Below are 57,671 nucleotides of genomic sequence, written 5' to 3'. Positions count from 1 at the left end.
AGGCGGATTTGAAACTATCAAATGATAGCGCTCCAAACCCAACTCGGTATCGTACCAATTCCCTGGAGAAAACAATAGCGATGCCCCCAGTGCGCGTGCGTTCAATTGCGCCATGCTCAGCGCAGCCGTACTTTGATCGGTTGCTGTCACCCGGGCATCGGGGCGATCCAGCGCAATCGACACTCCGACAATACCGCTGCCGGTGCCTAAGTCCAGCACGGCAGGCGAGGCAATCCCGGCCAGCAACTGCAAGCCGAGCTCAACCAGCAGCTCGGTTTCAGGTCGTGGGATAAGCACTTCGGGGCCCACCTGAAAATCACGCCCCCAAAACTCGCGGTACCCAAGAATGTAGGCCATGGGCTCACCGGCCAGCCGCCGGGCCTCAAGTGCCTGATAGGCTGTTTGCGCCTCTGTAGAAAGCGGATCGGTGTCATGCGCAATCAGCCACGCACGCGACACACCCAGTATCTTCTGCCACAGCATTCGGGACTCCAGGCGCGGCAAAGTACTGGCAAGCACGTAATCACGCACATGATCAGCCATGGCGATCTCTTTAATCCAACGCCAGTGCGGCCAGCTGCTCGGTTTGGTACTCGGCCAGCAACGCGCGGGTGACCTCGCTCAGATCTCCGTCCATCACCTGGGCCAGCTTATACAGCGTAAGGTTGATACGATGATCCGTCACACGGCCCTGCGGGAAGTTGTAGGTGCGGATACGCTCGGAGCGATCGCCTGACCCCACCAGGCTTTTGCGCTGCGCGGCTTCACGGGCATGGATCTCCTGCTGCTGGCGATCTTTGAGGCGCGCAGCCAGCACCTGCATGGCTTTATCTTTGTTGCGATGTTGCGAGCGGTCGTCCTGGCACTCCACCACCAGCCCCGTAGGCAGATGGGTAATACGCACGGCAGAATCCGTTTTATTGATGTGCTGCCCCCCTGCCCCGCTGGCCCGAAACGTATCGATGCGCAAATCATTGGGATTGATCTGGATATCTGCATGGGCATCAGCTTCCGGCATCACTGCCACAGTGCACGCCGAAGTATGCACCCTCCCCTGGGATTCGGTCTCGGGCACGCGCTGAACCCGGTGCGCACCTGATTCGAACTTCAACTGCCCATACACTCCGTCACCCTGGATATGGACAATCACTTCCTTGTAGCCCCCCAACTCTGCAGGGCTCTCGGACATCAGTTCTGTGCGCCAGCCGTTGGTTTCGGCATAGCGCATGTACATGCGCAGCAGATCTCCGGCAAACAGGGCACTTTCATCGCCACCAGTACCTGCGCGGATTTCAAGAAATACGCTACGGTCATCATCCGGATCCTTGGGGATCAACAGAATCTGCAGGTCTGCTTCCAGCTGTTCGATGCGCGCGTCGGCACCCGCCAGTTCTTCCTCGGCCAAGGCCTTCATCTCGGGGTCGGCCAGCAATTCGCGCGCGGTGGCGTGATCGGCACAGGCCTTCTGCCAGGCATCAAAAGCACCCACCACGGGCTCCAGCTCTGCCCGCTCACGCGAGAGCTTGCGAAAGCGGTCCATATCCTGAGCACTGTCAGGTTCTGCCAGCATGGCATCGATTTCGGCCAAACGATGGCCGAGATGTTCCAGACGGTTGCTCATCGAACTTTTCATGCAGGGTTCCGGGGATTGATAAAGACATCGCCACGGACGGGGCTGCCCGCGCGATCAAGACGCAGAAAGCGAGAGCCGCTACCGGTGACGGGAGCCGGATTCTGGCAGCAGACGAGGCAAAAGGGACAACAGCTGGTCGCGCTCGGGGCCTTCGCTGCGATTAAGCGCAGCCATGGGCCCGTGCATATATTTATGACTGAGGCTGTAGGCCAGGTGTTCGAGTACGGCTTCGGGGTCGTCGCCCCTGGCCAGCAGACGGCGGGCGCGGTCGAGCTCGGCCTGGCGCAGTGCATCCGCACTTTGCTGGTAATTGATGATGGCCGGCACAATGGCGCGATTATTGAGCCAGTGCATGAAATGCTGCACCCTGGCCTCGATAATGGCTTCGGCCTGCACCACTGCGGCCCGACGGGCATCCGTGCCGGATTGCACCATGCGCCCGAGATCATCCACCGTATATAGATAGACGTCGGCCAACCGGCCGATCTCGGGTTCGATATCGCGAGGCACAGCCAGATCGACCATCACCATCGGACGATGACGGCGCGTACGGGCAGCCCTTTCGACCATCCCCAAACCGAGGATGGGCAAGGATGAGGCCGTACAGGAGACGACCACATCGAATTCGGCGAGATGCTCGGGTAAAGCCGATAGCTTCAGTGTACGGGCGTTAAATTGCGTGGCCAGGAGATCGGCGCGCTCTAGTGTGCGGTTGGCCACGGCCATCTGGCGCGGGTGCACCGCGGCAAAGTGCGTGGCACAGAGCTCGATCATTTCGCCCGCACCGATAAACAGCACATTGGCCGTGGAGAGATCGCCCAAAACACGCTCGGTCAGACGCACCGCAGCCGCTGCCATGGACACGGAATGTGCACCAATGGCGGTTTGCGAACGAACCTCTTTGGCAACCGAAAACGTGCGCTGGAACAACTGATGCAGCAAGGTGCCCAGCGTGCCGGCTTGTTCGGCCGCGCGCACGGCGTTTTTCATCTGGCCCAGGATCTGGGGTTCGCCCAGCACCATGGAATCCAGGCCACTGGCCACTCGAAACGCGTGCCGCACAGCATCGTTGTGCTGATATTGATACAGATGGGGGGTTAGCTGACCTGCCTCGAGGCGATTGAACTCGGCTAGCCAGGCCGGCAACTGCGTGCCCACACCGGGGTCGGCAGCACAGTAGATTTCGGTACGATTACAGGTGGACAGAATTGCGGCCTCGCGCACTGAGGCACCAAACGTAGTGCGCAGGGCAGCCAGTGCGGGCTTGAGGAGCTCGACCGGAAACGCCACGCGCTCGCGCACGGAAACCGGCGCGGAGGTGTGGTTCAGGCCAAAGGTAAGGACGTCGACGGACATGCCGCTGGAAATCTTGCAGGTGGAGACTTCAGCATTATAGGTCGGGATGCTCTGCTTGGGTGATACTTGGCACTTGGGCGGCTGCACACCAAAAAAAATTCGTGTATGATTCACCGTCTTGGCCCGGTAGCTCAGTCGGTAGAGCAGAGGATTGAAAATCCTTGTGTCGGTGGTTCGATTCCGCCCCGGGCCACCAAAATTCGTAATAAAATCAAAGGCTTACCATATTTTGGCAGGCCTTTTTTTTCGTCCCCAGTCGTGCCACACTGTCTGTAATGACCGAGCCAGTTGGGCCAGGAGCCTCCTGACTTCCGCCTCCTGCAAGCACCCGGCGAGCGCCACTACCGACCGTAGGGTGGTCTAAGCTTGACCTTCTTACGGTGTCAAGGTTTACCATCGACAACGGTCAGGATGCACCTGATATTATCTCTTCAGCGAGACACCACACCGAAACAATCCAATGGTATCGGCCGACCATCTGAAACGCGCGCTCATCGCCATCATCGTCACGTTCAGCCTGCTGTTCATGCAGCTGGCTGCGGCGGCGTATGTGTGCACGAGCGTCTCGGGGATCGCCCCCGGGTCGGCACCGGTCGTCACGGACATGGTGCCATGCAGCACTAACGCTCCACCAGGCTGTAACCACCTGGGTGCAACTCGCACGGCCCTATGTGATGCACAGGCCTACGCAAGCAACGAAGCCACGCCAGAGCTGCGGCTTCCAAAGCTCTCGGCGATTGCGCCAGCCACCTGGCTCATGGCGTTTCGCGTGGCACCAGAAGCAGACGCCTCCCGTCAGCCTCGTCCCCACCCATCCCCCGGCTTGACTCGGGCGATCTCCCCCTCCCTATCGATACGCAACTGCTGCTACCGGATTTGATCCACAGCCGCACGCTTGCCCACTGCTGATGCGTCCAACCGCCGTGCGCCGCATGGCGGGACGGCGACAAGCCAGTACAACGATCGCGAATCCACCACACAGACAGCCACGATGCTTGCTGTGCGATTCCCGATCGGCTCTCGATACATGGAGAAAGTATGGGCTTCATCCGGCAGTTTGGGTGCACTCGCTACGTCGGGCGTTGGGGCCGTGCTGCTTTCCGTACTCCCCTGCGTCCTCATGATGGGGCTATGCATGAAGATGATGCACCACGGTGATGACGGCAGTTGCGATACCGCGAATAAGACAATGAAGCCGCCTTCCCTACCAGTATTGCCAGCACCTGTGAACAACGCTGGGGGCTCACGAGTATGCGAGACGACATGCAGCCCCGCCACTCTGTCCGGGCAACAGGCTCCGACGCGACTGCCTGCACCCTCAACAAAACTCGTGGGACGATCGACATGAAAAGTTCTGAACACCTCAGTCGCCGGAGTTTTTTCGGCGCCACCGGCCTTGCGGCCGCGTCACTGATGACAGGGTTGCCATTGACGCGAGCCTGGGCCAGGCATTCGCAAAACGGTGCAGGCGTCGCCTTCGAACCGGACCTCGCCCTGGAACTCACTGCGCGCCCGCAAAACGTGGCGCTGCGCCCGGGATCTGCCACACCCGTCTGGTCCTACGACGCCAAGGTACTCAAGGGTGATGCAGCCAGTGTGCGAACGCACCCCCACAGTACCCTGGGCCCGACGCTCCATATGCGCCAAAGTCAGAAAGTACGCATCGATTTCGTGAATGAGCTCGATCAGCCCAACATCGTCAACTGGCACGGGCTGCACGTACCGGCTGACATGATGGGGCTGCCGCACTACGAAGTCGCACCCGGCAAACGCTACCGCTATGAATTTCAGGTGAATGACCGCGCAGGCACCTACTGGTACCACGCCATGGCGGCGGGCCACACGCCCGAGCAGGTGTACTTTGGCCTCGCAGGTCTGCTTATCGTGAGCGACGACGAAGAGGCCGCCCTCCCGCTGCCACGTGGCGAATATGACATTCCCATCGTCCTCCAGGATCGCACCTGGGGGCAGGATAACCAGTTGCATTATCTGGCAGGCACGGGCCCTGCGGCATCCCGCAAGCCGCAGACTGGCGACGGCTCGACCGGCCAGGGCGGCATGATGGGTGGCGGGATGATGCCCGGCGGCATGGGCAGCATGATGACACGCATGATGGGCTTCTTCGGCGACTCGATTTTCGTGAACGGCCGCCCGGCGCCACCCATAGAGCTTGCCACCCACGCTTATCGCCTGCGGGTTCTGAACGCCTCCAATGCCCGCACCTACAAGCTCGCCTGGAAGGACGGCCGCCTCCTCACCGTCATTGCAACCGACGGCGGCCTACTGCGCGAACCTGTGCACAAGTCCTACGTCATGCTCACTCCCGGTCAGCGCGTCGAGCTCTGGGCTGACTTTAGTGGCGACGCCGTGGGCAGCGACCTCAGCCTCATGAGCGAGTCCTTCAGCAGCATGATGAACATGGGCGACATGATGAGTGGCAGCGGCCTGATGGGGATGATGGGCGGCATGATGGGGGGCGGCAACAGGATGAGCATGTCTTCGCTTCCGGACGGTGCGGCCTTTCCCATTCTGACGGCGCACATTGCGCACAAGGTAGGCAACGATCTCAGGCTCCCGGCTCATCTGTCGAACTTCGAACGGCTGAGCGCGCAGGACGCCATCAATCAGCGCGACCCGAGATCCTTTCATGTCACGATGGGCCACATGCAATGGGGATTCAACGGCCGCAGCTTCAAGATGAACTCGGTCGCACCGGACGAAATCGTGCGGCTGGGGACGACCGAAGTCTGGGAATTCGTCAACAGCCCGATGATGGCGCACGCCATCCATCTGCATGGCTTGCAGTTCCAGGTGCTGGAGCGCACCGGCAGCCCGCGCAATGCGGGGGTCACCGACGGCTACGTGGACGAAGGCTGGCTCGACACCGTGCTCATCATGCCCGGGGAGCGGGTGAAGCTCATCATGCGCTTTGCCGACTTCACGGGCCTGTACGCCTACCAGTGCCACATGCTGGAGCATGCTGCCGCAGGTCTCATGCGTGACTACGAGGTGCAGGCCTCGCGCGTTTCCACTTGAGGTCGTCCGCATGAATTCACTGCTGCTTCTACAAGCTTTGCTGGCCGCGGGTGCTGGGCTGTTGCTCAACCTGACGCCATGCGTACTGCCCGCCGTGCCGCTCAAGGTGCGCGCGGTACTGCGCGAGGCTGGCGAGCGCCAGGCCGTGCGTCTCGCCTCTGCGGCGCTCTTTACTGCTGGATCGGTGCTCTTCTTTGGCGGCCTGGGACTCGCATCTCCGTGCATCAGCTCAAGATCGATGCAGGCGAACGCCTCGTCGTACGGGTTCAGGCCTGCAATGACCAAGGGATCTGCCTTGCGCCGGCGACGATCCCCGTGACCGAGGGTCAAACTTGACCGCGGCACCCGTACAACACCCTGAAAACAGAACCCCTGCCGGATGACGATAGGGGCCATATTCCGCGAATCATATCTTTCAACCGCTGTCCGAATCACCTCAAAAGGAGCACTGCATCATGCACACAATCAAGAAACTGGCATTGGGCCTGGTGCCGCGTCCAAGGCGTACGCAAGCTTCTGAATACCGTATCAGGAAAGCAGGCTGCACGAAACGTCATCGCTGGATCTGCGGCAGGCCCTGTTCAGTTGATGTGATCACGCCCCGGGAAGGTTACTGCTTTGTCGCAGGTTCTTGAACCTTGTCTGCATATTTGGCCGGTGGGCAGCAGCACTGCAACAGCGATAGCAATCCACAGAGGTAAGAGCACAGATACGCGTTTGGACTTCATCATGAGCAACACCCTCCTTCTTGGATGGACGGGCACGGCACCGACCCGTACGAGCAGAACACGCAGCAGTCTCCCGGCTTTGGTTTCAGCAACGTCTTGCATTGCCCACACTCATAAAAAAACTGGCAGGTATCCACCGGCATGGTCTCCCGCTGCATATGACCACAGTGGGGGCAGGTAACGACAGATTCAAAGATGATCGGAACTTCCATGGCTATTCAATGGGGAGAAACCATCCATGAGGCGTTAGCATCGGCGACCGAAATCTCAGCATCGGCGCGCAACCCCAATGGCAACGCCCGCAGCCTAGTCCTTGACACAATGGGAAGGTCAACTCACCTTCACCTTGCCCGCCATCCCGGCTTCCATATGGCCAGGAACCAGGCACGCAAAATCCACCGCACCGGGTTTGTCGAACGTCCATACCAGCCCGCCGATCTTGCCAGCTGCGAGCATGATCATATTGGGCTCGGTGTGCTTCATCCCTGACATCTTCTGCATTTCGGCAGCATGCGCCTTTAGGTCTGCCATGGTGCCGATCACCATTTCATGCGGGATCTTCCCAGTGTTCTTCACAAAGAAACGGATGGTCTCGCCCACTTTCACCGGGATTTCACTCGGTGTGAATCGCATGGAATCATCCATCGTAATTTCGATCGTGCGGGTGACCTTTGTGGGATCGCCGGGTCGCCCGATGGCAGAATCCGCTGCCGACATGGTGGACATGTCATGCCCCGGCATACCGTGAGCGGGCGCTTCATGCCCGCCCGAGTGCCCACCAGTTGCCCAGGCAAAGGCCGGCAGGACGCTAAGCACCAGGATGGTCAAGGGTTTTTTCAGCACGAAATTTCTCCTGAAAACTTGGTTGAATGAGCGGCCAACGGCTCCTGGTGTCTGATGCAGGTCTACACTTCGAACAAGCGCGACTCTTCACATAATATTCCACGCGTTTCCGGTATGATCGACATCCGAAATCTTGGTGAAGTTATCGACCAAGCTGCAGGGTATGTCACAAAACCCAGCTTGCTAGATTTGGGCCTCTTCGCTCATGCGGACACTGCAGCATGCAAGGTCTGCCAAATCGGCGTGTCGGTCGTTCTCCGCTTGGCCAGCTTGATCCAGAATATCGGCCCGAGATCCAGTAAATGTCGCCGACCGCCAGCAGGTGTACCCGCTGGTTCAGCGGGACACCACGCCTGCGCGTTCGCGCTGACTTCACAGGCCGTATCGCAACACATCGTGTGCGAGAGAACCGACTTGGTCATCCCAGAAACGACCGATCAGTGAGTGAAGCTCTCAATCAGGTCAGAAGTTTCCCACAACACTGGACCGGCAAAGCGGGCTACTTGTGTTCAGTCAGTCGAAGTCGAATATTTCACCCCACAGCGACTTCTTCCGGCGACCCTGAGGGTAGCGGTCACGGTCACCGTGATACTGGGGTGCCTGCTGCGATTGCGGCCGTGCCTGAGACACCGTCTGCTGCGCCGCAGGCATTTCGCCGACGCTGCGTTCGATGAGCTTATCGAGCTCTCCTCGATCCAGCCAGACCCCGCGGCATTGCGGGCAATAGTCGATTTCGATGTTCTGGCGCGAAGACATGACAAGATTCACGTCGGGGCAGACTGGGCATTTCATGTTCGGTTGCTCCGTGTTGACTAAGTGGTTGAGACACGCCGGGATGGCATTGGTTCCCGGCCTGCACGCCTGGCACCATGCGCCGACAGAAAGAACCGGGGGATTCGCAAGGGGCCTGCTGAATCAGGTGTCCCGCCGCACTGAAGCGGTCGCTTGACGGGCCCGCGCTCTGTGCGCCAAAAGGCTGCCCGGGATCACAACCAGCAGCACGCCCAGCACTTCAGCGCATACCTTGACGAAGGTAGAGGGCTCGCCCAGGTAGCGGACAAAAATGACGTCGGTCACCAGCATGCCGCCCGCGATCCAGCCCAGCAAGCCGGCCCCCAATATCACGACCAGAGGGAAGCGGTCGATGACCTTCAGCACCAGGGTACTGCCCCAGATGATGATGGGCACGCTGAGTATCAGGCCGAACACGACCAGACCGATCTGGTGATCCGAATGCGCGCCCTGCGCCGCTCCAGCGATGGCGATGACATTATCCAGACTCATGACGAGGTCGGCGACGAGAATCGTGCGTACGGCGGCCGCAACTGATGCCCCGCCGGCCACATTCGCATGTGCACCATCTTCCGGCAGAAGCAGCTTGATGCCAATCCAAAGCAGCAGCAGCGCACCCACCACCTTCAGGAACGGAACAGCCAGTAGCGTCAAAGCAAAAGCGACCAAGACCACCCGCAGGCCTACGGCACCTGCCGTGCCCCAGAGGATGCCCTGCATGCGGCGACGCTTCTCCAGGTTACGGCATGCCAGTGCGATGACCACCGCATTGTCGCCACCCAGCAGAATGTCGATAAGAACGATCTGAAATACGGCAGCCCAACTGAGCGTTTGCAGGAGTTCAAGCATAAGGAATCAGAGATTTATCGTTAGCGAAGCGAGAACAGTTGCCAAGGCCAACCTCAGCAGTGAAATCTTGATCAACATCCTGAATTCCCGCGTTTCTGCCGTGGGTATTTTCGCACGGTAATTGCCGACTCGGCATCGGACATGTAACAAGTCGACCTCTGAATGGTGACACCGGCCGGCAGCTAGCGCACGGCGGACACCTTCCTTCTCACCAAAAAATTTTTATCGTATTAAACATGTATATGATATGATTGACACAGATGTGTAAGAGAGGTGCATATAAGACTTCATGCGCATTGGCCAGCACCCCACGCACATCACCCAATAGTCAACACATCAAGGAGCAAGGGATGATCCACTTTGTATTGCATGACGCCAATGATTGCGTCGCAGTGGCAGTGATCGAGGGGATCGAGGCGGGCAAGAACATGACCGCCTGGATCATGGATGACGACAAAATGATGAAACTCGATGTCACCCAGCCGATCCCCATCGGCCATAAGGTGGCTCTCAAAGACATGGCGGTAGGCGACACCGTGATGAAGTACGGCGTTGATATCGGCAAGGTGGTAGCCCCCATCAAAAAAGGCGAGCACGCCCACGTCCACAACATCAAGACCAAACGCTGGTAAGACGGCCCAAACGTCTCGGCACGCAGACCGCTGTCTCTGGGCCCTGGCTCGCCAGCGCTGCCCGCGCGCCCACCCTACCTATTTTCAGAACGGAGCAACAACCCCATGCTGAGTAAAGATTCCACCTTCTTCGGTTACCGGCGTGCCAACGGCCGGGTCGGCGTACGCAATCACGTCATCATCTTGCCGCTCGACGATCTCTCCAATGCTGCCTGCGAAGCCGTTGCCCACAACATCAAGGGCTCCCTGGTCATCAACCATCCTTATGGCCGGCTGCAGTTTGGCGCCGATCTCGAGCTGTACTTCCGCACGCTTATCGGGGCGGGTTCCAACCCCAACGTGGCCGCTGTGGTGGTTATTGGCATCGAAAACGGCTGGACGCAAAAGATTGTCGAAGGCATTGCTGCCACGGGCAAGCCGGTCACCGGCTTTGGCATCGAACGCCACGGAGACCACGAAACCATCATGAAAGCCTCTAAAGTTGCGCGCGAATACGTGCAGTGGGCCTCCGAGATCAAACGTGAAGAATGCAAGATCAGCGAATTATGGGTGTCCACCAAGTGCGGCGAGAGCGACACCACCTCCGGTTGCGGCTCCAACCCCACCGTTGGCAACGTCTTCGACAAGCTGCATGGGCTGGGTGCCACCTTGGTATTTGGTGAAACCACCGAGCTTACCGGTGGCGAAAACTTCGTGGCGGATCGCTGCATTAACGACGATGTTCGTAAGCGCTTTCAGTTCATGTTCGACCGTTACCAAGAGATTATTGATCGCAACAAAACCTCGGATCTGTCAGATTCACAGCCCACCAAAGGCAATATCGAAGGAGGCCTCACGACGATCGAAGAAAAGGCCATGGGCAATATCCAGAAAATCGGCAAGAAATGCACGGTGGATGGTGTGCTCGATAAGGCGGAAACACCCTCGCACCCGGGGCTTTGGTTCATGGATTCGTCCTCAGCCGCGGCCGAGATGGTTACCCTCTGCGCAGCCTCGGGCTACGTTGTGCACTTCTTTCCCACGGGCCAGGGCAATATCATCGGCAACCCAATTTTGCCGGTGATCAAGCTCACAGCCAATCCACGCACGGCACGCACCATGAGCGAGCATATCGATTTTGACTGCTCACCCTTGCTGCAACGTGAAATGAATCTCGACGAAGCAGGCGACCAGCTGATCGACATCATGCTGCGCACCGCCAACGGACGGCTCACCAATGCCGAAACGCTGGGCCACAACGAGTTCGTGATCACGCGTCTGTATGAAAGCGCATGACGCCAGGCCAGTCGGCCAGTAACTGTGCGCGGTGCTGCAATCATGCAGCACCAGTGCGACACACCTCACAGGTCTCGCCCGACGATGCAGCAGCGCCAAGCCCCGAACCGGCATCCAACACACTCCCATTGGATGCCGGTTTTTGCTGCAGAATGCTGGTTTTATATGGATAATGGGCGCCATGATGGATACTCCAGACACCACACTGCCTCAACTATCCCCCACCGGCACGCCCCTCTATGCGCAAGTCAAGCATGCTGTCCTGAACACACTGGCCAGCGGTGAATGGAAGCAGGGCGAAGCCATCCCATCCGAGAAAGTACTATCAGACCGCTTTCGGGTCTCGATTGGCACCTTGCGCAAGGCGATTGGTGAACTGGTCGCCGAGAATATCCTGGTGCGCCACCAGGGCCGCGGTACTTTTGTAGCCATCCACACGCGCAATCAGCATTTCTTCAAGTTTTTCAGAGTAGTCGCGCATGACGGCACCAAGGCCTATCCCACTACGCAACTGCATCGGTTTCGACACCTGCGCGCCAATAAAGAGGCACGCGAGAAGTTGCAGCTGGGTGCCGGCAGCTACGTCTTCGAGTTTCTAAATATCCTCAGCCTTGAGGGCCAAAAAACCATTATCGACGTGATCACGGTGCCCGAAACCTTGTTTCGCGGGCTCACGGCCGAGCAGTTGCACACACGACAAAGCACGCTGTACAGCTTTTACCAGAATGTATACGGCATCAACGTCATCGCGGCTACCGAACATCTGCGCATCGTAACGGCTTCGCAAGAATTTGCCGACTTGCTGGGTCTCAGCCTGCCACATCCGCTGCTGCAAATTCGTCGGGTGGCATATTCCTATAATGGCCAGCCCATCGAATGGCGGCTCTCGCACGTGAATACAGATGCCCACGATTACGTCGGACTCGATCACGAATCCCACACATAGTCGGACGCCATCAGCCACCTGCTGGCCATTTTGGGTATCTACGGTACAGTGGAATGAGGGCTCAGGGGGTTACTAGTGGAAGCCCCGATGTCCCCCTGACCACCAAGTCGGCATCCAGCTCAGTATGATCCGACGGCGCCAAACCCTCGAGACGATTAACGAGATAGTCTGCTGCCAAGCGGCCCATTGCAGCGGATGGCACACGAACGGTTGTCAGCGCAGGTACCAGGTTGCCCGAAATGGGCAGATCATCAAAACCCACAATAGACAATTGCGCCGGCACATGCAGACCCAGCGCTTGCGATTCAAACAACGCACCCATGGCCAGAATATCGTTGCCGCAAATCAGCGCACTGGGGGGATTGGGCAATTGCCAAAGATGCCGCAGGGCTTCGCGGCCTTGCCGGATATCATAAGGGCGCTCCAGAAAATATTCGGGCGGGATCTCTAGCCCACGTTGAGCCATTGCCTCTTGTACGCCACGAATCCGCATACTAACCCGATCATTATTCCGGTTCATACCGGCCAACAAGCCAATGCGCCGATGCCCTAGATCGAGTAAATAATCAGTGAGCCGGTATGCAACGGCACGGTTGTCAAACCCAATGCTGGGGTGTTCTGAGTCGGGAGAGTATGACCAGGTCGTGACATAAGGCAAACCCCTATTCTGAAGCAGATGATAGAGTTCTGGCGAGTGAGCACTACCGACCAGCATGAGCCCGGCAACACCATGCACAGTGAGCGCCCGTGTTTCACGCAACTCTTCGTGTTGGTCATAATTGAACGATGCCACTAACAAAGAGAAGTTTTGCTCTGCCAGACGCCGTTGCAGGGCGTTGATACAGCTTGCAAAAATCGCATTATCCAGGGTGGGGACGACTGCGCCGATAGTGCGCTGGTGGCCGGAAGCCAAGGCACGGGCAGCACCATCAGGCAGGTAACCAAGTTGGTCGATAGCGGCGGTAACCCGCTGCAAGGTTTCACGTCGTACCGTATCGGGCGCGTTGAGTACTCGCGATACCGAGGCCGTTGAAACACCCGCCAAACGGGCCACGTCAGCGAGCATGGGCTGACCTTTGCCTGATGAATGTCTTTTGCCACGTCCAGACACGGGCTTGACTACTATTTCTGGCATATAGGAAATACCTTAGACAAAGATATCTTTATCAAAAACCATAAGCTCAAATCAAAGCTCCCAAATCCTATAAAACGGCTCGGAGGCAAAGGCTCCGAGCCGTATCGGCAGGCACAGTGCTGATGAGGGAAACCCGACAGGCCCTAGACTTTAGCCTCCCATGCCGCTGCACTTCCCATCAGCTACATACTGGGCAAATGAGGGATCGATATAAGAGCCAATTTCATTAACCGTTGGTGCGTGGCTAATTATACCGAGCCCTTCTCCCCACTTGGCCGCGTCGTAAATGTTATTAGGCAGATCCCCCAGCCATTCGCTCGTGACCACATCCTTAGGAGGAATTATGGAATCTTTCGGCAATGCAGCTTTTACACCCTCTTCAGATATCCCCACCCGTTTTGCCATTACAGACAAAGCCTTGGGATATTCATTTAGCATATCTTTCTGTGCCGATGCTGTCGTACATATAAATTCCTGAAGTTCCTTTCTGTTATCTTTGATAAATCGGTCTGAAAAGATGTAAAGTTGGAATCCTTTCGGAATACCGCCCTTACCACTTTCAGCTAATATATGCCCACCAGATGCAACCATCTGATTCCAAAATGGTGGCCAAATAAAGGCCCCATCAATTTGCTTGGTTTCAAATGCGGTTGCAGTTGACTGCGACTCCAGATTTACCTTGACAATATCAGACTCGGTAAGATTATTCATGGACAAATATTTTGCCAACATGTAATCAGTCAAAGAGCCAGTGACTGTCCCAATCTTTTTACCCTTTAAGTCCTGTGCGGTTTTAATACCTGGCGAAACAACAAATACATCTGGCTCAACAATATCCATCCAGACAATCTTCAATTTTAATTTCTTGCTGATGCCAATTGCTGTCGGCAGCAAACTAACATTGGTAAGACCCGCCAAAGTACCATTTATCATCAATGGAAACGCTGCAGCACTTGAATCAATAATCGTAAACTTAATATTGTCCTTATATCGATCAAGCCCTAATCCGTACTGGATGGGAGAAGGTTGAAGAAAAGCGCCAACCGTAAACTCTTTATCTTTTGCTTGACTGTTGCTGGCATACCCAGTGATCATCGCCAACGCAGAAACCAGAAGAATAGGCGAAACCAGCTTCCTCAGGTAATAGGGTCGAAGTATATTCCGCATAATCATCACCATTCCTTGAAATAATAGATCTTACAGAAAATTACGTGAACATCATGTTTACCGATAATAGTATTTATATATTATCAATCGATTTTTCAGTCTCTTGAATTGCATCCAGCAAAACGTCAGACACAGTCTTTATATCCTCCCTAGATATAATTAGAGGCGGCGCAATCGCAATGATATTACCCATAATTGGGCGAACAATCACCCCTCTTTCATACGCCTTTTGATATACCAGATTTGCCACCTGCGACGATGGACTTGGCCGCAGTTGAACACCAGCCAGGAGACCAAGCCCACTGCGAACTTCGGATACAAGGTTGGTCTTTTTCACCAAAACTGAAAGCGAATCGTGCAAGAATTGCCCTTCCGTGGCAGAGCGATCAACGAGACCTTCTCTTTCAATAATCTCTATATTCGCAAGTGCAGCAGCACAAGCGGTCGGGTGCCCTGAATATGTGTTTCCATGGAGAAATGCTCTATCGGCGTCGGAAGAACTCTTGAACGGTTCAAAGACCTTATCAGAAACCGCTACTGCACCCAACGGCAAATATCCGGAAGTAATCCCTTTCGCCATCAACATAAGATCAGGGACAACACCCCAGTTCTGGATGCCAAACCAACGGCCCGTACGCCCAAAGCCGCAGATCACTTCATCAGCAACGAACAGGATTCCGTGCTTGTCGCAAATCTCGCGTATCCGGACAAAGTAGTCATCGGGCGGAGCGATGACACCACCGGCCCCCATGATCGGCTCTGCAAAAAAGGCTGCAATGGTTTCAGGGCCTTCAAATGCAATCAGTTCCTCGAATGCCTCTACAGAGGAATGCTCTACGTGACAAAACCCAGGCGCCAGCGGCTCAAACATCCTCCTGTTTGCGGTAATGCCAGCGACAGACAACGCCCCCAGTGTTACCCCATGATAGGCACGCCGTCGGCCAATGATCTTATAGCGGGAGCTTTGACCCTTTAGCCTGAAATGCTGTCGCACGATCTTTATGGCCGTCTCTGCCGCCTCTGATCCACTGGTAGTGAAAAAGATCCTATCCAGATCGCCTGGGGTCAGCTGCGCAATCCGCTCGGAAAGCTCGGCAGCAGGAATATTTATACTGTCTACAAAAATAGAGTAGGCAGGCAGAAGCCGCATCTGTTTTGCTGTCGCCTCGACGATCTCCTCTCTGCCATAGCCAACCATCATGTACCATAGGCTCGCCAGGGCATCGATATATTTCTTGCCTGATTCGTCATAGATATGGCTGCCTTCTCCACGAACCCAGGTGTGCTGATTTCCGACAGTATTCCCCATATTTGAAAAAGGATTCCAAAGATGGGCACTTGCCATTAATTTTGAGTCATTCATAATTCACCAGTATATTTTCAAAAAAATAAATAATAAGTATTTATAAATTTAAAAAATCGCAATCTCCTAATCAACTACGCCAGATCACCTTAATAGAGATCTGATACGCCCTCTTAGTTCCACAAAAGTAGGGTCCAAAATCAACTCACTTTCTCGTGGCCGTACAAATGGTGAATTGATGATTTCTACAATTCTTGCAGGTCGCCCTTTTAGAATGACGACTCTATCCGACAGCAACAGGGCTTCTTCGATATCATGCGTCACAAAAAATACTGTTGACTGGTGGTTCTCCCAAACCCTTAACAACAAATCCTGCATAGACTGACGTGTTTGTGCATCAAGCGCTGCAAACGGTTCATCCATCAGGAGAACCGGGGCTTTTATAGCCAAAGTGCGCGCTAAAGCTACGCGATGCTGCATGCCTCCGGATAATTCATGCGGCAAATTGTTCTCATACCCGGCTAAGCCAACCTCACGCAATAATTCAACTGCCTGGCGATAAGAAGTCTCTTTGTCAAAGCCCAACGCAGTAGGGCCAAACAGAACATTTTTCAGTGCAGTAAACCAAGGGAACAATGCGGGCTTCTGAAGAACCATTGCTCGATCGGGCCCTGGAGCAGTAATCGGCTCTCCTGAGACTAAAACTTCACCAGATGTACAAGGCAGGAAGCCGGCGATAATATTCAGCAGTGTGGACTTGCCACAGCCGGAAGTGCCCATTACTGAAACAAATTCCCGCTTGGCAATATCAAAATTAATATCTTCGAAGATTCGCGTCCTCTCTGAGTGTTCACTCACGTATTCGTAAGTAACATCCTTTATCTCCAGACTTGGGCCTTGATCTCTCTTGTACGTTTCCGACATATTCTGTGCTTTCATCACTGGCACCATCCCTTATGATTCATACCCTGAGTGTCCATTTCCACATTCTCTAGCGATAACTAGCCAAGGATCAGGATTCCTCACATCCTTGGACGCCAGAACCCTGATCAGAAGATGGCTAATCAGTATTTAGCCTTTGCCCTTCCACGGAACCAACTTATGTTCGATTATTCTTATAATTCGATCAATGATATATGCCGCAATTCCAATCATGATGATCCCCACAAATATAGTGGCGGTATCAAGAAATCTGCCAGCTTTCATGATCATGAATCCAAGCCCTTGACTTGCAGCCAGAAGTTCAGCCGCTACGAGCGTGGTCCAGACAATAGCCGACGCGACCCGCATCGCAACAAAGATCTCGGGAAGCACTGAAGGGATGGTGACAGCACGCAGCATGAATGAACGTGACGCACCAAGCGTCAATGCGGTACGCTTTAATGAAACATCAACTCTTAAAATTGCCGCAGTCGTGGATATCGCAAAGATTGGAAATGCAGCGAAAAACAGCAATACAATTTTTGATGTCTCTCCGATCCCAAACCAAACCAGGACCAACGGAGCAAATGCGAGCGGTGGAATAGCACGGCCGGCCTCAAGAAGTGGATCAAGGGCAAATAAAATATAACGGCTATTCGCCATCGCAATGCCGATTGTTACCCCGACAACCAACCCAAGACCCCACCCTGCAAGCACTCTCATCACACTTATCGACAAGTTCAGCCATAAGCTCTGTTCCCCCGAGGTTGTTACTGCGAGGACCAGGAATTTGTCAATTACCTGCCCCGGTGTCGGCAGGATGATCTCTGAATCCACTATCCATTTTGCAGCGACCCACCACAGCAACACAGCGAACAATACCGCGGTAATTGAGATCATCACGTTGATAAATTTTCGATTAGAAGCCTTGCGTTTGATCTTTGTCTTCGTTGCGCCGACATCCTGTCGATTTTCAGGTGAATAGACATTATCAGCTGGAGGATTGGTTCTAGTCATCATATGGATCTTTTATCAATGAATAATAAATGCGTAGATTTCGATTCTACTTTCCATGATTTCAACGGATTTAGAGATTTCCAATAGATCAGCTTTTCTCTCAAAATCGTTGCGCTATATATTGAATCTCCTGGAATTCTTCAAGACCTTGCCTGCCCCCCTCTCTGCCCAGACCCGATTGCTTTGTTCCCCCCATAGGGATGAATGCGGTTGTGGGCGAAGGGTCATTTACCCCCAAGATGCCAGTATCGATTTGTTTGGAAAGGCGCCATATCCGCCCTTGATCGTTGGTCATGGCATAACTGGCTAGCCCCAATTCTGACGAATTGGCTTTCATGATCGCTTCGTCCTCGTCGTCAAACGATACAAGCGAGGCCACGGGACCGAATATTTCTTCTCTATTCAGTGCGCAATCATCAGGAACATCCACAAAAATGGCGGGTGCACAAAAACTGCCTTCTTCAGGAAGTATGAAATTGCGCGTCAATTGACGTGCGCCCTTGCCCAAGGCTTCAGTTACCATAGACATGACCGCATCAACTCGATGTGTATCAATGCAGGGGCCAAGGTCTGGCTCTGGGTCGGCCACACCGCTACCAAGTGTCATCTCATCAACTCGCTTGGCGAGGCGCGTGGAAAATTCTTCGAAAATCTCGCGCTGGACAATAAATTTATTGGCAGCAATACAAGATTGACCATTATTTCTGAACTTGGCGATCATCGCAGTTGTCACTGCCAGATCGATATCGGCATCATTAAAGACGATAAATGGTGCAGAACCACCCAATTCCATCAGCGGCCGCACAATTCTGTTAGAAGCGGTTTTCAAAATGCTTCGGCCAACTTCGGTGGAGCCCGTGAAACTCACAACCCGCACTGCCGGATGATCCAGGTACGCGTGGGTAATTTCATCTGCCGGCCCATGAACCAGATTTAAGACCCCCGCTGGCAGCCCTGCTCGTTGCAGCGCGCGATACATCATGACGACAGCTAAAGGGGCCTTTTCAGATGCCCGGGCAACAACTGTGCAGCCAGCTGCCAGCGCGGGCGCTATTTTCCGGGCTTGGATCGAGATCGGAAAATTCCATGGTGTCAGGCAAGCAGCAACACCCGCTGGTTTGGCAACAGACAAATGACGGCGGCCGTCTTGTTCGTTGGGATACAGAAACCCGATTGGCCGCCTGGCTTCCTCTGCAAACCAGCGGAAATATTCCACTGCCCCCTGCACTTCACCGATCGATTCGGAGATACGTTTGCCCGCCTCTAGCGCCAGTGTGTGTGCAATTTCTTTGGTATCTTTCGCCAGCTCTGACGCCCCAGCCAGCAAATGATCCGCTCTTTGCCGCGGTGAGATATTGGACCAATGTTTGAACGCAGCTTCAGCAGCATCACAGGCCTGCGCTGCCATATTTGCATTCCCGTAGTCAATTTGACCAACAACGGCGCCGTTTGCAGGATCATGAATATCCAGCTTATTGCTGGTTCCCAACCATTTCCCATCCACCAAATTTGTTTCTCGCATATTACTCACGCTATTACCCTTTAATGTGACGCTGGACTATTTTGAGTGATCTACAGCAACCAATAATTTGATGGAAATTCTTGATATGGTTCCGATTTATATTGGCTTTCCAGGAATTGCGTACCGCGATCTGCGGCAAAGCACATGGACTTGTCTCCTGTCAGGCTTTACTTTGGCATGTAAGCGCTTACAGTTTATTTTTCTCTAGTTGATCAAAGTCCGAGAGAATTGTCAAGAGGTGACGAAAGGCGCGAGAAATTAAAGGTGTGCGTGAATCAAGCCTGCTTCGCGAATACCAGTTCCGATCGCAGCCGCCCACACATGTTAGCGGCTGCCTGAGCGCGTCCCGCCTTACGCTGCCAGGGTGCCACGCAAAGCCGGATAGTCGGTGTAGCCATGGGCTCCACCGCCAAAAAAGGTGTCTCGATCGGCTGCATTCATGGGGTCTCCCGCCTTTAGCCTGGCGACGAAATCCGGGTTTGCAAGCACAAATTGTCCGTAGGACTCTAGATCGGCCAACCCGGTACCTACATCGGTACCGATGTGGTCGCGGGGGCGTCCCGCGCGGTTCAGGATCAGGGGTGCTTGCCATAAATTACGCAGCGCTTCCAATAAAGTTTCGTCACCCTGGTGCGCAATGTGCAGATAGGCAAGGCCCAACTGCTTGAGTTCGCCGACGAGTGATCGGTAGAGGCTGGGCCCATCGGGGCCTTCGTCGATTCCCCACAGATTCATACCGGGAGACAGACGAATGGCCGTGCGATCAGCGCCAATTTCCTCGGCAACCGCGCCGACAACTTCCAGGGCAAACCGGGTACGGTTCTGGATCGACCCACCATACTGGTCAGTACGGGTATTGGCGCTGGGTGCGAGAAACTGATGCACCAGATAAGCGTTGGCACCATGGATTTCGACACCGTCGGCTCCAGCTTCAATGGCGCAGCGTGCGGCATGGCGGAAGTCGCGAACAACCTGATGGATATCATCGATACTAAGCTGGCGCGGCGCAGGGATAGGCTGCATGCCCTGGCGCGTGAATAACGATGCACCCGGTGCTATAGCCGAGGGCGCAGTGGCCTGTCGGTGATGCGGCGTGTTGTCCGGGTGCGACATGCGCCCGGCGTGCATAAGTTGCATGAAGATGTGGCCACCTTCTTCATGCACGGTGCTTGTGACCTGGCGCCAACCGGCGACATGCGCCTCGGTATAAATACCTGGTGTAGTCAGATACCCCTGCCCATCCTCTGACGGCTGGGTTCCTTCGGTAATGATGAGCCCCAGGCTGGCACGCTGCGCGTAGTATTTTGCAGCGAGCTCACCTGGCGTACCGTCAAGCTCAGCACGCGAACGGGTCATGGGCGCCATGGCCAGGCGGTTAGGCAGCACGAGGCGCCCAACTCGAATGGGAGTAAGTAGTGCTTGGTTCATGATAATTTCCTTTCTATTTGATATCCTGTTTGACTGACCGGTACTCAAGTGTGCAGAGGCATCAGACAAGGCACGCCGTTACGCACCCCATCCCCCGCCAATCGCACGAATAAGCTCGACCACCGTCTGGGCCCGTTCGCCATCAAGCTGTACCGCTGCACGCCGCTGCTGCAACACCACGCGATCCGCGTCAATCACATCCAGATAGCTTACTGAGCCCTCGCGATACTGAATCTGCGACAGGCGGGCCGCCCGGGCGGCCGATTGCACTGCGGCATCCTGCACATCGGTTTGTTGCCCCAAAACACGCAGGCTCGACAAGCCATCCTCTACGTCCCGAAACGCACCCAGTACCGTCTGGCGATACGCCGCAACATCCTCTTCATAGCGAGCACGTGCAAGATCCACACCCGCCTGTCGCTGGCCACCATCAAAGATCGGCAAGGACAGCATCGTGCCAACCAGCGGCCCCAGCAGGAATGTCCGGCTGGACCATTGAAGCAAATCTCCAAGCTCGGAGGACTCATATCCCATCGCACCCGTCAGGCTCAATCGCGGGAAAAATGCGGCACGCGCCGCGCCGATACGCGCATTGGCTGCCGCCATGGCCCGCTCGGCTGCTGCAATGTCTGGACGGCGCTCGAGCAAAGACGAAGGCAGTCCGGCAGGGATTCCCACCGCCACACGTTCCAGCATATGGGCCGGCAAGGCAAATTCGGCGGGTGTCTTGCCCAACAACACGGCCAAGGCGTGCTCGGCGATCGAGCGCTGACGTGTAATCCCCAGAGACTGCGCCTGGGTTGTCGCCAGTTCGGATTTGGCACGTGCCACATCCAGCTCGCTGATATCGCCCTGCGCATAGCGGCGCTCCACCAGATCCAGGGTCTTGCCACGCAACTCAACGGTGCTGCGATAGAGTGCCTGTTCAGTATCCAGCCGGCGAATCAGGAAATACGCCTGCGCGACGTCTGCTTGTAAAGCAAGCTGCACAGATCGGAACAAGGCCTCTCTTTGTTGTGTATCGGCCGTGGCCGCATCAACCGTGGAGGCAATCCGTCCAAACAGATCGACTTCGTAGGAAATGCCCGCCTGTGCGCGCCACAAGGTAAGCGGCGGATTAGGTGCCTCTGCAGACAAACCCCGGGAGGCGTTTGAAGCCCGTTGACGGCTTGCCCCAAAGCCAGCATCCACCCGAGGCATCCACTCGGCGCTTGCCCCTTTCTGCAAGGCACGCGCCTGGGTGACGCGGGCGGCAGCCGCCTTCAAGTCTTGATTGGCCTCCATGGCTTGCGCTTGCAAAGCATTCAGCTCGGCATCGTTGAATATTTCCCACCATCGGCCGCGCGTCATCGCATCCGAGGGCTGTGCCGCCTTCCAGCGTTGGGCAGCCTCGGGCGAAAGCGTAGCCTCTTTGAATGCAGCAGGCACCTTGACGGATGGTCGCTCATAATCCGGCCCCACCGCGCAGCCTGCCAGCAACGCGGCCAAAAACACGGGCCCAAGAACAGTTCGTAAATATGTTGTCATGGAAATTCTCGATTACTCTGCATGGATAGCCAGCGTGGGCGCCTCATGCGCCGAGGCCGAATGCAGGCTGCGACGCCCCAGCGAGCGCAGCAAGACATAAAACACCGGTGTCAGGAACAAGCCGAACAAAGTGACACCCAGCATGCCGAAGAACACGGCAATCCCCATCGCATGGCGCATCTCGGCGCCGGCGCCCACCGACGTCACCAGGGGCACAACACCCATGATGAATGCAATGGATGTCATCAGAATGGGGCGCAAACGCAGGCGGCTTGCTTCAATGGCTGCCTTGATGGTTGGCACGCCCTGCAATTCCAGTTCACGTGCAAATTCCACAATCAGGATGGCGTTCTTGCAGGCAAGGCCAACCAACACCATCAGGCCGATCTGCGTAAAGATATTGTTGTCGCCCCCGGTCAGCCACACGCCGGTCAGGGCCGCAAGAATGCCCATAGGCACGATCAGGATAACCGCCAAGGGAAGCGTCAGGCTCTCATACAAGGCCGCCAGCACCAGAAACACCAGCAGCACACTGATGGGAAACACCCAGAGGCCCGAATTGCCCGCAATAATTTGCTGATAAGTCAGATCGGTCCACTCGAACTTCACGCCGGCGGGCAAGGTGGTTGCCGCAATACGTTCGGCGGCAGCCTGCGCCTGATCCGACGAATACCCCGGCGCCGGCCCGCTGTTGATGTCGGCGGCGGTATACCCGTTGTAGCGCACCACCATCTCGGGCCCAAAGCTGGGTGTCACCTCGACCAGCGACGACAGCGGCACCATCTCGCCCGAACGGCTGCGCGTCTTGAGATGCAGGATATCTTCGGGACGAGACCGGTACTGCGCATCCGCCTGCGCCCTAACCTGATACACACGCCCAAACCGGTTGAAGTCATTGACATACAACGACCCCAGATAAATCTGCATGGTGTCGAACACATCCGTAATCGGCACACCCAGCTGTTTGGCCTTGGTACGATCCAGATCCACATCCAGCTGCGGCACATTGATCTGATAGCTGGAAAAGGATGGTCCCAGCTCAGGCGTCTGGCGGGCCTTGGCGAGAAACGCCTGCGCAGCCTTATCCAGCTGTGCGTAGCCTACCCCGGCACGATCCTCGATCTGCAGCTTGAAGCCACCGACCGTGCCCAGGCCCATGACCGGCGGCGGTGGAAAGACGGCAATGAATGCGTCCTTGATTCCCGAGAATTGCTGGTTCAGGCTGGCCGCGATGGCATTGGCCGACAGCGCGGCATCGCGACGATCCGCAAATGGCGCAAGGGTCACGAAGACAATCCCTGCGCTTGAACTATTGGTAAAGCCGTTGATGGACAGGCCCGGGAATGCAATGGCATTTTCCACACCGGGTTGCTTCAGGGCAATGTCGCCCATGTCACGAATCACCTTTTCGGTGCGATCCAGGGACGCACCGTTGGGCAGCTGAGCAAAGCCAATGAGGTACTGCTTGTCCTGGGCCGGCACAAATCCCCCAGGCACGAGATACGAAATTCCGATTGTCAGCGCCAGCAAGACGGCATAGACCCCCATGAAAGATGCCTTGCGGGAAACCACACCCGATACTCCGCCGGCATAGCGATCGGAGGCACGGCCAAAGAAACGATTAAACCGCCTGAAAAAGCCGCCCAGAAACCGGTTCATGGTGCGCGTCAGCCAATCGGGTGCCTCGCCGTGTCCCTTGAGAAGCAAGGCGGCCAGCGCAGGCGAAAGCGTGAGCGAATTGAACGCCGAAATCACCGTCGAGATGGCGATGGTCATGGCAAACTGCTTGAAGAACTGGCCGCTTAAGCCCGTCATGAAAGCCAGGGGCACGAAGACGGCCACCAGCGTCAAGGCGATTGCGATGATGGGGCCACTGACCTCGCGCATGGCGCGATAAGTGGCGTCACGTGCAGACAGGCCCTCGGCGATATTGCGCTCGACGTTCTCGACCACCACGATCGCGTCGTCAACCACAATGCCAATGGCAAGCACCAGACCGAAGAGCGACAAGGCATTGATGGTGTAGCCAAACGCCAGCATCAGCGAGAAAGTACCCACGATGGAAACCGGCACTGCCAGGAGCGGAATAATCGATGCGCGCCAGGTTTGCAGAAAAATGATCACCACCAATACCACTAGGGCGATTGCCTCTAGCAGGGTATGGATGACTGCCTTGATACTCGAGCGCACAAACTGCGTGGGGTCGTAAACGATGTTGCTTTTGATCGATGAAGGAAAATCAGCCGACAGCTCCTTCATGGCGACGCGCACCTGATCCGACACGGCCAGCGCATTGGCACCCGGCGACTGCATGATGGCCATCCCCACTGCAGGCTTATTGTCCAGCAGAGAACGCAAACTGTATTGGGCCGCATCAAGCTCTACACGTGCCACGTCGCCCAGGCGTGTGACCCCGCCATCCGCCGAGGTCTTGAGGATAATGTTGGAAAATTCATCGGCAGTCTGCAAGCGGCCGTGTGCATTGACCGACAGCTGCATGGGCACATCGGCCAGGCTGGGTGATGCACCAATGGTACCCGCCGCCACCTGCACATTCTGCTCACGGATGGCCGCAACCACGTCGCTTGCAGTCAGGCCACGCTGTGCGACTTCCCGCGGGTTCAACCAGACACGCATCGCGTAGTCGCCCGACCCCCATATCTGAACTTCACCCACGCCTGGAATGCGTGAGAGCCTATCCTTGATATTGAGTACCGCGTAATTGCGCAAATAGGTGATGTCGTAGCGATTGTCGGGCGAGAGCAGATGCACCACCATGGTCAGTGTGGGCGAGCTCTTGACGGTTGTCACCCCCAGCCGCTGCACTTCCTCAGGCAATCGCGGCAGTGCCTGGGAGACCCGGTTCTGCACCAGTTGCTGGGCCTTGTCCGGGTCGGTCCCCAGCTGGAAATTCACCGTAAGTGTCAGGTTGCCATCGCTATTGGCCTGCGACTGCATATAGAGCATATGCTCTACGCCATTAATGGATTCTTCGAGAGGCGCAGCAACCGTCTCCGCAATGACCTTGGGGTTGGCACCGGGATACTGTGCATGCACCACCACCGAGGGGGGTACTACCTCTGGATACTCGGAGACCGGCAATTGAAACATTGCCAGGCCACCGGCCAGCAGGATCAGAACCGACAGCACCCCGGCAAATATCGGTCGATCAATAAAGAACTTTGAAATATTCATCAGTCGTCAGCCAGGTGATCAGGAGTGGGCTTCAGTTGCCGTCACAGGCACCTCAGGTGCCGACGAAGCAAGCTCCGGTTGGCCGGATGCCAGTACGGGATGCGGCGTCACGGAGTCGCCCGGCCGGACACGCTGCAGGCCGTTGACAACGATGCGCTCACCCATTTTCAACCCCGATTCGACAACCCTTTGTCCACCCTCACCCGCGCCCAGGCGCACCTCGCGATAAGCCGTCTTGTTGTGCTTGTCGACCACCAGCACGAATCGCTTGTCCTGGTCTGTGCCAACCGCCCGCTCATCAATCAATATCGTTGGACGGGGCGCACCGCCGCCCAGCTGAATACGTGCGTACAGGCCCGGCACCAACGCGCCGTCTGCGTTATCAAACACCGCCCGCACGCGGATCGTGCCCGATGAGATATCAAGATGGTTATCAATGGACACCAGGCGGCCGGTGCGCGGATACCCATCCTCGCCAGTCAGGCCCATCCGGATCGGTATCGACTGCACCCCTGTCTTGCGGGCCGGATTCACAACCTTCAGGAAGCTTTGCTCATCCACATCAAAAGAGGCATACATATGAGACATCGACACCAGTGAGGTGAGTGGTGCCGCTCCGGCCCCCGCTGTCACCACATTGCCGACGGTCAGTGCCGCACGCGATACGCGGCCCGAGATGGGCGCCACGATCCGGGTATGCTCCAGATCCAGTTCAGCTGATTCCAACATTGCCTGGGCCGCCAACAAATTGGCAGCCGCGCCCCTCGATGCATTGCGTTTTTCCTCATAGTCCCGCTTGGCGATGGCATTGTTTGCCAGCAGGCGCTTACCCCGCGCCAAGTCGGACGCCGTGTAGGCAGCCCGCGCACGCGCGGCAGCCAGGTCGGCTTTAGCGCGGTCCACCGCGGCCTGGTAGGGGCGCGGGTCAATCGTGAACAGCGGACTGCCCTTTTGCACAAAGCTGCCGCCGGTAAAGTGCACGGCAGTCAGGGTGCCGGACACCAGGGGGCGAATATCCACGTGCTCAACGGCCTCGAGCCGGCCCGAATAATCGTGCCAATCCGTCATCATCTGGCTGCGAACCGTGGCGACATCAACCGCCGCGGCCATGACTGTTGGGGGGATCGCGGCCCGGGCTGTTCCGGCGCGTAGATAAAATGCCGCAATGCCGATAGAGGCAAGCACCACAGCGACGACCGCCGCAGCGTATCGATTGGATTTTGAAAACATGATGATCCTCGGGTGGCGCGTAGAAAACACACCATATGCATGAGAGAAAAGTTGGCGTATTATTGATTGTTTTGATAAACAGATAAATATCTGTTTTCCGACAACTCTATTCGGAATATGTAAATAATGGATCGCTTTCAAGCCATGCAAGTCTTCACCCGCGTCGTCGAAGCCAACAGCTTTACGCTGGCTGCCGATACGCTCGGGCTCCCGCGCTCAACCATTACAACCACAATTCAAGCACTTGAGCGCCAGCTGCGATCCAAGCTGCTGAACCGCACAACCCGGCGCCTGAGCCTGACACCCGACGGTGCAGCCTATTACGAACGCTGCGTGCATATCCTCGCCGACGTAGAGGATGCCGAGGCCTCACTGCACGACACCACACGAGGCCCACACGGCCGCTTGCGCATCGATACGCTTCCCTCGATTGGTCGGCAGATCCTGATCCCTGCACTATGCGACTTCCACACGCGCTACCCCGACATCGAACTGGCCATCGGCATGAGCGACCGCCCTGTCGACATGGTGCAAGAAGCCGTGGACTGTGTGGTTCGCGTGGGAGAGCTGAAGGGCTCCACTCTGGTCGGCAAGCGCATCGGCACCCTGGAGGTCGTTACCTGCGCAGCACCCTCGTATATCGAGCGGCGCGGTGAACCAAAGACGCTCGAGGATCTGGATCAGCACCAGGCCGTCCATTATTTCTCCAGCGCAACAGGCAAGACGATCGAGGAGTGGAACTTTTTGGTTGAAGAGAAAGCCGTTGACGTGAGCATCAGCAGCATCATCTCGGTCAACGACTCGGATGCCTACCTGGCGTGCGGGCTGCAGGGCATCGGCATGATCCAGTTGCCGCGCTACATGGTCACCCCCCATCTGCAGACCGGTGCGTTGCGCGAGATACTGGCGCCATGGGCGCCTGCACCCATGCCAATCTCCGTGGCGTACCTGTACAACCGGCACCTGTCACCCAAAGTGCGCGTCTTTGTCGACTGGGTCACCGAGCTATTTCAGCACTGCCCAAGAATGAGAGACTGCACCGGCGGCAAAGGTTTCAGCCCCGAATGCACCTTTGCTTCACACACAAAGGGTAGTGCCAGCATCCGGGATTTTCTGGTACACGGCAACGTCGAGGAAACGACTTTCTAGCGTGCACCGGAGGGGCGCGCCGCCACATCACCCGTGCGGTACAAGCGCGCACCAACCAGAGCGGCCGCCGCCAGACACATTAGCCCTCCTCCGTACCAATAGCTTGCAGCAGTCAACCCCAAGGTATTGACCAAAATACCCGCAATGATGACCGGCAGACTGAACGACAGATAGCTCAGGATATAGAACGCCGCCATCAGGCCGGCCCGCTCGTGCGGCTGTGCCACAGGCAGCAAGGTTCGTAGGGCACCCAGAAACCCCATCCCGAAACCGGTGCCTGCCAATACGGTGCCTATAAGCAGCAACCCTGCGGAACCCGCATGGATGCTGCTCAGCGTGATCCCGATGCCCAACAGCAACATGACTGCGCTAAACCGAACCATGCGCTGCGGCTGCCAAGCGCGCAGCACCAGCGTGGTGATTGCGGCACTCGCAGTCAAGGCGAACACCATCACGCCCCCCACGACTGGAGCATCCATGCCCGAGATTTGCCGGGTTAGCGTCGGCCCCAGCGATAAATAGAAACCACCTAGCGCCCAAGCGGCAATATCGATGGGAGCGACCAGCCACAGCACGCGCCAGGCATGTGTCGGAACTGTGATGGTGGGACGCATCGCGGCCAATAATCCGGGGCGCCTGCCGGCGGTCTCTGGCAGAAAACAGGCTATCAGGGCCAGGACGATCAAGATGGCAGCCAGCACGATGAAAGTCAGCTGCAGCGGCGCTGGGGCATACTGGACAAGTACGCTGGCCCCCAAGGCTCCGAATGCGAGTCCAACCATGGGGGCAACGCTATTGACCAACGGGCTGCGTTGCCGGTCGAGATCGACCAGCCCGGCCGCCAGCGCACTGGTAGCTGCCCCTGTGGCCAGACCCTGCAGCAGCCGAGCCGCGATCAGGGCCGGAACATCTGCCGCAGTCAAAAATATCCACATGGATACCGCATCCAGCAGCAATGCCCCAATGATGACCGGTCGACGGCCAATGTGATCCGATACAGAGCCGAGCACCAACAAGGCCAACAGTACGGATGCGGCATAGACGCCAAACACGACCGTCAAAGTGATGGCTGAGAAGCCCCAGTGTTCACGGTAGATACCATACAGCGGTGTGGGCGCACTGGAGGCTGCCATGAGCGTGAGCAGGATCAGCCCCTGCAGCCACAAGGCCCACACTTTGTTCATTGCTTGTAAACGGGTCTGGATGCCTGACCTGGTAAAGGTGGAGCAGCGTGTTTCCATCATACTTTCCAGTTAATGCAAAATATTTGCGTTAACAGATTGTGCACTTGCATTGTCCTTAAAGCAAATAATTTGTGTTAACGTGAAGCCATGGCTATACGAGAAGGCTCCCGCCCCGGTGGTCGCAGCGCACGCGTCCAGGAATCGGTTCATCAGGCTGTCCGTGATCTGCTTGCAGAACATAGCAGCCCCAACTTTACTGTTCCGATGATTGCCGCCAGGGCCGGTGTCACCGCATCAACGATCTACCGCCGATGGGGAGACTTGTCCCAACTGCTTGCAGACGTTGCGGTCGAGCGTCTGCGGCCAGACGGCGAGCCCCTGGACACAGGTCATGTAGAAACCGACCTCCGTGCATGGGCCGAGCAATTCTTCGAAGAAATGACATCCGCTCCTGGCCAGGCCATGGTGCGCGATGTAATGGCCTGTGCGGCTCAAGGCGGCTGGCAGAGCCAGTGCTCCAGCTATACCCAAACCCAGATACAAATCATCTTGGATCGTGCCACCCAACGTGGTGAGCGCGCACCCGATCTGGAACTCATCATGGATCGCTTTGTGGCACCCGTCATGTACCGCATCCTGTTCCAAAGCAAGCCCCTGACCCTGGAAGGCGCACGCACACTGATTGACTCGTGCCTAGTGGAGCGTAAGGCTACATAACAACAATGACCCCCAACACCAACCCCGATAACGCCAGTACAGCGATTGCGCGTGTGCTGGCTGGCAGCCTGCAGGTGCTGGCGTTTCCCAGCGCCAGCCACGTCTATAACCCACTGATCTACATGTGGTCAGCACACCGCAAGTACTTGCAGCGATACGGCAGCCGCGAAGGCCGGATCTTGCTGGTCGGCATGAATCCCGGCCCTTGGGGCATGGCTCAAACCGGTGTCCCCTTTGGCGAGGTTGCCATGGCCCGCGACTGGCTAAAGATCGAAACCCCCTTGGGCGGCCCGCTGCCCAACCAACACGACAAGTATCCGATCACCGGCTTTGCGTGCCACCGAAGCGAAGGCAGCGGGGATCGCTTCTGGGGATGGGCACAACGACGCTTTGGCAGTGCCGACAGATGCTTCCAGGAGATTTTCATCTGGAACTACTGCCCCTTGCTGTTTTTGCGTAATAACCGCAACCTGGTGCCGGAACAATTACACAAGGCCGAGCGCGAGCCCCTATTTGGCATCTGCGATGCAGCCCTGAATGCCGTGATTCACGCAATCAGGCCACGTGCGGTGGTGGGCATCGGACGCTTTGCCCACGGCCGCGCGCAGATCATCACAGGTAACAGCGTACCCACCGTGTACCTGCTGCACCCCAGCCCGGCCAACCCCGCAGCCAATCAGGGCTGGGCCGACATCGCCGACCAAACCCTGGCGCCCTGGCTGTAATAACGCGGTAATTTATCAACGCAGCAGCAGCGATTGCACCTGCTCCGACAGCGTGATTCGCCAGTTGTCAGCAGTCCGGTTTTCTAGTTGCCTTTTTGTTAGAATCCTAACGTTTTGTAACTTACAAATTGGACATTATGAAAAGCGTGACTAAAACCGTACTGATGGCAACGGGCTGCCTGCTGCTTCTTTCCGGTTGCGAAACAACCAACTCCATTCCGTACAAAGCCTCCACCACCAACGTCATCTCCATCCAGCAAAACCTGAAATCCACGGGAAAGACGGTAAACGTCGGCTCGATCGCCCTGGCTCCCGGTGTGGACGAAAGCCTGATGTGCCGCATGAACGGCCCAGTGAAAGTTGCGCCTGGAAAATCACTTTCCCAGTACATCAAAGAAGCATTCCAGGAAGAACTGTTCTTGGCCCAGGTTTATGAGGCCAACGCACCAGCAACAATCAATGGCCGCCTGGATGCCGTAAGCTTCAGCTCTGTCTCACCGGCCAGCTGGAACATCACCATGCAGGTGAGTTCAAACCACTCCGCCGGCTACGCGGTATCCATCAAATACCCCTTTGCAACCAGTTGGACAGCGTATTCCGCTTGCAAGAACGTGGCAGACGCATTTGGGCCTGCAGTGCAAGAACTGCTCAAGCAAGTTGTCACGAATCCGCAGTTCCCCCAGCTCGCAGGTTCGTAAGCACAAATATCCAGGGCAGGCTCAAGCTTGCCTTGGATATCATCCCCACAAGTCGGCAAATCCATCGATTGCCCTTCGCTCTCTACGCGGTAGAGGCTATGCCCCGGAGTATGGCCAGGCGCCGTGATTTCAAGATCACCGAGTCGATAACGATAGAGGCCAGTTTGATGCGGTGAGGTAGCGACATGAACAGCCCGTGCCCGCATGTTTCCCCAAAAATAACCCTACTGGCATATATAACAAAATAAGAATTGATTGTGTAAACTGTATCAATCGTAAGTAAATATATTTCTTGGGGAAACACATGCACGGCAAATTTTGGGCGCGCGTAGGGACGCTGTGTCTCAGTGTGTTGCTGCTGACCGGGTGTGCGGGCACACGCACGGTTAATCAAGAAGCCGCAGCCAACTATCTGGCGCAGTCCGACTACAGGGCTTACGCGCAGCAATACCTTAATCCGGTTACGGGAGACCCTAGCTACGACCCAGAAAGCTTGTTGGACGCCCTGGAAGCTGGCAAGGCCTTCAATGATGCCGGCATGTGGGCACTCAGCCGCAATGCCTTTGATGCCGCCGCCACCCAACTCAACTGGAAAGAAGACACCGTCGACACGCCAGCCGAAGTCGCCAATCTGTTGGGCACAACGCTCACCAGCGATGCTTTTGGTGCGTATCAGGGCAAGATCCACCAAGGAATCCTGATTGACTACTATCAGGCCATCAATCACCTGATGCTAGGCAATGAAGCCAATGCACGGGTAGACCTCAACCGTTTGCAAGTGCGCCAGGGGAACGCCAGAACCCAGCTAAGGGCTTACATCAAAACGGTCAACAAATCTGTCAAGGATGGTCTCACTGACGATAAAAGTGCCGGGGCACGCGAAAGCTTAGGCGAAATCGGCCCAAAAATTGCCGATGGCATCAAAGATTTGCCTAGTGGCCTGGGCCAGTCAAAAATCCGCCTCGCTGCCGGAGATGTCATCAGTGCGGTATTCCGCGCCACATCCTCGGCGCAGTCCGACAAGCGTCAAACCCTCTCACGCGATATGTTGAAAAGTGCCAATGCAGCCAGTGCGACAAGAGGCGGTAACGCCGTCATCGCCTACCTGAGGCGCGAACTCAAGCGCAATAAAGGAATATTAGCCAATAAAGTCATCCTCGTTTACGAAGATGGTACCGGCCCCAGCTTACAAGAGTTTCGCCTGGATCTGCCCTTGTTCATCGTGACCGACAAGGTGACTTACACCGGTATTGCCCTACCACAATTTGTGCCAGGCCACCCAGCCTTCGGTAAGTTGAAGGTTGGAGCGGGTAAAACACAGCAAGAAACCGCCACCTTAACCGACATCAACGAATTGGCTGCTCTGGAATTCGATGCAGGCTACAAGGGAGTGGTAGCCAAGGCCGTCATTTCCACCACGATCAAAACAGCTGCACAAGCGGTTGTTAATCACCAGATCGACCAGCAAAAAATGGATCCTTTGATCGGCTCTCTACTGAAGCTGGGGACTGGAGCCGCTCAGTATGCCCTGACCAAGGCAGACACCCGGGCCTGGGCCAACCTGCCCAACACAATCCAGATGGTGGTGGTCGACCGGCCCGCTTCGGGCAAGCTGCAATTAAGCGACCCGCTAAACCAGCTCATCACCGATATTCCCATCGAAAAAGACGTCAATACCTTAGTGCTGATCAAGGCATCTGGCACCTTAGGGAAGCCGGCCGTATATGTACAACAGTTACCGGCACAGAACGTAGTGCCCCCGCTTGAGGTTGCCCCCCCTGTCCCTACCCTCCAAAAGGCCTGATATGAAAAAAACCAATCTTTGGATAGGGATTTGCTTGTCTCTGGGTTTGACAACAGGTACCAGTGCACAGACCACTACGCCACGAGTGGTGGTCTGCGACACCACCGTGGCTCCTGAAGCGATGTTGCAAGTGCAGGATGAAGCAAGCAGTAAAGGGGCTGTGGTGCAGAACGTCACGCTGGTCACTCTTGCCAGCGGGATGAAGGCCGTGCAATTTTCCGTACGCAATACCCGTACCCCTAACCCCTTTAACACCATACTCAAGGTTCATTACACCATTCACTGGTCCGACGACTGTGGCCGTCTGATCACCACGGGCGCACAGGTCTCGGATGGCTTGATGCTGGACGCCAACCGCCAGGAAATTGTCCAGTCTGTTGCTATGGATCTTTACGCCACCCACGCCATGTTGCGCATCACAGTAGAAAACTAAGCTTCAGGAAAGATCATGAAAAAGCTCCCCCTTGTTGCCGCAATGGTCCTGGCCCTAGCCGGTTGCCAAACCATACCGGTTGTATCCAGTAACCCGAATGCCGAATTCAGCCGTACAGGCAAGCCGGGCATGGTGTCTTTTGGGCTGCAAAGCACGGATTTTGAATATGCAGCCAAAAAAGCCGTACAGGAATTCCTGGAGTCTCCTTATGCCCAAAAGCCAGGTGGCGGCCGTTGGGTGGTGCAAATGGGTGAAGTCATCAACGACACTACATTCCGCATCGACACTGCCAGCATGACATCTCGCATGAAGCGCAACATGACCAAAACACGGCAGTTTATCTTTACTGGGGCTACAGGCACCGAACGCACTCGCTTTGTGCAAGATTCACGCCAGCTCAGCAAATCCAAGATGTTCAAAAAATCTACTGTCGCGCGTAATGGCACCGTGATTGCGCCCGATCTGGAAATGCTGGGTACGATTCGCCAGCGAACCCTGGTGGATGGCAGCGGCAAGCAGCAACAACTGGAATACGAATTCGACTTCCGTGTAGTGGAACGCGATACAGGCCTGGAAATTTTCCAGTCGTTTATCCCCATCGAAAAGCTGGGATCCAACCAAAATTTTGCGTGGTAAGAGAGCCATATGTTTAAGTTAAGCCCGATCATGGCCGCCTTTTGTTTAGTGGCCGCCCAAACCAGTGTTGCCCAAAATACGGCACAACCGGCGGCGGTACAGCCTCCAGCCACCAGTCTGGCGCAAGCGGGCGACGTCTCTACCCCAGTCGCGCAGGCTCCTGAGGCGTTGCTGGAAAAAGCCACGCCAGCTGATGCCATGCCCAACGTACCGACACAAAGCCACAACGATTGGGTCGCCCAATTTGAACAAGAGTTTGGCCAATCCACGGGCAGAGCCATGAATGGCCGGGTGTTTTATTCGGGTAGAGCCACCATTTCTGCCGATAGCGCCGCTGACCCACACTATGGCACCCAGTTAGCGCTAGCCTACGAACGCGCAATGTTCGACTTGCAAGCGGATTACATCCTGCAAAACTACGGCCGTTTAAAGTCTGCAGCGGTACGCACAATCTTTGACAACCAATCCAGCGACAAAGACGCGATGGATCCAGTTGAGCTGAACCAGGCCCTGGAGGCCGGCGGCAGTAAATTGGAAGCCTTGCTCGACAAAGCCCTGATGCTGGCGGATAAAAAACTGGACAACGCTTTGGTAGAAGAAGGTGTCCCTGCCGATGATGTCCAGAAGATGTCAGTCGAGCAGAAAAAGAATCTGTACAAAGACAATTTCAATAAAAAAATCATCAAGTCAGCCTACCAAAACATGCAAGGGTTGGTGCCCGTTAAAACCCGGATCGCTCCGGCCGAAGCCAATGGCAAAAAAACCATGGAAGTCGGTGTGATTGCAGTGCAATCAGAAAAAACCCGCCAGTTTGCCAAAGACATTGCTCGCAAACGGCCCACGCTGGTCAAAGGCAGCCCCAAATTATTAAGTGATGTTTTGCCAGCAAGCCAAGCGGGCTATCTAAACGAAATCGGCCTGCGCTACGTGTACGACGAATCCGGCCAACCCATGCTGCTAGCCTATGGCCGCACTTCAGTTCCCATGGATCCCAACTGGAGTGCATCGCGTGCCATGCGTGCCCAACAAAATGCCCAGAGCATCGCCCAGGCCATGGCTGAAGCCAATATCGTCGAGTTCATGAACACAAATATTCAGGTATCCACTTCAGTGGAGATCGGCGATATCAACGAAGAGTGGGCCAAGCAAATCACCGACATTACCAATGGCAAGCCGGGTGATGTGCAACAGTTAAAAGAAAATATCAGCGAAACCACACAAGCCTTCTTTAAATCCGGCAAAGCGTCTGCTGCTGGAGACTTGCGTGGCACCAGCGTATTAAAGCGTTGGGAGCAGAAGGACGATAACGGCGTGGTGCATGTCGGCACCGTCGTGGGTTGGACATATAGCCAGCTAAATAACGCCAATGCCATCGATGCTCAAAATCGCGGGCAAGCCAATGGATCCCAGGCGGGTGCCGCCAATGGGGGCGCCACCGACCAAGCCCGTCAATCTAAAACTGTTAACAGCAAAGACGATTTCTAACCACGCTTTTGCCAACACATATCATGCCAGCGCGGGATGGTGTCGTCCCAGCGGGGCACAGGCCCTCCGCTCTGGCCATGGGCCGTCGTATAGTCTTTACTGGATACCGTGATGAAAGCACTAATCTCCGCCTGGTTTTTGGCGTTTACCGTTAGCCTGATGGCGGGAGCACCCGCCGTCGCCCAGGTAACCGAAGCCACCATGACCGCTGATGGCCAAGGCCTCAGCCGGGACGAAGCCATCCAATCCGCTCTGGTCAATGCAGCCAGTCAAGCTTTTGGCGTACGCTTGGCCGCCCAGTCTGTGGTGCAAAACACTTCGGTGGACACCTCGGTAGATTCCGAGGATCACTCCGTCTTGGTCAGCGCACTGAACAAAAATATCCAGCGAGTGTTAAATACCCCACAAAATTCTCCGATCCTGGGCTACGACGTCAACAATGTCTTTCAGTCGGGTAGCAGTTGGGAGGCCACCATCACCCTGCGCTATGCCAAATTCGAGCGCCTGGGAGCCGATACCAGCCGCCGCAGTGTGGTGGTCGTCAGCAACAATAAAAAATATCGCTCGGCGATCATCCAAGCCGTGGGTGAATCGCTAGTAGAGTCGCGCCGCTTTGATGTGCTTAATCGCGAAAACGATCAGTTATTCCAGGAAGAAAAGGAATTCATCCTCGGCGACGCGACAGCAGATGCCGAAATGGCCCGCCTGTCACAGGCTAGCGGAGCAGATTACCTGATCGTGACCAGCCTGCCCAGCTTGAGCGTGAGTAACAATCAGCGCGAAACCATCGCCATGACGGGTGAAGTGCTGGTTAAAAGCGCGGCCAGCGGCACTCTGCAGTTACAGGTCATTGAATTCGCATCACGCAAGATCAAATGGTCCGGCTTGCAGAAATTTGGGGGTACTTACGCAGGGGCCACCAGCGTGGGTGCTTCTACCCTGGCCAAACTCATCAGCGGAGCTTCCGATAAGCTGATCGATCGCATGGTCTCTGCTATTTACCCCATCCAGGTGGTCAAAGTGGTGAACAGTCAAACTGCCATCATTAACAGGGGCGAGGGCGGTGTGGCCACGGGCGAGACCTATGCCGTCTTCGAGGCGGGCGAAGTACTCATCGACCCCCAGAGTGGTGAATCCCTGGGCTCGATGGAAACCGAAGTAGGCCTGGGCAAGATTACCCAGGTCAAGCCGAAATTTGCGTTTCTAAAAATGGCCACTGGTACGTTATCCGAAGGCACCACATATATTGTGCGCAAAACGGATAAAAAAGCGCCCATGGCGACAGGCAAAGCCAATACCCGGAAAAAAGCCGCGGCCAACCAGCCCAAGCAGCCGGATCGGGGAAACGTATTTTTAAGTAATTGATTGGGATATGTGTCAGGCCAACACACTAAACAGGATGTACCCAAGTAGCGCCCGTGGTGCGTGATCAGAAAATCCTGACCAAGCGGTTGCCTTGCGCCAGCGAACGGCTCAGTGTAATGCGCACGCGACTTCTTCTTGTGGTAATGAGGTCGACAAAAAATCCATTACACCACCTTGGGGTTCACATAACGAACGACATCCTCACCAAAACAGATGACAGGTCTGTGACTCGAATAACCCCTATCGGCAGGCAGGCACCGGCGGAAAAATCAGAAAAGCGCTAAATCCACCGACGTACCTTGTCTTTGTACGCCAGAAACGCTGCTCCAAATTTCTCATGCAGCAAGCGCTCTTCGGGGACGATCTGAAATCGTGTGATGTAGGCGACAAAAACCAACAGGCCCAGCACCGACAGCAGGTTACCCAGATACATCGCCCACCCAGCCAAAACAAGCAGTACCCCCAGGTACATGGGGTTGCGGCTGAAGCGGTAGATACCCGAGCTCACGAGCGCAGAGGCGTCGGTTGGCCGCTTTGGATCGATGGTGGTGCGGGCCCGTTTGAACGTGGCAACGCCTGCCAGCGCGATGACCAGACCTAAAAAGGCCAACACGATTGCCATCAGGGTATCTGACAACCATGCGGCAGCCAGGGAAGGAAATATCTGCGCCAACAACCACATGATCAGCCCGACAAGCAGCATCACCAAAGGCGGTGGAATCAGGAGTTCAAGTCGTTTCATGGTGGGCTCCAGCCAGGGTTATTCGACTAGCGAAAGTGCGTCAGGGTCAAGAATCTCGATCTTGCGCTGCCCGGTCTGGGCAATCCATCCGGTTTCTTCAAACTCTCCAAGCCTGCGGCTGACGGTTTCGGGAGTGGTGCCCAGAAACGATGCCAGGTGCCGGCGGCTCATGGGCAGTGTGATCGTACAGGAGCCCTCTTGCTGGGAAAGATGACCAAGATACTGTGCCAGACGGGCATTGATGGATGCCGTGGCGATGGATGCCGTTTGCTTCTCGCTGGCACCCAGGCGCCGCGAGAGCTCGGCCAGCACATGCAAGCTGATATCAGGGTATTTCAGCAAAAGCTCCCGCACATCGGCGCGATAAATCGTACAGATTTTTGATGCCTGCATGGTTTCGGCATAGGAGTCATGCGAAGTGGCTGAAAAAAGAGCCAGTTCGCCGGCAAAATCACCCGGATTGAGAATCCGCACCAGTTGCTCTTTGCCGCCATCAGAAAGCCGGTACACCTTGACCTTGCCCTGATGGACGATAAAGAGCTTGTCGGACGAATCGCCTGCGCGATGCACAAACTGCCCGCGATCATAGGTGTTCATCGAGGCTTTATCGGCAATGATCGCCAGGGCTTCGGCTGGCAGATGATTAAAGATAGGTACTCGCGAAACACATAGCGCCGGTATGTGCCCGGCCTGATTCTCATCAGACCGAGCCTGGGGTTTGGGGTTCATGCGGAATCTCCCGTGAATTGAGGCGCCAGCGACACGCCAGCGGCATGTGGGCCCACCTTTTTACCAGGCCGGTAGCGAATCAACCTGACCGCATTGAATGTGACCAGCAACACGCTAAGCTCGTGCACCAGCATACCCGAGGCCAAAAATATCTGGCCCGACAACACCCCCGCCAGCAACAGCACCACCGTGCTGACGGCCAACACCGTATTTTGCTGCATATTGCGCACTGTAGCCTTGGCAAGTGAATAGGCATGGGCAAACTGATCCAATCGATCAGACATCAGGACGATATCGGCAGTTTCCATGGAAATATCCGTCCCCCCGACACCCATCGCCAAGCCCACATCCGCAGCAGCCAGCGCCGGGGCATCATTGATGCCGTCGCCCACCATCGCCACCCGATACCCCTGTTGCTTCAGCTGATTGACCCAGCGCAGCTTGTCCTGCGGCAGCAGCTCGGCATGCACGGCATCCAGGCCCAGCGTATCACCCACTTGCTGCGCCGTGTGACGGTTATCGCCCGTGAGCATGATGGCTTGCTTTACGCCAGCGCGGCGCAACTGCTGAATGGCCCCCTTGGCTTCGGGCTTGATCTGGTCGGCAATCGAGATCACACCCGCCAATTTTTGATCCATGGCAACCAGTACGGCAGTATTGCCGACCTTCTCTCGTGCGGTGGCATAGGTATCGGCCTCATCGTCGACGAACACCCCGTAGTCGGCCATCAATTTGCGGTTGCCGATCGCCAGGCGCTGCCCAGCCACGGTGGCCACCAGGCCACCGCCCTTGATGATCCGGACATCCTGCGGCGCTTCACCCACCGAGAGTTGACGTTTTTTTGCTTCGGCAACAATGGTTTGCCCCAAGTGATGCTCGGACAGTTGCTCGGCCTCGGCCACGCGCTGCAGCAAGGTGTTTTCCGTCAGCCCCCAGCTGCGGATCTCTGTCACCTCGGGCTTGCCTTTGGTCAGGGTGCCTGTCTTGTCGAAAATCACCAGGTCAATCCTGGAGAGTTTCTCCATGATTTCGCCGCCCTTGACCAGCACGCCGTTGCGCGCTCCGTTGCCAATCCCCGCCACCATGGAAACCGGTGCAGATATCACCAGCGCCCCCGGACAGGCAATCACCAAAAAGGTGAGGGCGAGCTCGATATTGCGCGATACCGCATACACGAGAATCGATAGAACCACAATGGAGGGCGTGTAGATCTGCGCAAAGCGATCCAGAAATTTTTGTGTTTTGGTTTTGGTTTCCTGGGCGTTCTCCACCAGCTCGATAATCTTGGCAAAGGTCGTGTCATCGCCCACCCGGTCGGCAGTCACCTCAACAAAACCGCTATCAATCAGGGTGCCACTGAACACGCGGTCGCCCACCTTCTTGCTGGCCGGCACGGATTCTCCGGTAATCGCGGCTTCGATAATAAGTGCCTGGCCTGACACAATCGCGCCGTCCACAGCCACCTTCTCGCCTGGGCGAACCAGCACCCGATCACCCTTGACGACCTCCTCGACAGGCAACCTGACGTGGCCTTCGGGGCGGACCACGGTGGCTTCGGTGGGCGTCTGATCAATCAGGCTGCGTAATGACGCCCGGGTTTTCTCCAACGTACGAGACTCCAGATAAGCCCCAAAAATAAAGAGAAACGTCACGACGGCAGATTCGACGTACTCACCGATAATCAAAGCACCAATCACCGCAATCGTCACCAGCAGCTCGATGCTGAACGCTTTCATGCGCAAGGCCTTGAATGCCTTGATGGCGATGAAGGTGCCGGCAAACATAGACGACGCCACCAAAACACCGTTTTTCCAGGGCGTCAGTTGGACAAGATGAAAACCAAAGGCAATCAGTAACAGCAGGCTGGTGAATGCTGCGATATGAGAATTTTTGAACTGTTTCATGGTGGGCTCCAATGCGGTCAGAGTGAGTGGCCAAAATCCTGACCACCCTTGGCGGCCATTTTGTGGCCAGCTACGACTCTTTTTTGGACAGCACCGGATAACCTAGCCGCTCGATTGTCTCCTGCAACGCATGGGCGTTGGTGCTACCAGGATCAAATTCGGCCCGGACACGCCCGGAATTAAACATCACTTGCACGTCCTGCACGCCATTGATCCTGGCAACTGCGCTTTCAATTTTCTTGACACAGGATGGGCAGGTGAAGGGCTCCATCGTAAAAATGACTTTGCTCATCTATTTCTCCTTGACGTTTAACGGATGATTTCATCGTAGGAGAAAAAAGCATTTAAGACCTTGACGGCCGACAATTTTTAAAAACATCCAATAACAACAATAATGCGGTTTATTCTCATTTAAACTTCTGTTCTACCAAAAACAATTGATTGAAAAATGTAAAAATAAATAATCCTTTTTAAAGTTGATGATCGTCATTTTTTATATTGGCCCATGCATTTAACATGAACTCCGTCGACCCAACACATTGTCTCGAAAACCAGCAATGCAAAATATGTTTAATTTTCGGAGCTCATCATGAAACCACCTATCCGCATTATCGCCGCCATCGTTTTGGCACTTCCACTTGGCTTCACCACTGGCGCGGCACTGGCCGCAGACACCGGGCACAGTCACGGCCCTGAAGTTCACGGTACTCTCGAAATGAACCACGGCCAGCAATGGGAAACCGATGCCCCCTTGCGCCAGGGCATGGGAAATCTGCACAAAATTGTCTCCAATGGCCTGGATGGCGCACACGCCAATACGCTGCAACCGGATGACTACAAGAATATGTCTGGTGAAATCAACCAGCAATTTGCATATATTGTCGAAAACTGCAAACTAGAGCCGCAGGCCGATGCGCAACTGCACGTTTTACTGGCTGGCATGATGCAGGGAGCCGAGGTGATGGAGGGCAAGGTTTCAGGATCTCAGCCCGAGCAAGGTCTGGTGAAAATGGCTCAATCGCTAAATGAATATGGAAAATACTTTAACCACCCAAATTGGCAGAATTTTGATGTTTCTCATTAATCCCTTTAACTTGAAACTTAAATAAGGCCAAAAGGCATGTACCCGTGCGCAGTACGGGTACATGCGTTACACATGACAATCATAGCCTATTTCTAAAGAAATAAAACAATGCTATTATTTCTGTAGAAATGGAGAGAACTCATGATCACCGCCACCCAAAATCTCGCAGCCCAGCCGGATCCGGCCACGGTGCTTACCAAGGCTGTGGCTCGTGCAGCGACACGGCTTGAGGTCTCTCACCGCCTGCTTGCCAAGGTGCTCGGCGTTAGCGCCCCCACCATCACACGCCTCTACAACGGCACATACAAGCTGGACGATCGCCGCAAGGAATGGGAGCTCGCCCTATTGTTCGTACGCGTATTCCGGTCACTCAATTCCATCGTGGGCGACGAAGACACCGCACGCAAATGGCTTAACAGCAATAACGACGGGCTTAATGGTCGCCCAATCGATCTCATCCACCAAACAGAAGGGCTGGTTCGTGTCGTTCACTACCTGGACGCCTCCCGCGGTCTCGCCTGAGGCATTTGCCTGGCGCGGCTGGGCCTGGCGCATAGTCGAATCGCAACACATCGCGGCCACCATGAAACTGGTCGACAATCGCGACGAGCAAGATCTGCTCGAGTCCCTGCTCGAATCAAGCAAACCCGCACAACCCAAAGAAACCGCAGGGCTGCACTACTTGCTGGCCACTCCCTTTAGGTATACGCCAAAAAGGTCAGGCTCCAGGTTCCGTGCTGCCACTGACCCGGGTGTTTTTTACGGTGCACAATCTGTGCAAACTGCAGGGGCCGAACTGGGCTACTGGCGCTGGAAATTTCTGCAGGATGCGACCGATCTCGAACGCCTTGACCCCGTAGCACATACTGCTTTCCGGGTAGACATAGACACCCAGGCAGTTGATCTGCAACGCCCGCCATTCGATAAGGACGCCGCCATCTGGCAGCACCCCACAGATTACGGGCCTACACAGCAGTTTGCCCGTGTGGCCCGTCAGGCTCAGATTGGTGGCATTCTGTACCGATCCGTACGATGTCCACAACCTTCATGGTGTCTGGCCTTACTGACGCCCGAGGGCTTCGCAACCCATCGTCCGCACCCCCAGCAACAAACATGGTACTTGGCAGTGTCACCAGACAAAGTCACCCTACGGGGGGCAACCAAGTCGATGCAATTTTCTGCTACTGACTGGTAAAGCAGCCCACAGAAGGAAATATCCGCGCCAACAGCCACATGATCAGCCCGACAAGCAGCATCACCAGCGGCGGCGGAATCAGGAGTTCGAGTCGTTTCATGGTGGGTTCCACCCAAGGTTATTCAACCAGCGAAAGTGCATCAATCACTGCCGGGTGGATCCCTTAATTCAAGGTAAAGCCAGCCATAAAACGAGTTTCAAAATCAGCGAGCGGCAACGGCCGGCTAAACCGGTAGCCCTGATACACCTTGCACCCCAGGGCTTCCAGCGCCATCTGCTGCTCCTGAGTTTCAACCCCCTCGGCAATCACCAGCAGGCCCAGGCCGTTGGCCAAGGCAACAATAGCCTGCGCGATGTTGATATCACTGGTGTCGCTGCCAATATCCCGCACAAAACTCTGATCAATTTTCAGTTGTTGCAAGGGCAGGCGCTTAAGGTATTGCAGCGACGAATAGCCCGTGCCAAAGTCGTCCAAGGAAAACTGGATGCCCTGCGATTGCAAGGTATCCATCACGGCCACTACGTTTTCGGTATCTTTTACCAGCAGGCTTTCAGTCAACTCTAGTTTGAGCCTCTCAGGTGCAACGCCATATTCCTGCAATAAGGCAATGACCTGATCTGCAAAACCGGGCTTCAGGAACTGCGAGGCACTGACATTGACCGCAAGCGTGAGGTCGGAAAACGGCGAGTGTGCGCCCCACTGGCTGAGTTGCCGGCAAGCGCCTCGCAACACCCAAAGGCCCAAGGATTCAATTAGGCCGGTTTCCTCAGCCAGCGGGATAAACAACCCCGGAGGCAAGAGGCCGTGCTCGGGATGCTGCCACCGCACCAGCACTTCAGCGCCAATAATCTGATAACCCCGTGAATGCAAGGCCACTTGTGGCTGAAAATGCAAAGTCAGTTCGTCACGCGTAATACCGGCACGCAGGGCATGCTCAAGCTGCACGCGCTCCGCAATTTGCGCCTCCAATGCCGCATCAAAAAAATGCTGTTGTCCACGACCAGCCCGCTTGGCCTGATACATGGCCAGCTCGGCCTGTTTAAACAACACATCCGTATCCGGCGCACTACCCGAAAACAGCACCATGCCCTGGCTGGCGGTGCCTTGATACTGGGTACCGTCGATGCTGTAAGGAGCATCCAGCGATTGCTGGATGCGCACTGCCAGGGATTCCAGCCGCGAGGCCACCAAAGTCTGCTGCTCTTCCGGCACAGAAATCAAAACCGCAAATTCATCACCACCCAGGCGCGCCACAATGGCACCATCAGGCACACACGCGGAGATACGCTGGCCAATTTGCTTTAATAATGCATCTCCTTGCGGATGGCCCTGCGTGTCATTCATGGATTTGAAGTCATCCCAATCCAGCAATATCAAACCGCCCCAATGATGCTGGCGGCCCGCTTGCTCCTGGGCCTGACGCAGACGATCGTACAGCAAGGCACGATTGGGCAGGCCCGTAAGCACATCATAAAACGCCAGCTGGCGAATCTTCTGCTGGGCTTGATGCCGGGTGCTTAGATCGGTGTAGCAGGCCACCATCTGCACCACCTCTCCGGAATCGGTGGTAACAGCGGTGATGTTCATCCATTTTGGAAATACCTCGCCACTTTTGCGCCGATCCCAAACCTCACCCTCCCAATGACCACTAGCCTTGATGGTTGCCACCATCTGATCGTAAAACGCCTGATCGTGATGGTCGGACCTGAACATGCGCGGCGTTTGCCCCAGCATCTCCTCGATGCCATAGCCCATCAAATCGCAAAACGCCCTGTTGGCCTGCTGGATGTGTGCCCGGGCATCGGTAACCAGCACGGGTTGGGTTTGCTCGAATATTGTCTCAGCCAGGCGCAACCGATCTTGCGCCTGTTTTATTTCTGCCTGCGCCTCTCTCAAGCGTTTGCCGGCGCTGAAAGAAAAATCAAACATAAGATTCCGATCCAAGAAGAAAACACTCGCCACGGATACCTGCTGCCATCGCTGCTCCCAAAACAGAGCATGCCTTTACCTAATACCACCACCCGACAGTTTGTCCCGACGCGTCGGCAGGCACCACCACACATAAAGCCACACCAACCCGCTGCCTGCTTTACCCCTTTGGGGTTTGCGCCAAGGCCCAGGCCACGTGTTCGCGCACCATGGCACTTTCGTGATCCGTACGGCCTCGCAGCGCCGCCCGGATTTTCGGGGCCTGCTCAGGGCCAGCCTCTCGCAGAGCGTTGCCCAACGCCACTGCCACATTACGCAGCCATCGCTCGTGGTTGATGCGCCGGATAGGCCCACCTTCGGTACGCTTCAGAAACGTCTCTTCGTCCCAGGCAAACAAATCCACCAGTTGCTGGCCCACCAATGGCGAGCGCTCATCAAAATCGGGCACCTCGGTGGTTTGCGCGTATTTGTTCCAGGGGCAAATGGTCTGGCAGTCGTCGCAGCCAAAGATGTGATTGCCCATCAGCGGGCGCAGGTCTTCGGGGATAGGGCCGTGGTTTTCGATGGTGAGATACGAAATGCAGCGGCGCGCATCCACAACCCCTGGGGCGATGATCGCCCCGGTGGGACAGACATCGATGCAGGCCGTGCAGGTGCCGCAATGGTCGGTAACCGGCTCGGTGGGTTGAAGTGCAAAATCCACAAAGATTTCGCCCAGGAAGAACATCGATCCGCCCTCGCGCGACAGCACCATCGAATGCTTGCCCCGCCAGCCCTGGCCACTGCGACTGGCCAGTTCCTTTTCAAGGACAGGCGCCGAATCCGAAAACACGCGATAGCCAAATGGGCCCACCAGGGCTTCGATACGATCACACAGTTTGCGCAGCCGTCCGCGCACCACCTTGTGATAATCCCGCCCACGGGCGTACAGCGACACCACGCCCTCAGTGGGCTGGTCCAGCCGGGCGCGTTCGAGGGCTTGCCAATCGGGAGAGGTGCTGCGCGGCAGATAGGGCATGCGCGCCGTGATGACGCTGACTGTGCCGGGCACGAGCTCGGCGGGGCGCGCACGCATAAGGCCGTGTTTTTCCATGTAGTGCAGGTTGCCGTGGTAGCCTTGGGCCAACCACTGCAGCAAGCGTGGCTCGGCTGAAGACAGATCCACCCCTGAGACACCAATCCGGGAAAAACCCAGCTCTTGTGCCCAGGCCTGTATTTGCTGCATCCATTGACGACGGTCATCCATCACCGGATTATAGTGGCCGCCCTGCCAATGCTAAGATTTCGACCCACCCTCTTTTTCTGGTCACTCCCGTGAACGCGCGTCAACTGATCGGTCTTGTGCTGCTTACCCTGATGTGGGGCCTTAACTGGCCAGTGATGAAGCTGGGGCTGCGCGAATGGAGCCCCCTATGGTTTCGCGCCATTACCATGGGTGGCGGCGCAGTGGTGCTACTGCTGTACTACTGGCGCCAAGGCCTGCCGCTCTTGCCTCGGGGCGCTGCTCAGTGGCGCAGCGTCATCGTGCTGGGGCTGCCCAATGTGCTGGGCTGGCATGGCCTGTCAATCATCGGTGTGGACCATCTGCCTGCGGGGCGTGCAGCGATCCTGGGCTTTACGATGCCGGTTTTTACCGTGCTGCTGGCCGTGCTGTTTTACGGCGAGCGCTTTACCGCCCGGCTGGCGTTGGCAGTCACAGCCGTCTTGATTGCCATTGCGCTTTTGCTCTGGCACGAGGTTCATGCCCTGGCGGGCAGCCCGGTGGGGATCGTCTGGATGCAGGGTGCCGCGTTTTGCTGGGCATTGGGTACCGTGTGGATGCAAAGAGCCCGCCTGACCCTGGCCCCTGAAACCCTGGTGATCTGGATGCTGGGCTTGTCATCGATTGCCCTGCTGCTGTTAGCATGGACAATAGAACCTGCACCACAGTGGCATTTCAGCTCTACCACCGCCGGTGTGTTGCTGTGGTCGATATTGCTTAATTACGGCGCTGCTCAAGTGATCTGGTTTGCCATGGCCCGCGCTTTGCCGGCCTCTACCAGTGCCATGAGCATCACGGCCGTGCCGATTGTCGGCATCCTGGGCAGCATGCTGATCGGCGAATGGCCCAGCTGGCAAGATGGCTTGGCCATTGTCTGTGTGGTGATTGCCATCAGCGCGGTTCTGTTGCGACGCCCTTGACGGAGGCCTTCCATGTCAGATTCCGACACTCAGCGGCCAGACCCGCTGTCCATTATTCCAACAGACGCCCCTCCCGCCCAGTTGTTTGTGGTGCTGCATGGCGAGTCTGCCAACCCGGCCCAGGTTTTGCAACTGGTCGCGGCCTTGCGTCAGGCGTTTCCCTCATCGGCCATCATCCAGCCTTACGGGCCATTTGGGGCAGCCGAAAAGCGCCGCTGGATTGTCAGCAGCACACCAACCGCGCATCAATACGTCGAGCTGATTGCCCAGGCGGGCGCGGCCCTGGCCCAAGAGATCACGCACTGGCAGCAACAGCACGGCGTCAACGGCGAGCAAACTGCGGTGGTGGGCTTTTCGGAAGGGGCCGCCGTGGCACTGGAGGCTGTCTCTACCGTGCCCCGCCTGGCCGGACGGGCATTGTTGTTTTCAACCCGGTTTGCTTCCTTGCCAGAGGGCATCCCGCATACAGTGACGCTGCATCTGTTGCATGGCGGCGCCGATACTATTGCTCCGGCCAGCCAGGCCCATCAAGTGCATGCACGTTTGGCCGAGCTCGAGGGCGACGTCACCCTGGATATTGCTTCTAATGTAGGCCACGAGCTGCACGCCGCCCTGATCCACCAGGCAGTGGTACGCCTGCAAACCTGCATCCCGCTGCGCAGCTGGGAAGACGCCCAGGGCGCACCTGATTTGCGCATTGATGAATACAGCGCCAACGCCCCCGAGGATGTGGGCGAGCCGCCCCCCAAGACCTTGCATTAAGGACAAGCGCCCAAGCGGCTAGCCCAGGGCGGTGTCCAGAAACAGCATTACGGCAAATCCGGCCATCAAACCCACGGTTGCAACGGTCTCATGGCCGTTGCGGTGTGTCTCAGGGATGACTTCGTGCGACACCACAAAAATCATGGCGCCCGCGGCGATCCCCAGGCTGATGGGGTATGCAATGGGCAAACCGCTGGCGATGCCAACACCCACCAGCGCACCCAGGGGCTCCATCAGGCCCGAAGCCACGGCTACGGCCACCGCAAGCCCTGGACGCAAGCCGATGGCACGCAAGGCCAGTGCCACTGCCAGCCCCTCCGGGATATCCTGAATCGCAATGGCGGAGGTTAAAGGCAAACCCACCGAGAGATCGCCCTGTGCAAAACCTACGCCAATGGCCATGCCTTCGGGCAGATTGTGCAAAATAATGGCCAGCACAAACAGCCAGACGCCGCTGATGCGATCGGTGGCAGGGCCATGAGTACCAGTGGTTTCGTGACGATGCGGAGTGAAGTAATCCAGCCCCAGCATTAACAGCACACCCAAGCCCAGGCCCAACACCACAATGGCAGCAGCGCCACTGGCGCTGGCCAACAAATCCTGGGCTGCCGCCAGGCCGGGCAAAATCAGCGAAAAAGAAGCCGCCGCCAGCATCATCCCGGCAGCAAAGCCCAGCATGCCGTCCTGGGCACGATCGCCCACCCGATGCAGCGCCAGCGCCAACAAGGCACCCAGCGCAGTGGCCCCAAAGCCTGCCGTGCCCCCCGCCAGGGCATACATCAGGTAATCCCGATTGTGGCCCGCAAAGGATTGGATCCCGCTATCCAGCAGCAGCCACGCAATGGCCAGCAACGCCACCAACAGGCCTATTGCAGGCCCCTTGTGCAATGCAATCTGCTGGCGCCAGGATAGTAACCAAGCGCCCATCAGCAATTGCCTGCCTGGATTGCCAGCAACCACAGCGGGGCGATATCGGCACTCATGTCTTGTCTCGGAAAACATCAAACGTGCAGTTTAATACCCTGTTCTTATAGTGTCATACCAATCCGTGCATAGCACAGGCCGGGGAAGCTATGACACAATGCACCAGACCCCCCAGACTTTGGAGACAGCATGAAACGCGACACCATCGCCGTGCACGGCGGCTTTGCGGGCGACCCCGAAACCCATTCGGTGGCTGTGCCTATTTACCAAACCACCAGCTATTACTTTGACGACACGCAGCATGGTGCCGATCTGTTTGATCTCAAGGTACCCGGCAATATTTATACGCGCATCCAGAACCCCACCACCGACGTCCTCGAAAACCGGGTCGCCCAACTGGAAGGCGGCGCTGCAGGCCTGGCATTTGCCTCGGGTATGGCGGCCATTACGGCCTGCGTGCTTACTGTGGCCAAGGCCGGCGACAACATCATTGCCACCAGCCAGGTATATGGCGGCACCTACACCTTCTTGCGCCACACGCTTAAAGACCTTGGCATCGAGGCCCGCCTGGTGGATGGTCGCGACCCCGACGCCTTTGCCAAGGCAATCGACGACCGCACCCGCCTGGTGTACTGCGAATCAGTGGGCAATCCGGCAGGCAATGTGGTTGATATCGCAGCCCTGGCCAAGATCGCGCACGCCAAAGGCATCCCACTGGCGGTAGACAACACCGTACCTACCCCCGCCCTGTGCCGCCCTATCGAACACGGCGCCGACATTGTCATCCATGCGCTCACCAAATACCTGGGCGGCCATGGCACCAGCATCGGCGGCATCCTGATCGACGCCGGCACGTTTCCCTGGAAAAACAACCCACGGTTTGCGCAATTCAACCAGCCAGAGCCCGCCTACCACGGCGTGGTGTATGCCGATGATTTCGCCGCCGTACCGTTTGCCGGCCGGGCACGTACCGTGGCCTTGCGCAACACCGGCGGGGCGATTTCGCCATTTAATGCGTTCCTGATTTTGCAGGGTATCGAAACCCTGGGCTTGCGCATGGAGCGCCACTGCTCAAACGCCCTGGCGCTAGCCCAACATCTCAAGCAGCATCCCAAGGTGGGCTGGGTCAATTTTGCCGGCCTCAAAGACAACCCCGATTACGCGCTGGCGCAAAAGTACATCGATGGCGGGATTCCATCGTCGTTGTTCAGTTTTGGCGTCAAGGGCGGGATCGAGGCCTGCACCCGGTTCATGGACAAGCTGCAGCTGATCAAGCGTCTGGTAAATATCGGCGACGCCAAGACCCTGGCATGCCACCCTGCCACCACCACACACCGCCAACTGAACGAAGAAGAGCTCAAAACAGCCGGCGTCAGCACCGACCTCGTTCGTCTGTGCGTGGGCATCGAACACATTGACGACCTGATCGCCGATGTCAACCAGGCACTGGATGCCGCATAACCGGTAAACTGCAGGTTTATGGCTGCCCGCACATCAACGGGCAGCCATCCATGCCCTGGGACACGCCCGCATGAACCGCAACCTGCTGCTCCTCGCTTTCTGTCAGGGGCTGTTTTTAATCAATAACGTCACTTTCATTGCCATCAACGGCTTGGTGGGGCTGGCGCTTGCGCCCTTCCCCTGGATGGCAACCTTGCCCATCATGGCGTACGTGGTGGGTGGGGCCATGGCCGCCCCCCTGGTTGCCCGCACGCAAAGCCGGTTTGGCCGTCGGGGCTCATTTCAGATTGGTCTGGTGGTGGCGTTGGGCTCTGCCCTGCTGGCAGCAGTGGCTGCGCAAAACGACTCATTCTGGTTGTTGATCCTGGCCACTGTGGTGGCCGGTTATTACAACGCCAACGGCCAGCTGTACCGCTTTGCCGCCACCGAGCTCACCCACCCGGCCTGGCACGAAAAGGCCGTCTCGCTGGTACTGGCCGGTGGCCTGCTGGGCGGCATCGTCGGGCCCAATCTGGCCAACTGGACACGCGCGGCGCTGTCCGTACCCTTTGTGGGGGCCTACCTGGCCCTGTCCGTGGTGGCACTGCTGTCGATGGGCGTGATGGCCCTGATCAAGTTTCCACCCGAACCCGCCCACACGCGGCAGATGGCCAAAGGCCGCCCCATGGGCCAGATCATGCGCCAACCCGTATTTTTTGTGGCTACCCTGGCTGCAGCCATCAGCTACGGGGTCATGAACCTCCTGATGGCCGCCACGCCGCTTGTGATGGATGTCCACCAGTTTCAGTTTGGGCATATTGCCATGGTGCTCGAGTGGCACGTCATCGGCATGTACGCCCCAGGGTTTTTCACCGGACACTTGATCCGCCGCTTTGGGGTGCTTGAAGTCATGGGCGCCGGCGTTCTGGTCATGGTTGCCTGCGTGGCCGTGGCGCTCTCGGGCACCACCATGGCGCACTTCATGGTCGCCCTGATTTTGCTGGGCGTGGGCTGGAACTTCCTATTTACCGGCAGCACCACGCTGGCCATCCGCGGCTATCGCCCCGAAGAAAAAGACCGCGCCCAGGGAGCCCTCAACTTCTGGGTATTCATCACCATGGCCGTGACCTCGTTTACCTCGGGTGCCGTGGCCACCACCAGTGGCTGGGCCTGGCTGAACATCGGCGCCCTGCCCTGCCTGCTGCTGGTGGCTCTGGCCCTGGTCTGGCTCTGGCTGCACGACCGCCGTCAGCTAGCGCCGCAAACCTGATGCGTGGCTGTCGCGGATCTCGTCCGTGCGCAGCCAGCCGGTGAGGCTCCAGCGAGTGGCCAAGGCGGGCAATACCTGGTGCGGCATCACACCACTGACAAACACCGCCAGCCGGCCAGCCAAGGGGGCAAACCGGGCAATCTCGGTGTCTGGGTCGTAGGGGTTGTACAGGCACAGCTCGCCGCCGTTGGCGGCATCCCAGCCAGGATTCAGATACAGCACGATAGACACCTTGCGGTGATCACTACCGCGATGCTGGTCGATATGCTTTTGATAGCCCGCACCACTGTCATAACGCGCAAAGTGAAACTCCTGGCTGCGCAGGCCCATCTCAAATTGCTGATTCAGCACTGTGCGAAACTGGGCCATCCAGGCAAAAAACGGATGCCCCGCCAGCACCGACCCCGGGGGTACCCAGCAGATGGCATCGCCCCGAATCCGCGGCTGGCGCGCGTCGTGCTGGCTGCGGCCGATTTCGCCGCCCGAGAACTCGCCCGCCTGCCATAACTGCTGTCCTGAAGACAGTAGCGTCTCTTGCCAATCCGTGGCAATGGCGTTATCAACCACCGCCCAGCCCTGCTGGTTCAGCAGGCGGATGATGTCATCATAATCATGCATGGGAAAACTCAAGAATCAATGCAAACAAAAGAAAACCATTGCTTTACGACTAGACCGTCCGCAGCCCCCTGAAGCGCTGCCCAGCCCACGCGGCCAGCAGTACCAGCCCAGTGGAAATGAGGATCATCACAATGCCCAGGGCAGACAACTTGCCCCAGAGGCCATCATCAGCAAAATTGAGGATCTGCACCGCCAGCACCTCGCTACCCGGGCGCGAAAGCACCACAGAGACCGTGAGCTCGCGCACAAACATAGTGGCCATAAGGATCCACGCAGAGACAATCCCCGGGATAAGCAAGGGCACAATGATGCGACGAAATGTGGTGAAAGGCCCTGCCCCACATACCTGTGAGGACTCCTCGAGGTGGGCATGCACCTGCACAAAGGCGCTGGCCAGCGGGCGCACGCCATAGGGCAGATAAGTGGCGATATAGGCCAGCAATAGCGCGGTTAACGTGGCGTACAAGGGCGTTTGCACAAAAAACCACATAAAGCCGATACCGATGACAATACCCGGAAACGAGAACGACAAAAAACTGAGGGTTTCGAGCAACCCGGCGGCCCGCGTACGGATCTTGACCACTACATAGGCGATAAAGAGCGACAACACGACCCCCAGCGTGGCTCCCACCACCGCCAAAAACAGACTGTTGCGCAAAGCCAGCAGCGAGATGGGATCCTGCAGCACCTCGAACCAGTGATTCAGGCTCATCGAGGCAAACGCCTGGGCACTGGGCACCATCGAATACGGCACCAACGAGGTATACAGCAGCACCCCTACTGGCAGCACCACCATCAGCAGGCTAAGCACACTGATGGCCAAAAACAGAGGCAAACGGGCTTTTTTAAGCTCGATCACGGCAGGACGGTATCCCCGTCCCGAAATGGTGACGAATTTGTCGCCCGAAGCGGTCAGGGCCCGGTACAGCACAATCAGGGCAATGGATACCGATAACACACTCATCCCCAAGGCCGCCGCCTGCCCGTAATCGGGTGCGAAGCCGGTGGATATCATCTCGTAGAGATAGGTGGCCAGGACGTCGACACGACCAGGCATGCCCAGGACACGCGGAACCGCATACGAGGCAAGGCTGCGCACCACCCCCAGCACAAACGCCGCCAAAATGGCCGGCCGCAGCACCGGCAGAGTGACACGCCACAAGGTGCGCCATATCCCGGCGCCGCCCACCCGCGAGGCTTCTTCGAGGGCGCCGTCGAAAGACGCCATGGCCGGTGCAATGATGAGGTAGGCAATGGGCATGTTCAACAAGCCCTCAACCAGAATCATCCCCTCGAGAGAATAAATATTGAAGGGCGCAGACTCCAGCCCGAAGAGCTCCTGGAGGGACAGATTGAGCAGACCATTGGAGGGGTTCAGCAACAGCGCCCAACTGACTGAGAACAGCAGGTGCGGGATCATCATGGGGACAATCGACAGCACCGTGAACAAGGGCTTGAAGGGAATATTGGTGCGCGTGTTGAGATAGGCCAGCACCAAGGCCAGCAATGTGGCCAGGACGGTGGAGCCCAACACAAAAATGACCGTGTTACTAAAGACCTGAAGCAGGTGGGGATCGGTATACGCGGCCACATACTTGGCCGTGGTGAACTGGCCAAATGCAGTCAGGCCCTGCGAGAAGCTGCCCAGAAGCAGCATCAGTACCGGGCAGAGCGTGAGAAACCCGACGATGAGGATCAGGGACCAGGTGAGGCCCGGGCGCTTCGGATTCATCCACGCCCCCTTTAATCCATCACCAGCAGGCCATGCTCGGGCGCCAGCAAAAACCGTACTGTGTCACCCTGTGAGACCTGCACAGTGGGGTCAACCCGGGCGAGCAGCAACTGGTCGGCGACCCGAACCTCGGCTTCATAGACTTCACCCACGAAATCAAGCGATTCGATCCGGCCTTCGATGATGTTGTCGGTATGGTCTTGCGCCACGGCCGGGCTGTTGGTTGCCTGGGCGTCAGCCTGCTGAGAGAGCAGGAGAAACTCTGGCCGGATGCACAGAGTGACCTCGGCCCCTACCGCGAAGTCGCGTTTCTGGCAGCGTAGGGTGCCCAACGCGCACTGCACTGTTGTAAAGCCTGGATCCTGCTGCAGCACTGTGGCCGCAATCAGGTTGGCCCGGCCGATGAAATCCGCCACAAAGCGGTGATCGGCATTGAAATAGATTTTTTGCGGAGCGCCGCGCTCGATGATGCGGCCGCCATTGAGCACCGCAATCGAATCCGACAATGCCAAGGCCTCGACACGATCGTGGGTGACATACACCGCCGTGATACCGAGCTCGATCAGGAAGCGCCGCAGAATTTTGCGGGTTTCTTCCCGGAGCTTGGCATCCAGATTGCTGAGGGGCTCGTCGAAGAGAATGACCTTGGGCTCGGCCACCAGGGCGCGCGCCAGGGCCACACGCTGCTGCTGGCCACCCGACAAACGGGTGGCCGGGCGGTTTTCGAGGTTCTCGAGCTGCACAAACTGCAGGGCCTGACGCACCTTATTGCGAGTGGTGGCGCGATCCGCGCCACGTACCTGCAAGGGATACGCCACGTTATCGAACACCGACATATGCGGCCAGATGGCGTAGGTTTGAAACACCATTCCCAGACCGCGTTTCTCGGGCGGCACCGAAATGCGTTTGCTGTGCGACCAGACAATCTGATCACCGATGCGGATCTCGCCCTCGTCGGGGGTTTCGAGACCCACAATACAGCGCAAGAGCGTGGTTTTACCGCAGCCGCTGGGGCCCAGCAGGGTAAAGATCTGATTGGCCGGGATATGCAGGTCGATGCCGTCCAGTGCGCGCACTGTCCGACCCTCGGACTGATAGGACTTCACCAGCCCTGAGAGTTGGATCTCCATAACTGAACGCGCCTCTTAACGTGCCTGAAAGATCTGGCCAAATTGACGGCCCCATTTTTCGATTTCATCGTCGGAAAGATCACGCACCGGCAAGACTTTGACCTGATCAATCCCTTCGATATCGGGATATACGCCCGGTGCCAGAACGTACTCGCCCACCTGCTTGGCCAGCAGCGACATGGCTTCTTTGGACAGCCAAAAATCCATAAAGGCACGGGCAGCTTCGGGCCGGGGTGCCTTGCTGGTAATGGCAATGGCGCGAGGCGTACCCAGCAGCGGCTGGCCGCCACGTGGGCCCCAGGCCAAAGGCGCTGGCGCCTTGGTGACGATGTACTTTGGCATGGAGATGGCGATGCGTTTCTCGCCGCTTTCGATGGGTGCCGGGGTGGGCCCAAAAGACGCCACAAACATAGGTTGATTGGCAGCCAACCCTTTCACAAAGGCCATCCAGTCGGATTCGGATTTGAACACTTGTTCTTTAAGACCCACCAGCCAGGAGATAGTGGACGAGTGATTGGCCGGGTTGGCCATCACGATCTGGCCTTTCCATTTGGGGTCGGCAAGGTCTTCGTAGCGCTGCGGGGCATCCGCAGGCTTGAGGTGCTGGGTATTGAACAGGTAGGAAACGTACTCGATGCCAAAGAGCGTCTGGCGGGGATCTTCGATGGCCCAGTCGGGATAGCCTTTGGTGGACGGCGACTGGTACGCCGCGAGGATATTGTTTTCCTCGAGGAGATTAAGCATGGGGCGCGGGGCCTGCACCACATCGGCCAACAGCTTGCCCGCGTTGTGCTCGGTAACAATGGTAGGAATAAACTTGGAGCTGGAGATACGGGTGTACTGCCCCTGCAGGCCGGTGGCGGCATCAAAGGCTTTCATGACGCTCTCAACCGCGGTGATATTGGCGTAAAACACCACCTTGCCTTCGGCCTTGGCCTGCGCCGACACTTGCGCCCATGCCATCTGCGGCAAAGCGCCTCCCAGGCCGGTTAGGCCCGCGACACCTGCCAGTTTCAGGAATTCACGTCGATCCAGTGCATGCATGAGGTGTCTCCGCTTGTTTTCAGGACACTAGAGTGTGGCCTAAAACGGCCATTTTTTCCAGCGTGATCCTAAACCAGCGCAACACCCGCATGCATCCTTAAGGTTGTACCGGAGACGCAACGCTTGCAGGGAATTCACGCTTCTTGTGCAGCGCAGGCAGATTTCTGCCCTTTAGCAGCAGGTTCCAGTAGAACCACGGCAAGAAGCTGCGCTTGAGCCACCAGTAAAAACGGCGCGGCACCCGGGGATCCAATGGCAGGCTGGGTGTCACGACACCACCGTATGTGAATTCGGCCAACAGCACCTTGCCAACCGAGGTGGTAAGTGGGCAAGCGGCGTAGCCATCGTAGGATTCGGAGGGCTCCTGGCCATCCAGTGCGCGGGTCACGTTGCGAATCAATACCGGTGCCTGGCTCTTGATGGCCGCAGCAGTTTTGCTATTGGGCGTCGAGGTGCAATCGCCCAACCCAAACACGTTGGGATACTGATTGTGACGCAGTGTGCTCTTGTCGACATCCAGCCAGCCGGCGTCGTTGGCCAATGGGCTTTTGCGGATAAAGTCTGGTGCGCCTTGGGGCGGCACCACATGCAGAATGTCGTAGGCCACCTCTTCACGCACCGTTTGATCGTTTTGCGTGGATTCAAATACGGCAATGTGCTCTTCCCCCCGCACTTCGACCAGCCGGCTGCCGTAATGGGCCTGCGCATCGTAAGCATCCAGAATCCGGGCAAGCGGCGCTGCATAATGCGCGACACCAAAAATGGACGGGCCGCCACTGCGAAACTGCAGGCTTTCCGCGCGAACACCTTGCTGGCGGAAACGATCGGCTGCCAAATACAAGGCTTTTTGGGGGGCACCAGGGCATTTCACCGGGCCGGCCGGTTGCGTGAAGATAGCCGTCCCGCCACTAAAGTTGCGCACCAGTTCCCAAGTATAGGGCGCCAGATCATAACGATAGTTGCTGGTGACGCCGTCTTTTCCCAGCGCTGATTCCAGGCCCTTGATTTCACCCCAGTTCAGCTGGATCCCTGCCGCAACAATCAGGATGTCGTAGGCCACCGAGCGGCCGCCTGCCAGGCCAACCCGTTGTGCATCCGGATCGAAGACGCTTGCGGCACCCTTGATGAGCTGCACGCCACGAGGCACGCAACGTGCCAATGGACGACGGGTGCGTTCGGCTTGATATGAGCCGCCCCCCACCAGCGTCCAGGCGGGCTGATAATCGTGATGGGGTGCCGGATCGATAATCGCAATATCCAGGTTTGGCCGATGACGTTTCAGGCCTGCGGCAACGGCAATACCGCCCGTACCCGCACCGATAATGACGACGGTATGTTTCTCATGAGAAGTGGTTTCCACGTTGGCCTCGTTGATGAAAATAAGAGCTGCCGTCACTATCCACGGCGTAAATCAGTATTCTATGGACAGAAACTGCGGCAGGAAAACACAATTGGGTGATACCTATATATCCTTCAGGCCGCCACCGTGCGCGCAAGTGAAACAATCCCCACCAGCAGCAAGACAGTCGTGATGATCTGCTTCAGGGTGCGTTCGTTCAGGCGCACGGCAATATTCACACCCAGCCAGGTACCAGGAATGGCCCCTGCCAGCAGCGCACCCAGAAGGGCGTAGTCCACGCTGCCGTTTAATGCATGGCCGGCACCCGCCACGGCGGTCACCAGCACGGCGTGCACGAGATCACTGCTCATCAGGCGCAAGCCGCTGTACTGTGGATAAAGCAGCAACAACAGCGCCATACCGACCACACCCGCCCCCACAGAGGTCAGCCCCACCAGAACGCCGATCAGCACGCCCGTCAGGACAGTCAGTGTGCGCTGACGCCCGATGGAAGCATGATCCCCCTGCTGCACATCACTGCGCGGATGTGGAAACAGACGTCCCCGCATCAGCGTGAAGAGTGCCGTCAGAATGATGGCCACTGAAAGCACCACCTGGACAAGCCAGGCCAGTTGTTGAGGCCCCAGCAGCGTGTGGGCAAGGCTGACGGTCAGTGCCGTGGCAGGCAGGCTGCCTAGCGACAGTAACCCCACCAACGGCCACAGGATCTCCCGGCGCAACGCCAGCAAGGCGGCAGCAAAGCCCTTGCTGAGCGTGGCGTACAGCAAGTCGGTGCCAACGGCGACAGTGGGCGGGACGCCAAACAACCAGATAAGGCCCGGCGTCATGAGCGAGCCGCCACCCACGCCGGTTGCTCCCACGGCGAAGCCCACGACCGCGCCCAAAAGGATGAAAG

At 56.8% G+C, this 57,671-nt stretch carries 53 protein-coding genes and 1 tRNA gene (2 of these 54 cut by a window edge); 23 read left to right on the top strand and 31 right to left on the bottom strand.

Annotation, left to right across the window (positions count from 1 at the left end; genetic code table 11):
• From prmC to hemA, 3 genes are all read right to left on the bottom strand, one after another.
• Positions 1 to 543, bottom strand: partial view of a peptide chain release factor N(5)-glutamine methyltransferase gene (gene prmC, locus WA928_RS11985; RefSeq protein ID WP_424303854.1) — the 5' portion only. The gene continues 279 nt to the left of window position 1, outside the view; the window shows 543 of its 822 coding nt (coding positions 1-543); the start codon lies at positions 541 to 543; its stop codon lies beyond the left edge, outside the window.
• 10 nt (positions 544 to 553) lie between these two features.
• A complete protein-coding gene (prfA, locus tag WA928_RS11980) occupies positions 554 to 1,633 on the bottom strand; it encodes a peptide chain release factor 1 (RefSeq protein ID WP_424303851.1) in 1,080 nt (359 codons plus the stop codon).
• Between the two features lie 78 nt (positions 1,634 to 1,711).
• Positions 1,712 to 2,989, bottom strand: coding sequence for a glutamyl-tRNA reductase (hemA, locus tag WA928_RS11975; RefSeq protein ID WP_424303848.1), 1,278 nt, complete (start codon positions 2,987 to 2,989; stop codon positions 1,712 to 1,714).
• Positions 2,990 to 3,109: 120 nt separating this feature from the next.
• Between hemA and WA928_RS11970 the strand changes: the two genes are divergently transcribed.
• The 4 genes from WA928_RS11970 (at position 3,110) to WA928_RS11955 (ending at position 6,344) form a co-directional block, all read left to right on the top strand.
• A tRNA-Phe gene (locus WA928_RS11970) sits at positions 3,110 to 3,185 on the top strand.
• A 264-nt stretch (positions 3,186 to 3,449) separates the two neighbouring features.
• The gene (locus tag WA928_RS11965; protein ID WP_424303845.1) at positions 3,450 to 3,869 is read left to right on the top strand and encodes a hypothetical protein; all 420 of its coding nucleotides are present in this window, start codon (positions 3,450 to 3,452) and stop codon (positions 3,867 to 3,869) included.
• A 464-nt stretch (positions 3,870 to 4,333) separates the two neighbouring features.
• Positions 4,334 to 6,025, top strand: a complete 1,692-nt coding sequence (locus tag WA928_RS11960; RefSeq protein WP_424303842.1) for a multicopper oxidase family protein — start codon at positions 4,334 to 4,336, stop codon at positions 6,023 to 6,025.
• A gap of 10 nt (positions 6,026 to 6,035) precedes the next feature.
• Positions 6,036 to 6,344 (top strand): hypothetical protein, encoded by a 309-nt coding sequence (locus tag WA928_RS11955; protein ID WP_424303839.1) that lies wholly within the window; start codon positions 6,036 to 6,038, stop codon positions 6,342 to 6,344.
• Positions 6,345 to 6,752: 408 nt separating this feature from the next.
• On the opposite strand, the gene WA928_RS11950 is transcribed toward WA928_RS11955, so the two are convergent.
• The 4 genes from WA928_RS11950 to WA928_RS11935 all read right to left on the bottom strand — a co-directional run bounded on the left by WA928_RS11950 (position 6,753) and on the right by WA928_RS11935 (position 9,237).
• A complete protein-coding gene (locus tag WA928_RS11950; protein WP_424303836.1) occupies positions 6,753 to 6,965 on the bottom strand; it encodes a GDCCVxC domain-containing (seleno)protein in 213 nt (70 codons plus the stop codon).
• 118 nt (positions 6,966 to 7,083) lie between these two features.
• The gene (locus tag WA928_RS11945; RefSeq protein ID WP_424304046.1) at positions 7,084 to 7,593 is read right to left on the bottom strand and encodes a cupredoxin domain-containing protein; all 510 of its coding nucleotides are present in this window, start codon (positions 7,591 to 7,593) and stop codon (positions 7,084 to 7,086) included.
• Between the two features lie 516 nt (positions 7,594 to 8,109).
• Positions 8,110 to 8,388 (bottom strand): zf-TFIIB domain-containing protein, encoded by a 279-nt coding sequence (locus WA928_RS11940; protein ID WP_424303833.1) that lies wholly within the window; start codon positions 8,386 to 8,388, stop codon positions 8,110 to 8,112.
• A gap of 123 nt (positions 8,389 to 8,511) precedes the next feature.
• Positions 8,512 to 9,237 carry a TerC family protein gene (locus WA928_RS11935; RefSeq protein ID WP_424303830.1) on the bottom strand — a complete coding sequence of 242 codons (726 nt, stop codon included), beginning with the start codon at positions 9,235 to 9,237 and terminating at the stop codon, positions 8,512 to 8,514.
• A 350-nt stretch (positions 9,238 to 9,587) separates the two neighbouring features.
• On the opposite strand from WA928_RS11935, the gene WA928_RS11930 reads away from it, so the two are divergent.
• The 3 genes from WA928_RS11930 to WA928_RS11920 all read left to right on the top strand — a co-directional run bounded on the left by WA928_RS11930 (position 9,588) and on the right by WA928_RS11920 (position 12,090).
• Positions 9,588 to 9,869: a UxaA family hydrolase gene (locus WA928_RS11930; protein ID WP_424303827.1), complete on the top strand. Its 282-nt coding sequence runs from the start codon at positions 9,588 to 9,590 to the stop codon at positions 9,867 to 9,869.
• A 105-nt stretch (positions 9,870 to 9,974) separates the two neighbouring features.
• Positions 9,975 to 11,144, top strand: coding sequence for a UxaA family hydrolase (locus tag WA928_RS11925; RefSeq protein ID WP_424303824.1), 1,170 nt, complete (start codon positions 9,975 to 9,977; stop codon positions 11,142 to 11,144).
• A 181-nt stretch (positions 11,145 to 11,325) separates the two neighbouring features.
• Positions 11,326 to 12,090, top strand: coding sequence for a GntR family transcriptional regulator (locus tag WA928_RS11920; RefSeq protein WP_424303821.1), 765 nt, complete (start codon positions 11,326 to 11,328; stop codon positions 12,088 to 12,090).
• 61 nt (positions 12,091 to 12,151) lie between these two features.
• Here WA928_RS11920 and WA928_RS11915 read toward each other — a convergent pair whose 3' ends face one another.
• From WA928_RS11915 to WA928_RS11870, 10 genes are all read right to left on the bottom strand, one after another.
• Entirely contained in the window at positions 12,152 to 13,156 is a 1,005-nt protein-coding gene (locus WA928_RS11915; RefSeq protein WP_424303818.1) for a LacI family DNA-binding transcriptional regulator, read from the bottom strand.
• Positions 13,157 to 13,375: 219 nt separating this feature from the next.
• On the bottom strand, positions 13,376 to 14,320 hold the full coding sequence (locus WA928_RS11910) for an ABC transporter substrate-binding protein (protein ID WP_424304043.1): 945 nt from the start codon (positions 14,318 to 14,320) through the stop codon (positions 13,376 to 13,378).
• A gap of 145 nt (positions 14,321 to 14,465) precedes the next feature.
• Positions 14,466 to 15,755 (bottom strand): aspartate aminotransferase family protein, encoded by a 1,290-nt coding sequence (locus WA928_RS11905; protein ID WP_424303815.1) that lies wholly within the window; start codon positions 15,753 to 15,755, stop codon positions 14,466 to 14,468.
• Between the two features lie 84 nt (positions 15,756 to 15,839).
• A complete protein-coding gene (locus WA928_RS11900; RefSeq protein WP_424303812.1) occupies positions 15,840 to 16,634 on the bottom strand; it encodes an ABC transporter ATP-binding protein in 795 nt (264 codons plus the stop codon).
• Between the two features lie 132 nt (positions 16,635 to 16,766).
• The gene (locus WA928_RS11895; RefSeq protein WP_424303809.1) at positions 16,767 to 17,636 is read right to left on the bottom strand and encodes an ABC transporter permease; all 870 of its coding nucleotides are present in this window, start codon (positions 17,634 to 17,636) and stop codon (positions 16,767 to 16,769) included.
• A 97-nt stretch (positions 17,637 to 17,733) separates the two neighbouring features.
• Positions 17,734 to 19,155 (bottom strand): NAD-dependent succinate-semialdehyde dehydrogenase, encoded by a 1,422-nt coding sequence (locus tag WA928_RS11890; protein ID WP_424304040.1) that lies wholly within the window; start codon positions 19,153 to 19,155, stop codon positions 17,734 to 17,736.
• A gap of 351 nt (positions 19,156 to 19,506) precedes the next feature.
• Positions 19,507 to 20,583 (bottom strand): alkene reductase, encoded by a 1,077-nt coding sequence (locus WA928_RS11885; RefSeq protein WP_424303806.1) that lies wholly within the window; start codon positions 20,581 to 20,583, stop codon positions 19,507 to 19,509.
• A 78-nt stretch (positions 20,584 to 20,661) separates the two neighbouring features.
• Positions 20,662 to 22,110, bottom strand: coding sequence for an efflux transporter outer membrane subunit (locus WA928_RS11880; protein WP_424303803.1), 1,449 nt, complete (start codon positions 22,108 to 22,110; stop codon positions 20,662 to 20,664).
• A gap of 12 nt (positions 22,111 to 22,122) precedes the next feature.
• Positions 22,123 to 25,305, bottom strand: a complete 3,183-nt coding sequence (locus tag WA928_RS11875; RefSeq protein WP_424303800.1) for an efflux RND transporter permease subunit — start codon at positions 25,303 to 25,305, stop codon at positions 22,123 to 22,125.
• 18 nt (positions 25,306 to 25,323) lie between these two features.
• Complete coding sequence (locus tag WA928_RS11870) at positions 25,324 to 26,535, bottom strand: efflux RND transporter periplasmic adaptor subunit (protein WP_424303797.1); 1,212 nt, start codon at positions 26,533 to 26,535, stop codon at positions 25,324 to 25,326.
• Positions 26,536 to 26,661: 126 nt separating this feature from the next.
• Between WA928_RS11870 and WA928_RS11865 the strand changes: the two genes are divergently transcribed.
• A complete protein-coding gene (locus tag WA928_RS11865; protein ID WP_424303794.1) occupies positions 26,662 to 27,684 on the top strand; it encodes a LysR family transcriptional regulator in 1,023 nt (340 codons plus the stop codon).
• Here the strand turns inward: WA928_RS11865 and WA928_RS11860 are convergent.
• On the bottom strand, positions 27,681 to 28,868 hold the full coding sequence (locus tag WA928_RS11860; RefSeq protein WP_424303791.1) for an MFS transporter: 1,188 nt from the start codon (positions 28,866 to 28,868) through the stop codon (positions 27,681 to 27,683). The genes WA928_RS11865 and WA928_RS11860 overlap by 4 nt on opposite strands.
• Positions 28,869 to 29,015: 147 nt before the next feature.
• Here WA928_RS11860 and WA928_RS11855 point away from each other — a divergent pair, with 147 nt between their 5' ends.
• The 8 genes from WA928_RS11855 (at position 29,016) to WA928_RS11820 (ending at position 36,731) form a co-directional block, all read left to right on the top strand.
• Complete coding sequence (locus WA928_RS11855) at positions 29,016 to 29,585, top strand: TetR/AcrR family transcriptional regulator (protein ID WP_424303788.1); 570 nt, start codon at positions 29,016 to 29,018, stop codon at positions 29,583 to 29,585.
• 5 nt (positions 29,586 to 29,590) lie between these two features.
• The gene (locus WA928_RS11850; protein ID WP_424303785.1) at positions 29,591 to 30,310 is read left to right on the top strand and encodes a uracil-DNA glycosylase family protein; all 720 of its coding nucleotides are present in this window, start codon (positions 29,591 to 29,593) and stop codon (positions 30,308 to 30,310) included.
• Between the two features lie 137 nt (positions 30,311 to 30,447).
• Complete coding sequence (locus WA928_RS11845; RefSeq protein WP_424304037.1) at positions 30,448 to 31,008, top strand: hypothetical protein; 561 nt, start codon at positions 30,448 to 30,450, stop codon at positions 31,006 to 31,008.
• A gap of 304 nt (positions 31,009 to 31,312) precedes the next feature.
• Positions 31,313 to 32,812 (top strand): hypothetical protein, encoded by a 1,500-nt coding sequence (locus tag WA928_RS11840; RefSeq protein WP_424303782.1) that lies wholly within the window; start codon positions 31,313 to 31,315, stop codon positions 32,810 to 32,812.
• Between the two features lie 34 nt (positions 32,813 to 32,846).
• A complete protein-coding gene (locus WA928_RS11835; protein WP_424303780.1) occupies positions 32,847 to 33,245 on the top strand; it encodes a hypothetical protein in 399 nt (132 codons plus the stop codon).
• 15 nt (positions 33,246 to 33,260) lie between these two features.
• The gene (locus WA928_RS11830; RefSeq protein WP_424303777.1) at positions 33,261 to 33,881 is read left to right on the top strand and encodes a penicillin-binding protein activator LpoB; all 621 of its coding nucleotides are present in this window, start codon (positions 33,261 to 33,263) and stop codon (positions 33,879 to 33,881) included.
• A 9-nt stretch (positions 33,882 to 33,890) separates the two neighbouring features.
• Positions 33,891 to 35,366, top strand: a complete 1,476-nt coding sequence (locus WA928_RS11825) for a DUF6844 domain-containing protein (RefSeq protein WP_424303774.1) — start codon at positions 33,891 to 33,893, stop codon at positions 35,364 to 35,366.
• A 111-nt stretch (positions 35,367 to 35,477) separates the two neighbouring features.
• Entirely contained in the window at positions 35,478 to 36,731 is a 1,254-nt protein-coding gene (locus WA928_RS11820; protein WP_424303771.1) for a hypothetical protein, read from the top strand.
• Between the two features lie 280 nt (positions 36,732 to 37,011).
• Here WA928_RS11820 and WA928_RS11815 read toward each other — a convergent pair whose 3' ends face one another.
• The 4 genes from WA928_RS11815 to WA928_RS11800 form a co-directional block, all read right to left on the bottom strand.
• Complete coding sequence (locus WA928_RS11815; protein WP_424303768.1) at positions 37,012 to 37,473, bottom strand: methyltransferase family protein; 462 nt, start codon at positions 37,471 to 37,473, stop codon at positions 37,012 to 37,014.
• An 18-nt stretch (positions 37,474 to 37,491) separates the two neighbouring features.
• Entirely contained in the window at positions 37,492 to 38,202 is a 711-nt protein-coding gene (locus tag WA928_RS11810; protein ID WP_424303765.1) for a Crp/Fnr family transcriptional regulator, read from the bottom strand.
• The gene (locus tag WA928_RS11805; RefSeq protein WP_424303762.1) at positions 38,199 to 40,106 is read right to left on the bottom strand and encodes a heavy metal translocating P-type ATPase; all 1,908 of its coding nucleotides are present in this window, start codon (positions 40,104 to 40,106) and stop codon (positions 38,199 to 38,201) included. Before WA928_RS11805 ends, WA928_RS11810 begins: the two co-directional genes overlap by 4 nt.
• Before the next feature lie 70 nt (positions 40,107 to 40,176).
• Complete coding sequence (locus tag WA928_RS11800) at positions 40,177 to 40,398, bottom strand: heavy-metal-associated domain-containing protein (RefSeq protein ID WP_424303759.1); 222 nt, start codon at positions 40,396 to 40,398, stop codon at positions 40,177 to 40,179.
• 297 nt (positions 40,399 to 40,695) lie between these two features.
• On the opposite strand from WA928_RS11800, the gene WA928_RS11795 reads away from it, so the two are divergent.
• From WA928_RS11795 to WA928_RS11785, 3 genes are all read left to right on the top strand, one after another.
• Complete coding sequence (locus tag WA928_RS11795; RefSeq protein WP_424303756.1) at positions 40,696 to 41,190, top strand: hypothetical protein; 495 nt, start codon at positions 40,696 to 40,698, stop codon at positions 41,188 to 41,190.
• 141 nt (positions 41,191 to 41,331) lie between these two features.
• Positions 41,332 to 41,712: an antitoxin Xre/MbcA/ParS toxin-binding domain-containing protein gene (locus WA928_RS11790; RefSeq protein WP_424303753.1), complete on the top strand. Its 381-nt coding sequence runs from the start codon at positions 41,332 to 41,334 to the stop codon at positions 41,710 to 41,712.
• The gene (locus WA928_RS11785; protein ID WP_424303750.1) at positions 41,672 to 42,385 is read left to right on the top strand and encodes an RES family NAD+ phosphorylase; all 714 of its coding nucleotides are present in this window, start codon (positions 41,672 to 41,674) and stop codon (positions 42,383 to 42,385) included. Before WA928_RS11790 ends, WA928_RS11785 begins: the two co-directional genes overlap by 41 nt.
• A 163-nt stretch (positions 42,386 to 42,548) precedes the next feature.
• Here the strand turns inward: WA928_RS11785 and WA928_RS11780 are convergent, their stop codons facing one another.
• Both WA928_RS11780 and queG read right to left on the bottom strand, forming a co-directional pair.
• Positions 42,549 to 44,315: a putative bifunctional diguanylate cyclase/phosphodiesterase gene (locus tag WA928_RS11780; RefSeq protein WP_424303747.1), complete on the bottom strand. Its 1,767-nt coding sequence runs from the start codon at positions 44,313 to 44,315 to the stop codon at positions 42,549 to 42,551.
• 160 nt (positions 44,316 to 44,475) lie between these two features.
• Positions 44,476 to 45,561: a tRNA epoxyqueuosine(34) reductase QueG gene (gene queG / locus WA928_RS11775; RefSeq protein WP_424303744.1), complete on the bottom strand. Its 1,086-nt coding sequence runs from the start codon at positions 45,559 to 45,561 to the stop codon at positions 44,476 to 44,478.
• A gap of 68 nt (positions 45,562 to 45,629) precedes the next feature.
• On the opposite strand from queG, the gene WA928_RS11770 reads away from it, so the two are divergent.
• Complete coding sequence (locus WA928_RS11770) at positions 45,630 to 46,496, top strand: DMT family transporter (RefSeq protein ID WP_424303741.1); 867 nt, start codon at positions 45,630 to 45,632, stop codon at positions 46,494 to 46,496.
• A 12-nt stretch (positions 46,497 to 46,508) separates the two neighbouring features.
• A complete protein-coding gene (gene ypfH, locus WA928_RS11765) occupies positions 46,509 to 47,258 on the top strand; it encodes an esterase (RefSeq protein ID WP_424303738.1) in 750 nt (249 codons plus the stop codon).
• Between the two features lie 18 nt (positions 47,259 to 47,276).
• On the opposite strand, the gene WA928_RS11760 is transcribed toward ypfH, so the two are convergent.
• Positions 47,277 to 48,185, bottom strand: coding sequence for a ZIP family metal transporter (locus WA928_RS11760; protein ID WP_417276292.1), 909 nt, complete (start codon positions 48,183 to 48,185; stop codon positions 47,277 to 47,279).
• Positions 48,186 to 48,371: 186 nt separating this feature from the next.
• Between WA928_RS11760 and WA928_RS11755 the strand changes: the two genes are divergently transcribed.
• Together WA928_RS11755 and WA928_RS11750 are read left to right on the top strand one after the other, a co-directional pair.
• A complete protein-coding gene (locus WA928_RS11755; RefSeq protein ID WP_424303735.1) occupies positions 48,372 to 49,643 on the top strand; it encodes an O-acetylhomoserine aminocarboxypropyltransferase/cysteine synthase family protein in 1,272 nt (423 codons plus the stop codon).
• Between the two features lie 70 nt (positions 49,644 to 49,713).
• Entirely contained in the window at positions 49,714 to 50,892 is a 1,179-nt protein-coding gene (locus WA928_RS11750) for an MFS transporter (protein ID WP_417276290.1), read from the top strand.
• Here the strand turns inward: WA928_RS11750 and WA928_RS11745 are convergent.
• From WA928_RS11745 to WA928_RS11720, 6 genes are all read right to left on the bottom strand, one after another.
• Positions 50,875 to 51,510, bottom strand: a complete 636-nt coding sequence (locus tag WA928_RS11745) for a 2OG-Fe(II) oxygenase (protein ID WP_417276289.1) — start codon at positions 51,508 to 51,510, stop codon at positions 50,875 to 50,877. The genes WA928_RS11750 and WA928_RS11745 overlap by 18 nt on opposite strands.
• 49 nt (positions 51,511 to 51,559) lie before the next feature.
• Positions 51,560 to 53,242, bottom strand: a complete 1,683-nt coding sequence (locus WA928_RS11740; RefSeq protein ID WP_417276288.1) for an ABC transporter permease — start codon at positions 53,240 to 53,242, stop codon at positions 51,560 to 51,562.
• A gap of 11 nt (positions 53,243 to 53,253) precedes the next feature.
• Entirely contained in the window at positions 53,254 to 54,372 is a 1,119-nt protein-coding gene (locus tag WA928_RS11735; RefSeq protein ID WP_424303730.1) for an ABC transporter ATP-binding protein, read from the bottom strand.
• Positions 54,373 to 54,387: 15 nt separating this feature from the next.
• A complete protein-coding gene (locus WA928_RS11730) occupies positions 54,388 to 55,416 on the bottom strand; it encodes an ABC transporter substrate-binding protein (protein ID WP_417276286.1) in 1,029 nt (342 codons plus the stop codon).
• Positions 55,417 to 55,513: 97 nt separating this feature from the next.
• Positions 55,514 to 56,776: an FAD-dependent oxidoreductase gene (locus tag WA928_RS11725; protein ID WP_424303726.1), complete on the bottom strand. Its 1,263-nt coding sequence runs from the start codon at positions 56,774 to 56,776 to the stop codon at positions 55,514 to 55,516.
• A gap of 113 nt (positions 56,777 to 56,889) precedes the next feature.
• Positions 56,890 to 57,671: the 3' portion of a sulfite exporter TauE/SafE family protein gene (locus WA928_RS11720; RefSeq protein WP_417276284.1), read on the bottom strand. It continues 10 nt past the right edge of the window; the window shows 782 of its 792 coding nt (coding positions 11-792); the start codon falls outside the window, past its right edge; its stop codon occupies positions 56,890 to 56,892.

It is taken from the genome of Castellaniella sp. (assembly GCF_049651205.1).
Lineage (GTDB): Bacteria > Pseudomonadota > Gammaproteobacteria > Burkholderiales > Burkholderiaceae_B > Castellaniella.
The sequence above is the reverse complement of the archived record's forward strand: the minus strand, read 5'-3'. Positions and strand labels throughout refer to the sequence as shown.

Excerpts from the sequence above, each read along its gene's own strand:
- WA928_RS11750 (WP_417276290.1), top strand. The coding sequence starts at position 49,714 with ATGAACCGCAACCTGCTGCTCCTCGCTTTCTGTCAGGGGCTGTTTTTA.
- WA928_RS11905 (WP_424303815.1), bottom strand. The coding sequence starts at position 15,755 with ATGAATGACTCAAAATTAATGGCAAGTGCCCATCTTTGGAATCCTTTT.
- WA928_RS11965 (WP_424303845.1), top strand. The coding sequence starts at position 3,450 with ATGGTATCGGCCGACCATCTGAAACGCGCGCTCATCGCCATCATCGTC.
- WA928_RS11800 (WP_424303759.1), bottom strand. The coding sequence starts at position 40,398 with ATGAGCAAAGTCATTTTTACGATGGAGCCCTTCACCTGCCCATCCTGT.
- WA928_RS11840 (WP_424303782.1), top strand. The coding sequence starts at position 31,313 with ATGCACGGCAAATTTTGGGCGCGCGTAGGGACGCTGTGTCTCAGTGTG.
- WA928_RS11780 (WP_424303747.1), bottom strand. The coding sequence starts at position 44,315 with ATGTTTGATTTTTCTTTCAGCGCCGGCAAACGCTTGAGAGAGGCGCAG.
- hemA (WP_424303848.1), bottom strand. The coding sequence starts at position 2,989 with ATGTCCGTCGACGTCCTTACCTTTGGCCTGAACCACACCTCCGCGCCG.
- WA928_RS11930 (WP_424303827.1), top strand. The coding sequence starts at position 9,588 with ATGATCCACTTTGTATTGCATGACGCCAATGATTGCGTCGCAGTGGCA.
- WA928_RS11950 (WP_424303836.1), bottom strand. The coding sequence starts at position 6,965 with ATGGAAGTTCCGATCATCTTTGAATCTGTCGTTACCTGCCCCCACTGT.
- WA928_RS11960 (WP_424303842.1), top strand. The coding sequence starts at position 4,334 with ATGAAAAGTTCTGAACACCTCAGTCGCCGGAGTTTTTTCGGCGCCACC.
- WA928_RS11860 (WP_424303791.1), bottom strand. The coding sequence starts at position 28,868 with ATGAACAAAGTGTGGGCCTTGTGGCTGCAGGGGCTGATCCTGCTCACG.
- queG (WP_424303744.1), bottom strand. The coding sequence starts at position 45,561 with ATGGATGACCGTCGTCAATGGATGCAGCAAATACAGGCCTGGGCACAA.
- WA928_RS11955 (WP_424303839.1), top strand. The coding sequence starts at position 6,036 with ATGAATTCACTGCTGCTTCTACAAGCTTTGCTGGCCGCGGGTGCTGGG.
- WA928_RS11895 (WP_424303809.1), bottom strand. The coding sequence starts at position 17,636 with ATGATGACTAGAACCAATCCTCCAGCTGATAATGTCTATTCACCTGAA.
- ypfH (WP_424303738.1), top strand. The coding sequence starts at position 46,509 with ATGTCAGATTCCGACACTCAGCGGCCAGACCCGCTGTCCATTATTCCA.
- WA928_RS11880 (WP_424303803.1), bottom strand. The coding sequence starts at position 22,110 with ATGACAACATATTTACGAACTGTTCTTGGGCCCGTGTTTTTGGCCGCG.
- WA928_RS11925 (WP_424303824.1), top strand. The coding sequence starts at position 9,975 with ATGCTGAGTAAAGATTCCACCTTCTTCGGTTACCGGCGTGCCAACGGC.
- WA928_RS11815 (WP_424303768.1), bottom strand. The coding sequence starts at position 37,473 with ATGAAACGACTTGAACTCCTGATTCCACCGCCTTTGGTGATGCTGCTT.
- WA928_RS11890 (WP_424304040.1), bottom strand. The coding sequence starts at position 19,155 with ATGCGAGAAACAAATTTGGTGGATGGGAAATGGTTGGGAACCAGCAAT.
- WA928_RS11910 (WP_424304043.1), bottom strand. The coding sequence starts at position 14,320 with ATGATCACTGGGTATGCCAGCAACAGTCAAGCAAAAGATAAAGAGTTT.
- WA928_RS11730 (WP_417276286.1), bottom strand. The coding sequence starts at position 55,416 with ATGCATGCACTGGATCGACGTGAATTCCTGAAACTGGCAGGTGTCGCG.
- WA928_RS11870 (WP_424303797.1), bottom strand. The coding sequence starts at position 26,535 with ATGTTTTCAAAATCCAATCGATACGCTGCGGCGGTCGTCGCTGTGGTG.
- WA928_RS11755 (WP_424303735.1), top strand. The coding sequence starts at position 48,372 with ATGAAACGCGACACCATCGCCGTGCACGGCGGCTTTGCGGGCGACCCC.
- WA928_RS11745 (WP_417276289.1), bottom strand. The coding sequence starts at position 51,510 with ATGCATGATTATGATGACATCATCCGCCTGCTGAACCAGCAGGGCTGG.
- WA928_RS11940 (WP_424303833.1), bottom strand. The coding sequence starts at position 8,388 with ATGAAATGCCCAGTCTGCCCCGACGTGAATCTTGTCATGTCTTCGCGC.
- WA928_RS11740 (WP_417276288.1), bottom strand. The coding sequence starts at position 53,242 with ATGAATCCGAAGCGCCCGGGCCTCACCTGGTCCCTGATCCTCATCGTC.
- WA928_RS11915 (WP_424303818.1), bottom strand. The coding sequence starts at position 13,156 with ATGCTCGCTGACGTGGCCCGTTTGGCGGGTGTTTCAACGGCCTCGGTA.
- WA928_RS11810 (WP_424303765.1), bottom strand. The coding sequence starts at position 38,202 with ATGAACCCCAAACCCCAGGCTCGGTCTGATGAGAATCAGGCCGGGCAC.
- WA928_RS11935 (WP_424303830.1), bottom strand. The coding sequence starts at position 9,237 with ATGCTTGAACTCCTGCAAACGCTCAGTTGGGCTGCCGTATTTCAGATC.
- WA928_RS11845 (WP_424304037.1), top strand. The coding sequence starts at position 30,448 with ATGAAAAGCGTGACTAAAACCGTACTGATGGCAACGGGCTGCCTGCTG.
- WA928_RS11900 (WP_424303812.1), bottom strand. The coding sequence starts at position 16,634 with ATGAAAGCACAGAATATGTCGGAAACGTACAAGAGAGATCAAGGCCCA.
- WA928_RS11795 (WP_424303756.1), top strand. The coding sequence starts at position 40,696 with ATGAAACCACCTATCCGCATTATCGCCGCCATCGTTTTGGCACTTCCA.
- WA928_RS11920 (WP_424303821.1), top strand. The coding sequence starts at position 11,326 with ATGATGGATACTCCAGACACCACACTGCCTCAACTATCCCCCACCGGC.
- WA928_RS11830 (WP_424303777.1), top strand. The coding sequence starts at position 33,261 with ATGAAAAAGCTCCCCCTTGTTGCCGCAATGGTCCTGGCCCTAGCCGGT.
- WA928_RS11885 (WP_424303806.1), bottom strand. The coding sequence starts at position 20,583 with ATGAACCAAGCACTACTTACTCCCATTCGAGTTGGGCGCCTCGTGCTG.
- WA928_RS11855 (WP_424303788.1), top strand. The coding sequence starts at position 29,016 with ATGGCTATACGAGAAGGCTCCCGCCCCGGTGGTCGCAGCGCACGCGTC.
- WA928_RS11825 (WP_424303774.1), top strand. The coding sequence starts at position 33,891 with ATGTTTAAGTTAAGCCCGATCATGGCCGCCTTTTGTTTAGTGGCCGCC.
- WA928_RS11760 (WP_417276292.1), bottom strand. The coding sequence starts at position 48,185 with ATGGGCGCTTGGTTACTATCCTGGCGCCAGCAGATTGCATTGCACAAG.
- WA928_RS11735 (WP_424303730.1), bottom strand. The coding sequence starts at position 54,372 with ATGGAGATCCAACTCTCAGGGCTGGTGAAGTCCTATCAGTCCGAGGGT.
- WA928_RS11875 (WP_424303800.1), bottom strand. The coding sequence starts at position 25,305 with ATGAATATTTCAAAGTTCTTTATTGATCGACCGATATTTGCCGGGGTG.
- WA928_RS11850 (WP_424303785.1), top strand. The coding sequence starts at position 29,591 with ATGACCCCCAACACCAACCCCGATAACGCCAGTACAGCGATTGCGCGT.
- WA928_RS11820 (WP_424303771.1), top strand. The coding sequence starts at position 35,478 with ATGAAAGCACTAATCTCCGCCTGGTTTTTGGCGTTTACCGTTAGCCTG.
- WA928_RS11805 (WP_424303762.1), bottom strand. The coding sequence starts at position 40,106 with ATGAAACAGTTCAAAAATTCTCATATCGCAGCATTCACCAGCCTGCTG.
- WA928_RS11790 (WP_424303753.1), top strand. The coding sequence starts at position 41,332 with ATGATCACCGCCACCCAAAATCTCGCAGCCCAGCCGGATCCGGCCACG.
- prfA (WP_424303851.1), bottom strand. The coding sequence starts at position 1,633 with ATGAAAAGTTCGATGAGCAACCGTCTGGAACATCTCGGCCATCGTTTG.
- WA928_RS11865 (WP_424303794.1), top strand. The coding sequence starts at position 26,662 with ATGGATCGCTTTCAAGCCATGCAAGTCTTCACCCGCGTCGTCGAAGCC.